Annotated in this window: 12 protein-coding genes (1 of these 12 running past the window's edge); 2 read left to right on the forward strand and 10 right to left on the reverse strand. The window is 73.2% G+C overall.

Annotated features, from left to right (window positions below; all coding sequences use genetic code 11):
- The 4 genes from ACFY2L_RS35380 to ACFY2L_RS35395 all read right to left on the reverse strand — a co-directional run.
- Positions 1-3,981: the 5' portion of an SDR family NAD(P)-dependent oxidoreductase gene (locus ACFY2L_RS35380; RefSeq protein WP_390824381.1), read on the reverse strand. 6,414 nt of this gene lie to the left of the window's left edge; 3,981 of the gene's 10,395 nt are visible here — the first part of the coding sequence; its start codon is at positions 3,979-3,981; its stop codon lies off the left edge, out of view.
- 57 nt (positions 3,982-4,038) lie between these two features.
- A complete protein-coding gene (locus ACFY2L_RS35385; RefSeq protein WP_390824382.1) occupies positions 4,039-20,541 on the reverse strand; it encodes a type I polyketide synthase in 16,503 nt (5,500 codons plus the stop codon).
- A 76-nt stretch (positions 20,542-20,617) separates the two neighbouring features.
- Entirely contained in the window at positions 20,618-43,015 is a 22,398-nt protein-coding gene (locus ACFY2L_RS35390; protein ID WP_390824383.1) for an SDR family NAD(P)-dependent oxidoreductase, read from the reverse strand.
- 352 nt (positions 43,016-43,367) lie between these two features.
- Entirely contained in the window at positions 43,368-44,813 is a 1,446-nt protein-coding gene (locus tag ACFY2L_RS35395; protein ID WP_390824384.1) for a cytochrome P450, read from the reverse strand.
- 311 nt (positions 44,814-45,124) lie between these two features.
- On the opposite strand from ACFY2L_RS35395, the gene ACFY2L_RS35400 reads away from it, so the two are divergent.
- Complete coding sequence (locus tag ACFY2L_RS35400; protein ID WP_390824385.1) at positions 45,125-45,898, forward strand: VC0807 family protein; 774 nt, start codon at positions 45,125-45,127, stop codon at positions 45,896-45,898.
- An 80-nt stretch (positions 45,899-45,978) separates the two neighbouring features.
- On the forward strand, positions 45,979-46,965 hold the full coding sequence (locus tag ACFY2L_RS35405) for an aldo/keto reductase (protein ID WP_390662635.1): 987 nt from the start codon (positions 45,979-45,981) through the stop codon (positions 46,963-46,965).
- A gap of 106 nt (positions 46,966-47,071) precedes the next feature.
- On the opposite strand, the gene ACFY2L_RS35410 is transcribed toward ACFY2L_RS35405, so the two are convergent.
- From ACFY2L_RS35410 to ACFY2L_RS35435, 6 genes are all read right to left on the reverse strand, one after another.
- On the reverse strand, positions 47,072-48,277 hold the full coding sequence (locus tag ACFY2L_RS35410; RefSeq protein WP_390824386.1) for an NAD(P)/FAD-dependent oxidoreductase: 1,206 nt from the start codon (positions 48,275-48,277) through the stop codon (positions 47,072-47,074).
- Entirely contained in the window at positions 48,274-49,287 is a 1,014-nt protein-coding gene (gene rfbB, locus ACFY2L_RS35415) for a dTDP-glucose 4,6-dehydratase (protein ID WP_390824387.1), read from the reverse strand. The genes ACFY2L_RS35410 and rfbB overlap by 4 nt, the downstream gene beginning before the upstream one ends.
- Positions 49,284-50,351 (reverse strand): glucose-1-phosphate thymidylyltransferase, encoded by a 1,068-nt coding sequence (locus ACFY2L_RS35420; protein ID WP_390662632.1) that lies wholly within the window; start codon positions 50,349-50,351, stop codon positions 49,284-49,286. Before ACFY2L_RS35420 ends, rfbB begins: the two co-directional genes overlap by 4 nt.
- A gap of 44 nt (positions 50,352-50,395) precedes the next feature.
- A complete protein-coding gene (locus tag ACFY2L_RS35425) occupies positions 50,396-50,590 on the reverse strand; it encodes a ferredoxin (protein ID WP_327313022.1) in 195 nt (64 codons plus the stop codon).
- Positions 50,591-50,657: 67 nt separating this feature from the next.
- The gene (locus ACFY2L_RS35430; RefSeq protein ID WP_390662631.1) at positions 50,658-51,908 is read right to left on the reverse strand and encodes an activator-dependent family glycosyltransferase; all 1,251 of its coding nucleotides are present in this window, start codon (positions 51,906-51,908) and stop codon (positions 50,658-50,660) included.
- A partial coding sequence (locus tag ACFY2L_RS35435; protein WP_390824388.1) for a type I polyketide synthase occupies positions 51,905-57,211 on the reverse strand: 5,307 nt, incomplete at its 5' end. The genes ACFY2L_RS35435 and ACFY2L_RS35430, both read right to left, overlap by 4 nt.

A 57,211-nucleotide genomic window follows, 5' to 3' on the forward strand; every position in this document is an offset into this window, starting at 1 on the left:
CTGGGCCGCGGCGGCGAGGCCCGGACCGTCGCCGGGGTGGTCGGCGGAGGCCACCGGCAGCAGCACGGTCGTGGGCGCCGGCGTGCCCTCGTCCAGGGCGGCCCGCAGCGCGGCGAGGTCGTGGTGGACTTGCACGGGGACGCCCTGCTCGGCGAGGCGGGCGGCGAGGGCAGCGCCCTGCGGGGCGAGCACCGCCCAGTCGCCGCCCTCGCCCGCCGCGGGTCCCGCGTCGGCGGCCTGACCGGCCACCGGCGCCCACTCCAGCACGTACAGTCCGTCGGCCCGCCGGTCGGCGGCCGGCGCGGAGACGGCGGAGAAGGTCAGGGAGACGGAGTCGACGGTGGCCAGCGGCAGCCCGTGGGTGTCCGCCAGGGTGAGCGAGACGCGGTCGGTGCCCGCGCCCGTGACCCGCAGCCGGGCGGCGCCCGCTCCGGTCGCGTGCACGGTCACGCCGTGCCAGTCCTGCGGCAGTGCGACACGGCCCTCGCCCGCCTCGGGCGCGGCCCACAGGACGGTCTGGAGCGCGGCGTCGAGCAGCACGGGATGCAGGCCGAAGGCGGCGGCGCTTCCCTCGCGCGGCTCCTCCGGGACGGCGAGCTCGGCGAAGAGCTCACCGCCGCGGCGCCACAGGGCGCGTACCGCGCGGAAGGCCGGGCCGCGGGAGTGGCCGCGCACGGCCAGCAGGTCGTACAGGTCGTCCACGTCGACGGGTTCGGCCTGCTCGGGGGGCCAGAGGCCGGTCTCCGGCGGGTCCGAGGGGGGCTGGCCGGTGGTGGTGGAGAGGATGCCCTCGGCGTGGCAGCGCCAGGGCTGGTCGCCGTCGTCGTCCGGGCGGGAGTGGACCGTCACCGTGCGCCGTCCCGTGTCGTCGGCGGCTCCGACCAGGATCTGCATCCGCACCCCGCCCCGTGGGGGCAGCGGGAGCGGCTCACGGAGGGTCAGCGTCTCCAGGGCGGTGCAGCCGGCCTCGTCGCCCGCCCGTACGGCCAGTTCGACGAGGACGGACTCGGGCAGCAGCGCGTTGCCCGCCACCTCGCGGTCGGCGAGCCAGGAGTGCGAGCGCACGGACAGCCGGCCGGTGAGCAGGACGCCACCGGCACCGGCGAGTTCGACGGTGGCGCCGAGCAGCGGGTGCCGCGCGGCCCCGAGGCCCGCGGCTCGGATCCCGGCGGCGCCGGACGCCGTGGCGGGCAGCCAGGCGCGACGCCGCTGGAAGGCGTAGGTGGGCAGGGCTTCCGGCGGTGGGGCGGGGGTGTCCGTGCCCGCGGGAGTACTCGTGCCCGTGCCCGTGCCCGTGAGGAGGCCGGTCCAGTCGACGGCGGCGCCGCGGGTGTGCAGGGCGGCGAGGGCGGTCTCGAAGGCACGGGGTCCTGGCTGGTCCTTGTGCAGGGCCGGAACGGCCAGCACCTCGTCCTGGGCCGGCAGGCTCTGCGCCGCGAGGGCGGACAGGGTGCCGTCGGGGCCGAGTTCCAGGCAGCGGGTGACGCCGAGGCCGGCCAGGGTACGGACGCCGTCGGAGAAGCGGACCGCGTGCCGGACGTGCCGCACCCAGTAGCCGGGGTCGGCCAGGTGGTCGGGGTCGGCCGGGCGGCCGGTGAGGTCGGACACGATGGTCAGGCGCGGCGGGTGGAACTCCAGCGACTCGGCGATCCGCCGGAAGTCGCGCAGCATCGGTTCCATCAGCGGCGAGTGGAAGGCGTGGCTCACCCGGAGGGCGGTGGCGCGGTGGCCGTTCGCCCTGGCCTGTTCCGCGATCTCCTCGACGTCGGCGGCGACGCCGGCGATCACCGTGGCGCGGGGCGCGTTGACGGCGGCGACACCGACCCGGTCGGTGCGTCCCTCCAGCAGGGGCAGCACCTCGGCCTCGGGGAGCTGGAGGGAGAGCATGGCACCGCCCTCGGGGAGCGCCTGCATCAGCCGGCCGCGGGCCACCACCAGCCGGCAGGCGTCGGCGAGGGACCAGACCCCCGCCACGTACGCGGCCGCCAACTCGCCGACGGAGTGCCCGAGAAGTACGTCGGGACGTACGCCGAAGGACTCGGCGAGCCGGAACAGGGCGACTTCCAGGGCGAACAGCGCGGGCTGCGCGTACCCCGTGCGGTTCAGCAGATCGGCGTCCGTGCCGAACACCACGTCCTGCAAGGGGCGTTCGAGGGTGGAGTCGACCTGGGCGCACACCTCGTCGAAGGCGTCCGCGAACACCTCGAAGGTCTCGTGCAGTTCCCGTCCCATGCCGAGGCGCTGGGAGCCCTGTCCGGCGAAGAGGAAGGCGGTCCGGCCGCTTCCCGAGGCCGAGCCGGTGACCAGGCCGGGCCGGGCGTGGCCGGCGGCCAGGGCGTCCAGGCCGCGCACCAGTTCGTCGCGGTCGGTGCCGAGCACCACGGCGCGTTCCTCGAACACGGACCGGGTGGTCAGCAGCGCGGCGGCGGTGCGCGCCGGGTCCGTCGCCGGGCGGGACCGTACGAAGTCGGCGAGCCGCCGGGCCTGGTCGCGCAGGGCGGCGGGGGTACGGCCGGTGACCCTCCAGGGCACCGCCCCGGACGGCAGACGCAGGGCCTGCGGCACGGGCCCGGGCGTGCCGGGATCCGCGCCGGGCTCGTCCGGGGCCTGTTCCAGCACGACGTGGGCATTGGTGCCGGAGACGCCGAAGGCGGACACCCCCGCCCGGCGCGGACGGTCCGCCTGCCGCGGCCAGTCGGTGTTCTCCTGCACCAGCCCGACGGCACCGGCCGTCCAGTCCACGCGGGTGGTGGGCTCGCCGGCGTGCAGGGTGCGCGGGAGCAGGCCGTGGTGTATGGCCAGCACCATCTTGATCACACCGGCGACGCCGGCGGCGGCCTGGGTGTGCCCGATGTTCGACTTCACCGACCCCAGCCACAACGGCCGCTCACGATCCTGGCCGTAGGTGGCCAGCAGTGCCTGCGCCTCGATCGGATCACCCAGCGCCGTACCCGTGCCGTGCGCCTCCACCGCGTCGACATCGCTCGGCACCAGACCACCGGCCGCCAGCGCGGCCCGGATCACCCGCTGCTGCGAAGGACCGTTCGGTGCCGTCAGACCGTTCGACGCACCGTCCTGGTTGACCGCGCTGCCCCGCACCACCGCCAGTACCCGGTGCCCGTTGCGCCGCGCATCCGACAGCCGCTCCACCACAACCACACCAACGCCCTCACCCCATCCCGTGCCGTCGGCACCCTCCGCGAACGCCTTGCACCGCCCGTCCACCGCAAGCCCCCGCTGCCGCGAGAACTCCACAAAGGCACCCGGCGTCGACATCACCGTCACCCCACCCGCCAACGCCAGATCACACTCACCCGCCCGCAACGCCTGCACCGCCAGATGCAGAGCAACCAGCGACGACGAGCAGGCGGTGTCCACCGTCACCGCGGGGCCTTCCAGGCCCAGCACGTACGACACCCGCCCCGACAGCACCGACGCGGTGATGCCGGTGGTCAGATGGCCGTCGGACTCCTCGGGCCGGTCGAGCATGAGCGCGAGGTAGTCCTGGCCGTTGGTGCCGGTGAACACGCCGGTACGGCTGCCGCGCAGCGCGCCCGGGTCGATGCCCGCACGTTCCAGTGCCTCCCAGGAGGTCTCCAGCAGCAGCCGCTGCTGGGGGTCCATGGTCGTGGCCTCGCGGGGCGATATGTCGAAGAACGTGGAGTCGAACAGCGGTGCGTCGTAGAGGAACGCTCCCTGGCGGGCGTACGTGGTGCCGACGCCGCCCGCCGCGTCGAGGACACCGTCGAGGTCCCAGCCGCGGTCGGCGGGGAAGTCGGCGACGGTGTCGCGGCCCTCGGTGAGCAGCCGCCAGAACTCCTCGGGCGTGTCCGCACCGCCGGGAAAGCGGCAGCCGAGACCGACGATCGCGACGGGCTCCTGGCGGCTCGTCTCGATGTCGTGAAGACGCTTGCGGGTCTGGCGGAGGTCCGCCGTCACCCTTTTCAGGTAGTCCCGCAGCTTCTCTTCATTGCTCGCCATCGTGCTCCACTTCCTCGCGAAAAAGCCGTGAACGGTCCCGTCGCCCGAGCCGGGTGGTCAGATCCCGAATTCCTTGTCGATCAGGTCGAACATCTCGTCGTCCGTAACCCCGTCCAGTTCGGCGATCGCGTCGTCCGTCTCGTCGGCGGCGTCGGCGCCGGTCCACATCGCCAGCAGTCCGCGCAGCTTCGCCGTGATCTCCGGGTGGGCCTCGCCGCCGGCCCCGGCCTCGGTCGCGAGGACCCCCGCCAGCCGGTCGATCTCGGCGACGACCCCGGACTTCGCGTCCAGGCCGTCGTCGGAGCCGGCCAGTTCGGCGCCCAGATGGCGCGCGATGTCCACCGGTGCCGGATAGTCGAACACCAGGGTCGCCGGCAGCCGGAGTCCGGTGGCCGCGCCGAGCCGGTTGCGCAGCTCCACGGCGGTCAGCGAGTCGAACCCGGCCTCGCGGAACGCACGGACCGGATCCACCGCGTCGGACCTGGCGTGGCCCAGGACCACGGCCGCCTGCTCCCGCACCAACTGGACCAGCGCAGCGGAACGTTCGTCGGCGCCCAGTCCAGCCAGCCGCTGCCGCAGCGCGTCGGCGTCCGCACCGGACGCCGCGTCCCGCAGCGCGGCCTCGGCCTGCGGGATCTCCCCCAGCAGGGCCGTGGTCCGCCCGGCGGCGAACGCCGGGGCGAACCGCGTCCAGTCGACCCGTGCCACGACGGCGGCCGGATCGCCGGCGCCCACCAGCCGCTCCATCGCCACCAGGGCCGGCTCGGCGTCGAGTCCGGTCAGTCCGCGGCGGCGCAGGTACTCCTCGACACCGCCGTCGGCCGCCATGCCGTCCTGCGCCCACGGCCCCCAGGCCACGGACGTGGCCGGAAGCCCGGCCGCCCTGCGCTGCTCGGCGAGGGTGTCCAAGTAGGCGTTGGCGGCGGCGTAGTTGCCCTGGCCCGGCGAGCCGACCGAGCCCGCGAAGGAGGAGAACAGCACGAACGCCGACAGCTCCCGGTCCCTCGTCAGCACGTCGAGGTTGCGCGCGGCGACGGCCTTGGCGCGCAGGACGGCCGCGAAGCGCTCCGGGGTGAGCGCCTCCACGAGCCCGTCGTCGAGGATGCCGGCCGTGTGCACCACCGCGTCCGCGGGATGTTCGGCCAGCAGCGCCGCGAGAGCGTCCCGGTCCGCCGCGTCACAGGCGGCCACGGTCACCCGTACGCCCGAGGCGGCGAGTTCGGCGCGCAGATCGGGCGCGCCGGGCGCGTCGAGGCCGCGCCTGCTGATCAGGACGAGGTGCTCGGCGCCCTGCGCGGCGGCCCAGCGGGCCACCCTGGCGCCCAGAGCGCCCGTCCCGCCCGTGATCAGCACGGTGCCCGAGGGACGCCATCCCGCGCCGAGGTCGCCGGGAACCGTGCGGGCGAGCCGCCGCCCGAAGACACCGGTCGCCCGGATCGCCACCTGGTCCTCTCCCGTACGGCCCGTGAGGACGCCGACGAGACGGCCCGCCGTTCGCCGGTCGACGGCCTGGGGCAGGTCGACCAGACCGCCCCAGCCCTCGGGGTGCTCCAGCGCCGCGACCCGGCCCAGTCCCCAGACCGCGCCCTGCGCCGGGTCGGGCGCCCGGTCGGACCGGTTCACCGAGACCGCTCCCCTGGTCAGTGCCCACAGCGGAGCCGCGAGGTGGGCATCGCCCGACGCCTGCAGGAGTACGGCGGTGGCGGCGGGGCCGGCCGGAAGACCGTCACCGGCGGCGGAGCGCCCGGCGTCCGCCCCGTCATCCGCGGTGTGCCCGCCGTGCGGCTCGGACAGCGCGAGGAAGGACAGGACACCGGCGACCGGCTCCTCCCCCGCCGCCGCGGCCAGCAGCGCGGCGAGCGCGGCCCGGTCGGCGCCGGGCTCGTACATCACCGGCACCACCTCGGCCCCGTAGGCGGCGAGGCCTTCCAGGACGGCGCCGCTCCAGGCGTCTTCCCGCGACCCGGCGGGCAGCACGGCCAGCCAGCGGCCCGGCAGCGCGGCGCCGGACATCGCGCCGAGCGGCTTCCAGGTGATGCCGTAGAGCCAGTCGTCGACCCTGGACTGCTCCCGCTGTCCGCGCCACCACGACGACAGCGCGGGCAGCAGCCCGTCCAGCGCGTCCTGGGCCACACCGAGCGAGTCGGCCAGCGCACGGCCGTCGCCCCGCTCGACCGCGGTCCAGAAACCGGCGTCCGCGCGGTCGGCGGAGCCCGCCGCGGACTGACCGCCCGGACGCGCGCCCTCGGGCCAGAACCGCTCACGCTCGAAGGCGTAGGTGGGCAGGTCCACCACGGTCGCCCCGGCCGGAGCGAAGACGGCGCGCCAGTCCACCTGGCCGCCGTGCAGCCGCAGGCCCGCGACCGCGGAGAGGATCGACCGGGCTTCGGAGCGGTCCTTGCGCAGCGTCGGGGTCAGCAGACGGCCCTCCGCGTCACCCTCGAGACTCCCCTGCGCCAGGGCGGTCAGCGTGCCGTCCGCACCCAGCTCCACGCACCGCGACACGCCCTGCCCGTCCAGACACCGCACCGCATCGGCGAACCGCACCGCCCGCCGCACATGCTCCACCCAGTACTCCGGCGAGGCCAGCTCCTCAGCCGCCGCTGCCTCACCGGTGACGGTCGAGACGACCGGTATCCGCGCCTGCCCGTACGACAGACTCGCGGCCACCGCCCGGAAGTCCTCCAGCATCGGATCCATCAGCGGGGAGTGGAAGGCATGGCTGACACGCAAAGCCGTGACCTTACGGCCCCGGGCACGGAAACCTTCCGCGATCTCCCCGACCGCCTCCCCCGCACCCGAAATCACCACCGACTGGGGTCCGTTGACCGCCGCGACACCCACCCGATCACCGAGCAGAGGCAGGACCTCGTCCTCGGTGGCCTGGAGCGCCACCATCGCACCACCGGCCGGAAGCGCCTGCATCAGCCGGCCCCGCGCCACCACCAGACGACACGCATCCGACAACGACCACACACCGGCCACATACGCGGCCGCGATCTCACCGATCGAATGCCCGACCAGCACGTCCGGGCGTACGCCCCACGACTCCAGCAGCCGGAACAGCGCCACTTCGAGGGCGAAGAGGGCCGGTTGCGCGAACTCCGTCCGGTTCAGACGCTCGGCGTCCTCCCCGAACACCACCTCCCGCAGATCGAAGGGGAGTTCCGCACCCACGGCGTCGAAAGCCTCGGCGAACACCGGAAACGTCTCGTACAACTCACGCCCCATGCGCAGGCGTTGCGAACCCTGCCCCGCGAACAGGAAGGCGAGCCGTCGGCCCGAGCGGCCGGGTGTGCCGGTGAGGACGGCGGTGTCCTGCTCGCCGATCGCCAGTGCGCGCAGTCCACGCAGCACTTCGGCGCGGTCGGCGCCCAGGACGACGGCGCGGTGCTCCAGCCAGGGCCGCAGGGACGACGAGAGGCCCAGGTCGCTCAGGCGCAGTCCGGGGTCGGCGTCGAGGTGAGCCCACAGCCGTTCGGCCTGGCCGCGCAGGGCGCCCTCGGAAGCGGCGGACAGGGCGATCGGGGTAAGGGGCAACTCCTCCGGGACCGCGGCCGGTTCGGGGGTGTCCAGGTCGGGGGACGTGGCGGCGGTGTCGGGTGACTGCTCGATGATGACGTGGGCGTTGGTGCCGCTGATGCCGAAGGACGACACGCCTGCGCGCCGGGGACGGTTCGGCGGTTCCGGCCACTGCCGGTTCTCCGTGAGCAGGGTGATGTCACCGGCCGACCAGTCGACGAAGGGCGACGGCTCCTCGGCGTGCAGGGTGCGGGGCAGAACGCCGTGGCGCATCGCCATCACCATCTTGATGACGCCGCCGACACCGGCCGCCGCCTGTGTGTGACCGATGTTGGACTTCAACGAGCCCATCCACAGGGTCTGTTCGCGGTCCTGGCCGTAGGTGGCCAGGAGGGCCTGGGCCTCGATCGGGTCGCCGAGCGGTGTGCCCGTGCCGTGCGCCTCGACCGCGTCCACGTCGGCGGGCCGCAGACCGGCTCCCGCCAGCGCCTGCCGGATCACGCGCTCCTGCGAGGGGCCGTTGGGTGCGGTCAGGCCGTTGGAGGCGCCGTCCTGGTTGACGGCCGAGCCGGCGACCACGGCCAGCACGCGATGCCCGTTGCGCCGCGCGTCCGACAGGCGCTCCAGCGCCAGCATGCCGATGCCCTCGGACCAGGCCGTACCGTCGGCTCCGGCCCCGAAGGACTTGCAGCGGCCGTCGGAGGCCAGCCCGCGCTGCTGGCTGAAGTCGACGAAGGTGTCCGGCGTGGACATCACCATGACACCGCCGGTGAGGGCGAGGTCGCATTCGCCGGCCCGCAGCGACTGTGCGGCGAGATGCAGGGTGACCAGGGAGGAGGAGCAGGCGGTGTCGACCGTCATCGCCGGGCCCTCCAGGCCGAAGGTGTAGGCGATACGGCCGGAGTGGACGCTGCTGGTGTTTCCGGTGAGCAGGTAGCCGTCGGAGTCGTGCTCCCCTTCGCGCAGGCAGGAGTTGTAGTCCTGGCCCATGACGCCGGCGAACACCCCGGTGCGGCTGCCGCGCAGCGCGGTCGGGTCGATGCCGGCCCGCTCCAGGACCTCCCAGGACACCTCCAGCAGCAACCGCTGCTGCGGGTCCATCGCCAGTGCCTCGCGCGGTGAGATCCCGAAGAGTCCGGCGTCGAAGGACGCTGCGTCGTAGAGGAAGCCGCCCCGGCGGACGTAGGTCCTGCCGAGCCGGCCGGGCTCGGGGTCGTACAGCTCCTCCAGGTCCCAGCCGCGGTCGGCCGGGAAGTCACCGATCGCGTCCACGCCCTCGCTGACCAGTCGCCAGAGATCCTCGGGCGACTCGACGCCGCCGGGGAACCGGCAGGCCATGCCCACGATGACCACGGGGTCGTCGTCCGTGCCCTTCCAGGCGGGCAGCGCCGCACCATGGGCCTCGGCGGTGTCGCCGGCGAGCGCGGTCAGCAGGTGCCGGGCGAGCGCGAGGGGCGACGGGTGGTCGAAGACCAGTGTGGCGGGCAGGCGCAGCCCGGTCGTCGCGTTGACGCGGTTGCGCAGCTCGACCGAGGTCAGTGAGTCGAAGCCGAGTGTCTTGAAGGCCTGGTCCGGTTCCACGTCGGCGGCGGAGGCGTGGCCGAGCACCTGGGCCACCAGGCCGGAGACCAGTTCCAGCAGGAACGGTTCGCGTTCGGCGGAGGGCAGGGCCAGCAGCCGGCCGCGCAGTTCGTCGCCGCCGGTGGCGTGACCGCCGGTGTGCGCGGTGCGCCGGGCCGGGCCACGCACCAGCCCACGCAACAGCGCGGGCGGGTCGGGGAGTTCGCGCAGCGCCCGGAGGTCGAGGTTGACGGGGAGGAGGAAGGCGGGCTCGCCGTCCCGGAGTACGGCGTCGAGCACCGCGAGGCCCTGCTCGACGGCGAGCGGCCGTACGCCGCCGCGCGCCATGCGCCTCAGGTCGGCTTCGGTCAGCCCCGCGGTCATGCCCGCGCCGGGTGCCCAGGGACCCCAGGCGAGCGAGACCGCGGGCAGGCCGAGGTTGCGGCGGCACCGGGCGATGGCGTCCAAGTACGCGTTGGCCGCCGCGTAGTTGGCCTGTCCGGCGCCGCCGAAGGTGGCCGACACAGAGGAGAACAGCACGAACGCGGCCAGGTCCAGGTCGCGGGTGAGCGCGTCGAGGTGTGCGGCCGCGTCCGCCTTGGGACGCAGCACCGTGAGCAGTCGTTCCTCGGTCAGCGACGCCAGTACGCCGTCGTCGACGACACCGGCGGTGTGGATCACTCCGGTCAGCGGGCGGTCGGCCGGGACGGACGCCAGCAGGCCTTCCAGGGCCTGCCGGTCGGCCACGTCGCAGGCCGCGACGGTGACGTGGGCGCCCAGGTCGGTGAGGGCGGTGGTGAGTTCGGCCGCGCCCGGCGCCCCGGGTCCGCGCCGGCCCGCCAGCAGCAGGTGGCGTACGCCGTGCTCGGTGACCAGGTGACGCGCGACCAGGGCGCCCAGCCCGCCGGTGCCGCCGGTGACGAGGACGGTGCCGTCCGCGAGGCGCACCGTGTCGCTCTCGCTGCCGGCGCCGGTGGTGGCGGAGGGGGCGGTGGTGGCGGAGGGGGCGGGCAAGGCTGCGAAGGCCAGCCGCGGAACGAGTACCTCGTCCCCTCGGACGACCAGTTCGGCCTCGGCGGCGGGGAGTTCCGGTCCGGTGAGAAGCGTGACCAGTGTGCTCCAGGATTCCGGCGTGCCGTCCAGGTCGGCCAGTGCGAAACGGCCGGGGTTCTCCGTGCGGGCCGAGCGCGTCAGACCCCACAGAGCGGCCAGCGCCGGATCCGACTCCTCGTTCGGCCGCACCGCCACCGCGCCCCGGGTGACGACGACGAGCCGGGCCTCCGTGAGCTCGTCGGCCGCCAGCCAGTCCTGTACGAAGGTGAGCGCGGCGGCGGTGACGGCGTGGGCCGCGGCGGAGGAGCCGCACAGCGAGGCGTCGGCGGGGCTGCTCCAGGGCAGCAGCACGGTCCGGGGGACGGGGTCGCCGTCGTGCACGGCCCGGGTCAGCTCCGACCAGGTGCGGGCGGGGACGGCAGGGTGTACGGCCGTGGGGTGGTCGTCCGGGGCCGCGTGGTCCGTCAGCAGGACCGTACGGCCGTCGGCGGGCGGTGCCGTCCCGGCGGAGGCCGGGGCCGAGGACGGGGACGCCGACGGCAACGGCGTCCAGTCGATCACGTACGTCCCGGCGGAGGCGCCCGTGCCCGCGGGGGAAGCGCCGGCCACCCCCTCGGCGGGCACCTCGCGCAGCACCAGCGACTCGACGGTGGCGACGGTGCCACCCGACGGGTCGGCCACGTGCAGGGACACCGCGTCGGGGCCCGCCGGAACCACCCGCACCCGCAGGGCGCGGGCCCCGGACGCGTGCAGGGACAGCCCGCGCCAGGAGAACGGCAGTCGTCCGGCGCCCGCGCCACCGAGGGGACCGAGGAGGACGGCGTGCAGGGCCGAGTCGAGCAGCGCGGGATGCACTCCGAAGCGGCCCGCGAGCGCCTCGTGCTCCTCCGGCAGGACGACCTCGGCGAACACCTCGTCGCCCCGCCGCCACACAGTGCGCAGCCCCTGGAACACCGGCCCGTACGCGAGCCCGGCAGCGGCGAACCGGTCGTACACGTCGGCCACGGGGCGGGGCTCGGCACCCTGCGGGGGCCATACGGCAAAGTCGCAGCCCGCGTCGGAGGGCGCCTCCGCCGCCGTGTCCGGAGCCAGCAGACCTCCGGCGTGCAGCACCCACGGTGTGTCGTCCGAGGCGTCCTCGGGGCGTGAGTGCACCTCCACCGTGCGGCGTCCCGAGTCGTCGGACTCGCCGACGGTGACCCGCAGGCGGACCATGCCCTGCTCCGGCACCAGCAGCGGCACCGCGATCGTCAGCTCCTCGACCCGGGTGCAGCCCACCTGGTCGCCGGCGCGCAACGCCAGTTCGGCCCAGCCCGTACCCGGGAAGACCACCGCGCCCAGGACGTCGTGGTCCCGCAGCCACGGCTGGGAGCTCAGCGCCAGGCGTCCGGTCAGCACCACTCCGCCGTCCGCGAGTTCGACGGCGGCGCCGAGCAGCGGGTGGCCCGCCGCGTCGAGCCCGGCGGCGGCCAGGTCTCCGGGACGGCTGTGCGACGCCTGCGGCCAGAACCGCTTCCGCTGGAAGACGTACGTCGGCAGCTCCACGGCGCCGGCACCGCCGACGGGCAGGACGGCGCTCCAGTCCACGTCGGCGCCCGCGGTGAACAGGGTGGCGAGGGCGGCGAGGAGCGAGGTGGCCTCGGGCCGGTCCTTGCGCAGCACCGGCACGAGCACCGTGGCCCCGGCGTCGTCGAGCGACGCCTGGGCGAGAGCGGTGAGGGTGCCGTCCGGGCCGAGCTCGACACAACGGCCCACGCCCTGCTCGGAGAGCGCGCGGACGGCGTCCGCGAAACGCACCGGCCGACGCACGTGCCGCACCCAGTAGTCCGGCGACATCAGTTCCTCGGCGGTGGCGGCCGTCCCGGTCACCGTGGAGACGAACGCCAGCCTCGGCCGCTCGTACGTCAGGCTCTCCGCGACCTTGCGGAAGTCGGCCAGCATCGGCTCCATCAGCGGCGAGTGGAAGGCGTGGCTGACCCGCAGCGCCGTGACCTTGCGGTCCCGGTGACGGAAGTGGGCAGCGATGTCCTCGACGGCCTCCGCCGCACCCGAGATCACCACCGCCTGCGGTCCGTTGACCGCCGCGATACCCACCTCGTCACCGAGGAACGGCAGGACCTCGTCCTCGGTGGCCTGGAGCGCCACCATCGCGCCACCGGCCGGAAGCGCCTGCATCAGCCGGCCCCGCGCCACCACCAGACGACACGCGTCAGCCAGCGACCACACACCGGCCACATGCGCGGCGGCGATCTCACCGATGGAGTGACCGGCGAGGACGTCCGGGCGTACGCCCCACGACTCCAGCAGCCGGAACAGTGCCACTTCGAGGGCGAAGAGGGCGGGCTGGGTGAACTCCGTCCGGTTCAGCAGGTCGGCGTCCTCGCCGAACACCACCTCCCCGAGACCGAAGGGGAGTTCCGCATCCACGGCGTCGAAAGCCTCGGCGAAGACGGGACAGGTGTCGTACAACTCCCGTCCCATTGCGAGGCGCTGCGATCCCTGCCCCGCGAAGAGCAGAGCCGTCTTGCCCGCCCGCGTCTGCGCACCACGGATCAGTCCTGGGGCATCGGCACCCTCCGCCAGTGCGTGCAGTCCCCTCAGCAAGTCGTCCCGGTCGGCGGCCAGGACGACCGCGCGGTGTTCCAGGGCGGTGCGTGTGGTGGCCAGTGCGAGGGCGGCTTGAGGGAGTGAGAGGTCGGGTTGCGCCTCGACGAAGGCCGCCAGCTTCTCGGCCTGGGCCGGCAGTGCACCGCCGGCCGCGGACATCACCCAGGGCAGGACGCCCGGGACCGACTGCGCCTCGTCCGTTGCGATGGCCTCCGCGGGAGGAGCCTCTTCGAGGATGACGTGGGCGTTGGTGCCGCTGATGCCGAAGGACGAGACGCCGGCACGGCGGGGCCGGTCGGAGGGCTGGGGCCACTCGGTGTTGTCGGTCAGCAGAGTGATCTCCCCTGCCGTCCAGTCGACGTGGGAGGAGGGTTCGTCCAGGTGCAGGGTGCGGGGCAGTACTCCGTGGCGCATCGCCATCACCATCTTGATGACGCCGCCGACACCGGCCGCCGCCTGCGTGTGACCGATGTTCGACTTCAACGAGCCCAGCAGGAGCGGCTGTTCGCGGTCCTGTCCGTAGGTGGCCAGGAGGGCCTGGGCCTCGATCGGGTCGCCGAGCGGGGTGCCCGTGCCGTGCGCCTCGACCGCGTCCACATCGGCGGGCCGCAGACCGGCTCCCGCCAGCGCCTGCCGGATCACCCGCTGCTGCGAAGGACCGTTCGGCGCCGTCAGACCGTTCGACGCACCATCCTGGTTGACGGCCGAGCCGGCCACGACCGCCAGCACCCGGTGCCCGTGGCGCCGCGCGTCCGACAACCGCTCCACCAGCAGCAGCCCCACACCCTCCGACCACGCCGTACCGTCCGCGCCGTCCGAGAACGCCTTGCACCGGCCGTCCACCGCAAGCCCCCGCTGCCGCGAGAACTCCACGAACATCTCCGGCCCCGCCATCACCGTCACACCACCCGCCAGCGCCAGGTCACACTCACCGGAGCGCAGGGCCTGAGCCGCCAGGTGCAGGGCCACCAGCGACGACGAACACGCCGTGTCGACCGTCACCGCAGGACCCTCGAAACCGAACGTGTACGCGATACGACCCGAGGCGACACTCCCCGTCGAACCGGTCAGCAGATAGCCGTCGGAGTCGTGCTCCCCGGCGCGCATGCAGGAGCCGTAGTCCTGGGTGATCGCGCCGGCGAAGACACCGGTCCGGCTGCCGCGCAGCGCCGCCGGGTCGATCCCCGCCCGCTCCAGCACCTCCCACGACGTCTCCAGCAGCAACCGCTGCTGCGGATCCATCGCCAACGCCTCACGCGGCGAGATCCCGAAGAGCGTGGAATCGAACAGGGCGGCGTCGTAGAGGAAACCGCCCTGGCGGACGTAGGTACGACCGACCAGGCCCGGCTCGGGGTCGTAGAGGCCGTCGAGGTCCCAGCCGCGATCCGTCGGGAAGCCTCCGATCGCGTCACGCCCCTCGCTGACCAGTCGCCACAGGTCCTCGGGCGAGCCGACACCGCCCGGGAACCGGCATGCCATGCCGACGATCACCACCGGATCGTCGGACACAGTCGTCGGCACGGGCAGGGCGGACGCCGTGTCGGCGGTCTCGTCTCCGTCCGACAACTCGGACAGGAGGTACCGGGCCAGGGCGACCGGGGTCGGATAGTCGAAGACCAGGGTGGCGGGGAGTCTCATGCCGGTGGCGGCGCTCACGCGGTTGCGGAGCTCCACCGAGGTCAGGGAGTCGAAACCGAGGGCCTTGAACGCCTGGTCAGCCTCCAGGTCGGCGGCGGACGCGTGGCCCAGGACGGAGGCGGCCTGTCCGCACACGAGGTCCAGCAGGAACTTTTCCCGCTCGGGCTCGGGAAGCCCTCTGACGCGTCGGCCGAGGTCGGCCGTCCCTCCGACCGCCGCCTGTGCCTCCGCGGCCCGGCGCCCGGGCGCGCGCACGAGGGAGCGCAGCAGATCGGGGAGCCGGCCACGTCTGCGGAGCGCCGCGAGGTCGAGGTTGATCGGCAGCACCGCCGCTCGTTCGAGTGCCGGGCCGATCTCCAGGGCGGCGTCGAACAGCCCGAGGCCCTGCTCGGGGACAAGGGGCTGCATGCCCTCGCGGGCCATGCGGCGCAGGTCCGCCTCGGCCAGTTCGGCGGTCATGCCCGCGCCCGGTGCCCACGGCCCCCATGCCAGGGACACGGCGGGCAGGCCGGCGGCGCGGCGGGTGGCGGCGAAGGCGTCCAGGAAGGCGTTGGCGGAAGCGTAGTTGGCCTGACCCGGGCTGCCGAACGTACCGGCCACCGAGGAGAAGACCACGAACGCGGAGAGGTCGGCTTCGCGGGTCAGCTCATGCAGATGCGCCACCGCGTCGACCTTCGGCCGCAGCACCCTCGCGAGCCGCTCCCCGGTGAGGGACGACACCACCCCGTCGTCCAGGACGCCCGCCGTGTGGATCACCGCGGTCAGCGGATGGGCGGCGGGGACGGCCGCGAGGGCGGCGGAGAGCTGGTCACGGTCGGCCACGTCCAGTGCCGTCACCTCGACCTCGGCACCCAACTCCGTCAGCTCATCGACGAGTTCGGATGCGCCAGGCGCTTCCAGGCCGCGCCGGCTGGCCAGCAGCAGATGCCGCACGCCGTGCCCGGTCACCAGACGACGGGCCACCAGCGCGCCCAGACCACCCGTACCACCGGTCACCAGGACCGTCCCGTCGGGATCCATCGGCGCCGGGACCGTGAGGACCACCTTGCCCACATGCCGCGCCTGCGACAGGTACCGGAACGCCTCCGGAGCCCTGCGCACGTCCCAGCAGGTGACCGGAAGGGGCCGCAGGACGTCTGCTTCGAAGAGTGCCACCAGCTCGGCCAGCATCCGGCCGATCCGCTCCGGATCCACATCCATCAGATCGAACGCCTGATAGACCACCCCCGCATGCTCACCAGCCACCGCCTCCGGGTCCCGGATGTCCGTCTTGCCCATCTCCAGGAACCGGCCACCACGCGGCAGCAGACGCAACGACGCATCCACGAACTCACCCGCCAGCGAGTCCAGTACGACGTCCACACCCCGGCCGCCGGTCGCAGCCAGGAACGCCGCCTCGAAGTCCGTGTCACGGGACGAGGCGATGTGCGTGGCGTCCAGGCCCAGCTCCCGCAGCGTGTCCCACTTGCCGGCACTCGCCGTGCCGAACACCTCGGCCCCCAGATACCGCGCCAACTGCACCGCCGCCATACCCACACCACCGGCAGCCGCATGCACCAGCACCGACTCCCCCGGCCGCACCACGCCCAGCTCGGTCAGCGCGTAATACGCCGTCAGGAACACGATCGGCGTGGACGCCGCCTGCGCGAACGTCCAGCCCCGCGGAATCCGGGCCACCGTCCGCGCGTCCGCCACCGCCACCGGCCCGAAAGCACCCGAGAACATGCCGAACACCCGGTCACCCACCGCCAGCCCCGACACACCCGGGCCGACCTCGGTCACCACACCCGCACCCTCCAGACCGAAGTCCCTCGCATCCCCCGGATACATGCCGAGCGCGTTCAACACATCACGGAAATTCACACCCGCCGCACGCACAGCGATCCGAACCTGCTGCTCCGCCAGCTCGACCGAAGGAACCGCACACAGCGCCAGCCCCTCCAGCGTCCCCCTCTCCACGACGTCCAGCCGCCATTCCGGCTGCCCCTCGGGCACCGTCAGAGCCGAAGCCGACGCCGCACGCACCAGACGCGGAACGAAGACACCCCCCGCGCGTACCGCGAACTCGGACTCACCGGAGGCCAGCGCACCACCCACCACGGCCCACGACTCGTCCGCACCGTCCACGTCGACCAGCACGAACCGCCCCGGATTCTCCGCCCGGGCCGACCGCACCAGACCCCACACCGCCGACAGCACCGGATCCGCAGCCCCGCCGTCCCACGCCACCGCCCCCTCGGTCACCACCACCAGACGGCCACCCCCGAACCGCTCCTCCGCCAGCCAGTCGGTGAGGAGGCCGAGCACCTGCCTGGTCGTCTCGTGGACGGACTCGGTGGTGTCGTCGGCCGGGCGCTCGACCCGGACGAGCACATCGGCGGGCACGGTCTCGTCGGGGCCCGGCAGAGCGGTACGGGCAGCCGCCGGAACGGGGGCCGGGCTCGTGGGGATCTTCACCCAGTCGGTCTGGAAGAGGTGGTCGACGTGACCGCCGTCCGCCGCCACCAGGCCGCCGGACGCCTCCCGCAACACCAGCGACTCCACCGAGGCCACCAGCCCGCCCGCCGGATCCGCCAGCTCCAACGCCACCGAGTCCGGCCCCAACACCACCAAACGCACACGCAACGCACACGCACCCGACGCCCACAACGACACCCCGGACCACGAGAAAGGCAACCGCGCCCGCCCCTCCCCCACCACCGACGTGAACATCACCGCATGCAACGCCGCATCCACCAACGCCGGATGCGCCCCGAACCGCTCCGCAACCGCCTCCTGCCCCTCCGGCAACGCGACCTCGGCGAAAACCTCCCCACCACGACGCCACACCCCACGCAGGCCTTGGAACACCGGCCCGTACGACAACCCCAGCCCGGCGAAACGCTCGTACACACCCTCCACCGACTCCGCCACCGCACCCCGCGGCGGCCACACACCGAAATCGAAACCACCGGCGGACGACGAGTCCGAAGCCTCGCACAGCGCCCCGGTCACATGGAGGGTCCACGGATCGGAGTCGAGGGCGTCGTCGGCACGGGAGTGGATCTCCAGCGTGCGTCGGCCGGCATCGTCCCCCGCACCCACCCGCACCTGAACCCGGACCCCACCCCGCTCCGGCACCACCAACGGCGCCGCGATCGTCAGATCCTCCACCCCGTCACAGCCCACCTCACCACCGGCCCGCAACGCCAACTCCAGGAAACCCGTCCCCGGAAACACCACCACACCCGCCACCACATGATCACGCAACCACTCCTGCGCAACCAACGACAACCGACCCGTCAACAACAGACCATCCCCACCGGCCAACTCCACCGCGGCACCCACCAACGGATGCCCCGCCGCACCCAACCCCACCGCACCCAGATCCCCGTGCGTCGAGCCCGCGTCCCGGGACCAGAAGCGGCGCCGCTGGAACGCGTAGGTCGGCAGGGGGACCTGCTCGTGAGCCGGGCCGGTCCGCTCGTCGTGGGGATACGCCGTCTCCCAACGGACCGGAAGACCGCTGACATGGAGCTGGGCGAGGGCGGCGAGGAAGCTCTCCGGCTCGGGCCGGTCCTTGCGCAGGGCGGTCGCGAAGACGGGGGAAGCGCCGTCCATGCAGCTCTGGGCCAGGGCGGTCAGCTGGCCGTCGGGGCCCAGTTCCAGCAGCCGGCCGACCTTGCGTTCCGCCAGGGCACGTACGCCGTCGGCGAAGCGGACCGGCCGGCGGACGTGCCGCACCCAGTAGTCCGGGGAGGTGAGTTCGTCGGGGTCGGCCGGGCGGCCGGTGACATTGGAGACCACGGCGATGCGCGGGGCGCTGTAGGTGAGGGTCTCGGCCACGGCCCGGAAGTCGTCGAGCATCGGATCCATCAGCGGGGAGTGGAAGGCATGGCTGACACGCAAGGCCGTGACCTTGCGGCCCCGGGCACGGAAACCTTCCGCGATCTCCCCGACCGCCTCCCCCTCACCCGAAATCACCACCGCCTGCGGACCGTTGACCGCCGCGATGCCCACCTCGTCACCGAGCAGCGGCAGGACCTCGTCCTCGGTGGCCTGGAGCGCCACCATCGCACCGCCCGACGGCAGGGCCTGCATCAGCCGGCCCCGCGCCACCACCAGACGACACGCGTCCGCCAGCGACCACACCCCCGCCACATGAGCGGCCGCGATCTCACCGATCGAATGCCCGACCAGCACGTCCGGACGCACACCCCACGACTCCAGCAGCCGGAACAGCGCCACTTCGAGGGCGAAGAGGGCCGGTTGCGCGAACTCCGTCCGGTTCAGACGCTCGGCGTCCTCACCGAACACCACCTCCCGCAAGCCGAAGGGGAGTTCCGCATCCACCGCGTCGAAGGCGTCCGCGAACACCGGATACGTCTCGTACAACTCCCGTCCCATGCCCAGGCGTTGCGAGCCCTGGCCGGTGAACAGGACGGCCAGTCGGCCGCCGGGCCGGGCGCTTCCCGTGACGGTGTGGGGGTGGGATTCGTCGGCGGCCACGGCGGTGAGGCCGGTGCGCAGGTCGGTGAGGGTGCGGCCGGTGATCACGGCCCGGTGTTCGAAGGTGGAGCGGGTCGTGACGAGGGCGCGGCCGATGGCGGCCGGGTGCGGGTGGGGCTCGTCTCCGAGGTGCGCGAGCAGGCGTGCGGCCTGTGCGTGGAGGGCAGCGCGGGTGCGCGCGGACAGTACCCAGGGCAGGGGGTGTGCGCCGGTCGGGCGGTCGGGGCGCCCGGCCGTGGGAGCGGGAGCGGTGGTCGCGGGTGTCTGGTCCGTCTCGCTCTGCGGGTCGCGCGGTTCCGGCGCGGGCGCCTCCTCGACGATCAGGTGGGCGTTGGTGCCGCTGATGCCGAAGGAGGAGACGGCCGCCCGGCGCGGCCGGTCGCCGAGGCGGGGCCAGGGCTGCTCATGGGTGAGCAGGCGGAGGTCGGCGGCGGTCCAGTCGATGTGCCGGGACGGCTCGTCGGCGTGCAGGGTGCGGGGCAGCAGGCCGTGGCGCATGGCCAGGACGAGTTTGATGACGCCTGCGACGCCGGCGGCCGCCTGGGTGTGACCGATGTTGGACTTCACGGAGCCGAGCCACAGGGGGCGGTCCTCGGGTCGTGCGGCGCCGTAGGTGGCCAGCAGCGCCTCCGCCTCGATGGGGTCGCCGAGCGGGGTGCCGGTGCCGTGGGCCTCGATGGCGTCGATGTCCTCGGCGGACAGGCCGGCGTCGGCCAGGGCCGAGCGGATGACCCGTTCCTGGGCGGGGCCGTTGGGGGCGGTCAGGCCGTTGGACGCGCCGTCCTGGTTGACCGCGCTGCCGCGGATCACGGCGAGGACGGGGTGGCCGTTGCGGCGGGCGTCGGAGAGGCGTTCCAGGAGCAGCATGCCGGCGCCCTCGGCGGGGCCGAAGCCGTTGGCGGCGGCGGAGAACGCCTTGCACCGGCCGTCGGCGGCGAGCGCGCGCTGCCGTCCGAAGTCGACGAACATCTCGGGACCGGACATGACGGTCACGCCGCCGCCGAGCGCCAGATCGCACTCGCCGGAGCGCAGGGACCGTACGGCGAGATGGAGAGCGACCAGCGAGGAGGAGCACGCCGTGTCGACCGTGACGGCGGGGCCCTCCAGACCGAAGGAGTAGGCGATGCGGCCGGAGGCGACGCTGATGGTGCTGCCGGTGAGCAGATGGCCGCCGAGGTCGGCCTGGGAGTCGTGGGAGCGCGGCAGGTAGTCCTGGGCGATGGCGCCGACGAACACGCCGGTGGACGAGCCGCGCAGGGAGGCGGGCAGGATGCCCGCGCGCTCGACGGTCTCCCAGGAGGTCTCCAGCAGCAGCCGTTGCTGCGGGTCCATGGCCTGGGCCTCGCGGGGCGAGATCTCGAAGAACTCGGCGTCGAACAGCGGCGCCTCGTGCAGGAAGCCGCCCTCGCGGACGTACGAGGTCCCGGGCCGGTCGGGGTCGGGGTCGTACAGCGCGTCCAGGTCCCAGCCGCGGTCGGCCGGGAAGGGGGTGACGGCGTCGGTTCCCGTGGACAGGAGCCGCCACAGTGCCTCGGGGGTGTCGGCCCCGTCGGGGAAGCGGCAGCCCATCGCGACGATCGCGACGGGTTCCTGCCGCTGTTCCTCGAGGTCCTGCAGACGTTTGCGTGTCTGACGAAGGTCGGCCGTGACCAGCTTGAGGTAGTCCCGCAGCTTCTCTTCGTTGCTCGCCATTCGATGCCACTTCCTAGGAGGAGCCCCGAGGGGGTCCGGAGACGTCGGGTCCTGAGCGGTCCGGGGTGGGTCGGGGTCAGGAAATGCCCAGCTCTTTGTTGATGAGGTCGAACATCTCGTCGTCCGTCGCGGATTCGAGTCCGGTGGCGGACGTCGTGGTGCCGTCAGCGCCGTTCGTGCCGTTCGTGCCGTTCGTGCCGTCCGTGCCGCTCTTGCCGCCCGTCCACCGGGCCAGCAGGTCCCGCAGTCGGGCGGTCACCTTGTCGTCGAGCGCGCCGTCACTCTCCGCGCCGTCGGCCGCGCGGTGCGCGTCGGCCATGACGGATTCGAGCTTGTCGAGTTCCGCGAGGAGGACGTCGGCCGGCCGTTCGTCCGGTGGTGCGCACTGGTCCAGCAGGTGACGGGCGAGGACCGCGGGCGTCGGATAGCTGAAGATCAGCGTGGCCCGCAGGGTGAGCCCGGTCGCCGTACCGAGCCGGTTGCGCATCTCGACCGCGGTGAGCGAGTCGAAGCCCAGCGACTTGAACGGCCGGTCGGCGTCGACCGCTTCGGGGTCGGAGTGCCCGAGGACCGCCGCGGTGTGGGTGCGGACCAGGTCCAGAGCGGCCCGCTGCCGTTCCTCGGCGGGGAGCGGGCGCAGCTGCTCGGTGAACGACAGCCCCGTACCGCTTCCGCCGTCCTGGGTGCCGCTCGCCGGGCCGGCGGTGTCCGCCGCGGCCCGCCGGACCGGGGTCCGGGCCAGCGCCTTGAGCAGGGCGGGAGGTTCGGCGCCGCGGCGTTCCAGCCCGGCCAGGTCGAGGCGGGTGGGCAGGAGCAGCGCCTGGTCGGCGGCGAGGGCCGCGTCGAACAGGGCGAGGCCCTCCTCCGCCGGGAGCGGGGCGAGGCCCATGCGGCCGATGCGCCGCAGGTCGGCGGCGCCGAGGGTGCCGGCCATGCCGTCGTCGGTCTCCCACAGGCCCCATGCCAGGGAGAGCGCGGGCAGTCCCTGGGCCCTGCGGTGCTGGGCCAGGGTGTCGAGGAAGGCGTTGGCGGCGGCGTAGTTGGCCTGTCCCTGGCTGCCGAAGGTGGCGGCCACGGAGGAGAAGAGGACGAACGCCGAAAGGGGCAGGTCGCGGGTCAGTTCGTGCAGGTTCCACGCGGCCTGTGACTTCGGGCGCAGGACGCGGTCGACGCGGTCGGGCGTCATGGCGTCGAGGATGCCGTCGTCGAGGATGCCGGCCGCGTGCACGACCGCGGTCAGCGGGCGCTCGGCGGGGATCGCCGCGAGCAGGCCGGCCAGGGCGTTCCGGTCGGCGATGTCGCAGGCCGTGACGGTGACGGTGGAACCCAGCCCGGTGAGTTCCGCGGTGAGCTCGGCGGCTCCCGGGGCGTCGGGGCCGCTGCGGCTGGTCAGCAGCAGATGGCGGACGCCGTGGCGGGTCACCAGGTGCCGGGCGAACAGAGCGCCGAGTGTGCCGGTGCCGCCGGTGATCAGGACGGTGCCGTGGGGGCGGGGGTGTGCCGCGGGGCGAGCGTGGTGGGCGGCTTCTCCGGTGTGTCCTGCGGTGGCCGGGTCTTGGGCGTGTCCGGGGCGTCCGGCGGGGGCCGGGCCTTCGGCGTTTTCGGTGCGTCCGGCGGTGAGCGGGTGTCCGGCCGTGGCCGGGTGTACCGCTGTGGCCGAGTGTCCGGCCGTGGCCGGGTGTACCGCTGTGGCCGGGTGTCCGGCCGTGGCCGAGTCTCCGGTGCGTCCGGCGTCGGCCGGGGTGCGGGCGAGGTCGACGGGCAGCTCGGGGACGGTGAGCACGATCTTTCCGGTGTGCCGAGCCTGGCTGAGGTGGCGGAAGGCCTCGGGGGCCCGCCGTACGTCCCAGGTGGTGACCGGGAGCGGACGCAGTGCCCGCTGTTCGAACAGCGCGAGCACGGCCGTCAGCATCTCGGCGGTGTGGTCGGGGTCGACGTCCCTGAGGTCGAACGCCTGGTAGACCACGCCCTCGTGCTCGGCGGCGACGGTCCGCGCGTCGCGCAGGTCGGTCTTGCCCATCTCGATGAAGCGTCCGCCGCGGGGCAGCAGCCGGAACGACGCGTCGATGAGTTCCCGGGCCAGGGAGTTGAGGACGACGTCCATGCCCCGGCCGGAGGTCACCCGCAGGAACTTCGCCTCGAAGTCGGTGTCACGGGAGGACGCGATGTGGTCGTCGTCCAGGCCCATCGCCCGCAGCGTCCCCCACTTGGCGGGGGCCGCGGTGGCGAAGACCTCTGCGCCCAGGTGCCGGGCGAGCTGGACGGCGGCCATGCCGACGCCACCGGTGCCCGCGTGGACGAGCACGGCCTCGCCGGGGCGCAGATCCGCCAGGTCCACCAGGCCGTGGTAGGCGCTGAGGAAGACGATGGGCGCCGCGGCGGCCTCGGTGAAGGACCAGTCGTCCGGCTGCCGTGTGAGCAGCCGGTGGTCGGTCACGGCGAGCGGGCCGTACGCCCCGGAGAAGAGTCCGAGCACCCGGTCGCCGGGGGTGAGGCCGGTGACGCCCGGGCCGGTCTCCAGGACCACGCCCGCCCCCTCGCGGCCGGGCACCTCGCGGTCGAGCATGCCCAGACAGACGAGTACGTCGCGGAAGTTGACGCCGGTGGCCCGCATCGCCACCCGGACCTCGCCGGGGGCGAGCGGTGCGGTGACGTCGGGGCAGCCGACGAGGGCCAGGCTGTCGAGGGTGCCGGGCGTGGTGACGTCCAGCCGCCACACCGGCTCACCGGGCGGCGGGAGCAGTGCGCCGCCGGTGCCGGCCGGGGCCAGCCGGGGTACGAGAGCGACGTCGCCGCGCAGGGCGAGCTGCGGTTCGCCCGAGGCGAGCGCGGGGGCCGGGTCGGTCCGGCCGCCGGCCCCGCTGGTGCCTGCGGCGCCGGCGATCGCCCCGGGGGCGTCGGGGGCGTCGGGGGCCAGGTCGAGCAGGACCAGGCGTCCTGGGTGCTCCGACTGCGCGGAGCGGACCAGCCCCCAGACGGAGGCGGCCACCGGGTCGGTGAGCGCCCGGTCGCCGTCGGCGGGCACCGCGCCCCGGGTCACCAGCACCAGCCGGGCGGCACCGAAACGGTCGTCCGCCAGCCAGTCCTGCACGAGGGAGAGGACGTGGTGCAGCACCGCCCTGGTGGCGTCCACGGCCTCCGGGGCGAGGGTGCCGTGCGCGCCCCGCAGCGGGGCCGGTCCCCCGGTGCCGGAAGGACCGCAGGCGACGAGCACCGCGCCCGGCAGTGGCGTTCCCGCGGCGACCGCCTCGGCCAGCGCCGTGACGTCCGGGTAGTGACCGGCCGGTGCTTCGCCGAGCCCGGCGATCCCGGGTCCGACGAGGGCCCACCGCGCGTCCCGGTCGGGGAGGGGACCGGACGGTGCGGGCAGCGCGCTCCAGTCCACCCGGAACAGCGCGTCACGCGGCGCCACCGGGCCGTCCGCGGCGGGGGCCAGCGCGTCCCCGCTCAGTTCGCGCAGCGTGAGGGCGTCGACGCGGGCCACGGCACGGCCCTCGGAGTCGGCGAGGGTGAGGGTGATCGTGTCCTCGTCCACGGGCGACAGCCGCACGCGTACGGCGGACGCGCCGACCGCGGTCAGCGAGGCGCCGCTCCAGGAGAACGGCAGCCGTACCCCGCCGCCGGCGGCGGGTGCGTCGCCGGAGCCGCCCGTCGTGGCCCGGTCCGCGGCAAGCCAGGCGTGCAGCGCGGCGTCCAGCAGGGCCGGGTGCAGGCCGTGGCGCCCCGCCTCCTCCTGCTGGCCGGCGGGCAGCCCGACCTCGGCGTAGACGTCCTCGCCCTGGCGCCAGACGGCGCGCAGGCCCTGGAACACCGGGCCGTAGGTGTACCCCTCGTCCGCGAGACGGTCGTAGAAGCCGTGCAGCGGGACGGAGTCGGCGTCCTTGGGCGGCCAGGTCGCGAAGTGACCCGCGCCGTCGAGACCGTCCGCCTCGCCGGTGAGGTCCGCGTCCAGGAATCCGCCCGCGTGACGCACCCATCCCCCGGCCCCGGCCCCGGCACGGTCCTCGCCGTCGGCGGAGTCGGCCCGCGAGTGGACGGACACGGTCCGCCGTCCCGACGCGTCCGGGCCGCCGACGGCGACCTGGATCCGTACGGCGTCGTGTTCGGTGAGGACCAGCGGCGTCTCGAGCGTCAGGTCCGCCAGCCGGGCGCGGCCGACACGGAGGCCGGCCTGGAGCGCCAGTTCCAGGAAGCCGGTGCCCGGGAAGAGGACCGTGCCCGCCACGGCGTGGTCCCGCAGCCAGGGGTGGGTCCTGAGGGAGAGCCTGCCGGTGAGCAGGGCTCCGCCGCCTTCCGCCAGGGTGACCTCGGCGCCGAGCAGCGGGTGTCCGGCGGGGGTGAGCCCGAGCCCGGCCGCGTCTCCGGCCGTGGCGCTCGGGACACCCGGCCAGAAGCGCTGCCGCTGGAACGCGTACGTCGGCAGATCGGTTCGGCGTGCGCCGCTGCCCGCGAACACGGCCGGCCAGCGCGGTTCGGTGCCCCGGACGTACAGCTCGGCCACGGCGGTCAGGAGCGTCCCGGGTTCGTCGCGGTCCTTGCGCAGCGCGGGCACGAAGAGCGCCGGCTCGGCGGGGTCGGTGTGCGCCTCGGCCCGCACCAGCGCCGTGAGCGTGCCGTCCGGCCCCAACTCCAGCCAGTTCGTGGCCCCTTCGGCACGCACCCGGCGAACGGCGTCGGCGAACCGCACGGCGTGGCGGACGTGCCGCACCCAGTGGTCGGCTGTCATGAGGTCGTCGGCGTCGGCGAGGTCGCCGGTGAGAGACGAGACGACGGTCAGCCGCGGACGACCGTACGCGAGGCTCTCCGCGACCGTACGGAACTCGGCGAGCATGGGTTCCATCAGCGGGGAGTGGAAGGCGTGGCCGACCCGCAGCCGGGTGACCTTCCGGTCTAGGCCGCGGAAGTGCGCGGCGATCTCCTCGACGGCCGCCTCGGTGCCCGCGACCACCGTCGCCTCCACACCGTTGACGGCGGCGATGCCGGCCTCGGTCTCCCGGCCCGCCAGCAACGGCAGCACCTCGTCCTCGGACGCCTGGAGCGACACCATCGCCCCACCCGCAGGAAGCGCCTGCATCAACCGGCCGCGCGCCGCCACCAGACGACACGCGTCGGCCAGCGACCACACCCCCGCCACATGGGCCGCGGCCAACTCCCCCACGGAGTGACCCAGCAGCACGTCCGGACGCACACCCCACGACTCCAGCAGCCGGAACAGAGCCACCTCCAGCGCGAACAGCGCGGGCTGGGCGTACTCCGTCCGGTTCAGCAGATCGGCGTCCTCACCGAACACCACCTCCCGCAGTCCGAAGGGCAGTTCAGCGTCCACGGCGTCGAACGCCTCGGCGAAGACGGGATACGCGTCGTACAGCTCCCGGCCCATGCCCAGCCGCTGTGAGCCCTGGCCCGCGAAGAGGAAGGCCGTACGGCCGCCACCGGCGACCGCCGTGCCGCTGATCACCTGTCCGACGGTCTGCTGCTCGGCCACGGCACGGAGGCCGGCCAGGGCCTGCTGCCGGTCCGCGGCCACCACCGCCGCCCGGTGCTCCAGCGCGGAACGTGTCGTCGCGAGGGACAGGGCGACGTCGTGGTGCGACAGCTCGGTGTCCGAGGCCAGGAGAGTCCCCAGGCGTTCGGCCTGGGCTCGCAGGGCCGCGGGTTCGGCGGCGGAGAGGGGGATGAGGACGGCACGGCTGTCGGTCTCGTCGGGGTGGCTGCTGTCCTCGTCGGTCGCGTCAGCCGGGGCCTGTTCGAGGATGACGTGGGCGTTGGTGCCGCTGATGCCGAAGGACGAGACGCCGGCACGGCGAGGCCGGTCGGAGGGCTGGGGCCACTCGGTGTTGTCGGTCAGCAGAGTGATCTCCCCTGCCGTCCAGTCGACGTGGGAGGAGGGTTCGTCCAGGTGCAGGGTGCGGGGCAGTACTCCGTGGCGCATCGCCATCACCATCTTGATGACGCCGCCGACACCGGCCGCCGCCTGCGTGTGACCGATGTTCGACTTCAACGAGCCCAGCAGGAGCGGTTGTTCACGGTCCTGTCCGTAGGTGGCCAGGAGGGCCTGGGCCTCGATCGGGTCGCCGAGCGGGGTGCCGGTGCCGTGGGCTTCGACCGCGTCCACGTCGGCGGGCCGCAGACCGGCTCCCGCCAGGGCCTGCCGGATCACCCGCTGCTGCGAGGGACCGTTCGGCGCCGTCAGACCGTTGGAGGCGCCGTCCTGGTTGACGGCCGAGCCGGCCACGACCGCCAGCACCCGGTGCCCGTTGCGCCGCGCGTCCGACAACCGCTCCACCAACAGCAGCCCCACACCCTCCGACCAGGCCGTGCCGTCCGCGCCGTCCGAGAACGCCTTGCACCGGCCGTCCACCGCAAGCCCCCGCTGCCGCGAGAACTCCACGAACGTGTCCGGCGTGGACATCACCGTCACACCACCGGCCAGCGCCAGGTCACACTCACCGGAGCGCAGGGCCTGAGCCGCCAGGTGCAGGGCCACCAGCGACGACGAACACGCCGTGTCGACCGTCACCGCAGGACCCTCGAAACCGAACGTGTACGCGATACGACCCGAGGTCACGCTGCCGGTGTTCCCGGTCATGAGGTAACCGCCGGAGTCGAGCTCGCCCGAGCGCAGGACGGAGCCGTAATCCTGGGCCATGGCGCCGGCGAAGACACCGGTCCGGCTGCCGCGCAGCGCCGCCGGGTCGATCCCCGCCCGCTCCAGCACCTCCCACGACGTCTCCAGCAACAACCGCTGCTGCGGATCCATCGCCAACGCCTCACGCGGCGAGATCCCGAACAACCCGGCATCGAACTCCGAGGCGCCGTAGAGGAAACCGCCCTCGCGGACGTACGTGCGCCCGGGCGTGCCCGGCTCGGGGTCGTAGAGGCCGTCGAGATCCCAGCCACGGTCGCCCGGGAACCCGCCGATCGCGTCGCCACCCTCGCTGACCAGCCGCCACAGATCCTCGGGCGAGCCGACCCCACCGGGGAACCGGCATGCCATACCGACGATCACCACCGGATCGTCGGTCACACTCGTCGCCGCAGGCAGTGCCGCGTCGACGGTGCCGGTGCCGCCGTCCTCCACCAGCTCCGCGAGCACGAAGCGGGCCACGTCGGCCGGCGTGGGGTAGTCGAAGACCAGGGTGGCGGGGAGCCTCATGCCGGTGGCGGCGTTCAGGCGGTTGCGCAGCTCGACGGAGGTCAGGGAGTCGAAACCGAGGTCCTTGAACGTGTGTTCCGCCTCGACCTCCCGCGTCGAACCGTGCCCGAGCACGGAGGCGGCCTGCGCCGAGACGAAGCCCCGCAGGAAGCGATCACGCTCATCCACCGGAAGGGCGAGCAGTTGCTGCCGCAGGCTCGTGGCCTCACCGCCTGCACCGATCCCGGCCTTGCGGCGGCCATGGCTACGCACCAGGGCACGCAGCAGCGGGGAAACGTCCTCCGGTGCCCGTCGGCGCAGCGCCGTGATGTCCATGTCGACCGGCAGCACGGCGGCACGTTCCAGACCCGCGCCCAACTCCAGCACGGCGTCCAGCAGTTCGAGGCCCTGCTCGGGGGCGAGCGGAAGCATCCCGCTCCGTGCCAGGCGCCGCAGGTCCGCCTCGGTCAGTTCGGCGGTCATGCCCGCGCCCGGTGCCCACGGGCCCCAGGCGAGGGCGGTCGCGGGCAGGCCGGCGCGGCGGCGGGTGGCGGCGAAGGCGTCCAGGAAGGCGTTGGCTGCCGCGTAGTTGGCCTGACCCGCACCGCCGAAGGTTCCGACGACGGAGGAGAAGACGAGGAACGCGGACAGGTCGGCGCCACGGGTCAGCTCGTCCAGGTGCGCGACGGCGTCGCTCTTGGGCCGCATGACCTGCGCCAGCCGGTCGGGCGTGAGGGAGGCGACTACCCCGTCGTCCAGGACGCCCGCCGTGTGGATCACCGCGGTCAGCGGATGCGCGACGGGGACGGCCGCGAGGGCGGCGGCGAGCTGGTCACGGTCGGCCACGTCCAGGGCCGTCACCTCGACCTCGGCACCCAACTCCGTCAGCTCATCGACGAGTTCGGATGCGCCCGGCGCTTCCAGGCCGCGCCGGCTGGCCAGCAGCAGATGCCGCACGCCGTGCCCGGTCACCAGACGACGGGCCACCAGCGCGCCCAGACCACCCGTACCACCCGTCACCAGCACCTTGCCGTCCCGGTCCAGGGGCGCCGGGACCGTGAGGACCACCTTGCCCACATGCCGCGCCTGCGACAGGTACCGGAACGCCTCCGGAGCCCTGCGCACGTCCCAGCAGGTGACCGGAAGGGGCCGCAGGACGTCTGCTTCGAAGAGTGCCACCAGCTCGGCCAGCATCCGGCCGATCCGCTCCGGATCCACATCCATCAGATCGAACGCCTGATAGACCACCCCCGCATGCTCACCAGCCACCGCCTCCGGGTCCCGCACATCGGTCTTGCCCATCTCCAGGAACCGGCCACCACGCGGCAGCAGACGCAGCGACGCGTCCACGAACTCACCGGCCAGCGAGTCCAGTACGACGTCCATGCCCCGGCCGCCGGTCGCGGCGAGGAACGCCGTCTCGAAGTCCGTGTCCCTGGAGGAGGCGATGTGCGCCTCGTCCAGGCCCAGCTCCCGCAGCGTGTCCCACTTGCCGGCACTCGCCGTGCCGAACACCTCGGCCCCCAGATACCGTGCCAACTGCACCGCCGCCATACCCACACCACCGGCCGCCGCATGCACCAGCACCGACTCCCCCGGCCGCACCACGCCCAGCTCGGTGAGCGCGTAGTACGCCGTCAGGAACACCACCGGCGCCGACGCCGCCTGCGCGAACGTCCAGCCCTCCGGAATCCGGGCCACCTTCCGCGCATCCGCCACCGCCACCGGCCCGAACGAGCCGGAGAACAGACCCATCACCCGGTCACCCACCGCCAGCCCCGACACACCCGGGCCGACCTCGGTCACCACACCCGCACCCTCCAGACCGAAGTCCCTCGCATCCCCTGGATACATGCCGAGCGCGTTCAACACATCACGGAAATTCACACCCGCCGCACGCACGGCGATCCGAACCTGCTGCTCCGCCAGCTCGACCGAAGGAACGGCACACAGCGCCAGCCCCTCCAGCGTCCCCTTCTCCACGGCGTCCAGCCGCCATTCCGGCTGCCCCTCGGGCACCGTCAGTGCCGGTACGGTCGTGGCGCGGACCAGACGGGGCGCGTAGGCGATACCGACGCGCAGCGCCAGCTCAGGCTCGCCCGCGGCGAGCACCGCCGGTACCAGAGCCCAGGACTCGTCCGTGCCGTCCACGTCGAGCAGTACGAACCGGTCCGATGCCTCGGCACGTGCCGCGCGGACCAGACCCCACACCGCCGCCAGGGCCGGATCGGGGGACGATTCGTCGAGCGCTACGGCCCCTTCGGTCACGAACACCAGACGCGCGCCGTCGAACCGCTCCTCCGCCAGCCAGGCCTGGACGTGGGCGAGTACGGCAGCCGTGACCTCGCGCGCGGCTTCGGCCGGACGACCGAACGGCCGCTGCACCCGCATCAGGACATCCGTCCCTGGCTCAACGCCCGTGTCGGGAAGTCCGGTGAGGAGGTCGGAGGCCGGCGCCGGGCCTTCCCCGGACGTCTCCAGCGGGACGGGAACCCAGTCGGTCTGGAAGAGGTGGTCGACGTGACCGCCGTCCGCCGCCACCAGGCCGCCGGACGCCTCCCGCAACACCAGCGACTCCACCGAGGCCACCAGCCCGCCCACCGGATCCGCCAGCTCCAACGCCACCGAGTCCGGCCCCAGCACCACCAAACGCACACGCAACGCACGCGCACCCGACGCCCACAACGACACCCCGGACCACGAGAAAGGCAACCGCGCCCGCCCCTCCCCCACCACCGACGTGAACATCACCGCATGCAACGCCGCATCCACCAACGCCGGATGCGCCCCGAACCGCTCCGCAACCGCCTCCTGCCCCTCCGGCAACGCGACCTCGGCGAAAACCTCCCCACCACGACGCCACACCCCACGCAGGCCTTGGAACACCGGCCCGTACGACAACCCCAGCCCGGCGAAACGCTCGTACACACCCTCCACCGGCTCCGCCACCGCACCCCGCGGCGGCCACACACCGAAATCGAAACCACCGGCGGACGAGGAGTCCGGAAGGACACTCAGTGTCCCCGTCGCATGCAAGGTCCACGGGAGGTCGTCGGGCAGGTCCTCCGGACGGGAGTGGATCTCCAGCGTGCGTCGGCCGGCATCGTCCCCCGCACCCACCCGCACCTGAACCCGGACCCCACCCCGCTCCGGCACCACCAACGGCGCCGCGATCGTCAGATCCTCCACCCCGTCACAGCCCACCTCACCACCGGCCCGCAACGCCAACTCCAGGAAACCCGTCCCCGGAAACACCACCACACCCGCCACCACATGATCACGCAACCACTCCTGCGCAACCAACGACAACCGACCCGTCAACAACAGACCATCCCCACCGGCCAACTCCACCGCGGCACCCACCAACGGATGCCCCGCCGCACCCAACCCCACCGCACCCAGATCCCTGGTGAAGAGCGCCGAGGCACCGGGCCAGAAGCGGCGCCGCTGGAACGCGTAGGTCGGCAGATCGACGAGCGTCCCGGCAGCAGTCGTACGGGCGAAGACAGCGGTCCAGTCGAGCGTGGCGCCTCGTGCGAACAGTTCCGCTGCCGCGGAGAGGATCGACCGGGCTTCGGAGCGGTCCTTGCGCAGCGTCGGGGTCAGCAGACGGCCCTCCGCGTCACCCTCGAGACTCCCCTGCGCCAGGGCGGTCAGCGTGCCGTCCGCACCCAGCTCCACGCACCGCGACACGCCCTGCCCGTCCAGACACCGCACCGCATCGGCGAACCGCACCGGCCGCCGCACATGCTCCACCCAGTACTCCGGCGACGCCAGCTCCTCAGCCGCCGCGACCTCCCCGGTGACGGTCGACACGACCGGTATCCGCGCCTGCCCGTACGACAGACTCGCGGCCACCGCCCGGAAGTCCTCCAGCATCGGATCCATCAGCGGGGAGTGGAAGGCATGGCTGACACGCAAAGCCGTGACCTTACGGCCCCGGACACGGAAACCTTCCGCGATCTCCCCGACCGCCTCCCCCGCACCCGAAATCACCACCGACTGGGGTCCGTTGACCGCCGCGACACCCACCCGATCACCGAGCAGAGGCAGGACCTCCTCCTCGGTGGCCTGGAGCGCCACCATCGCGCCACCGGCCGGAAGCGCCTGCATCAGCCGGCCCCGCGCCACCACCAGACGACACGCATCCGACAACGACCAGACTCCGGCCACATGCGCGGCCGCGATCTCACCGATCGAATGACCGACGAGCACATCCGGACGCACACCCCACGACTCCAACAGCCGGAACAAAGCCACTTCCAGCGCGAACAGGGCGGGCTGGGCGAACTCCGTCCGGTTCAAACGCTCGGCGTCCTCACCGAACACCACCTCCCGCAGCCCGAAGGGCAGTTCAGCGTCCACGGCGTCGAACGCCTCGGCGAACACCGGAAACGCCTCGTACAACTCCCGCCCCATGCCCAGGCGTTGCGAACCCTGCCCCGCGAACAGGACGGCTGTACGACCGCTGGTCTGCGTGGAGTTCCGGATGACGTGGGCATCGGTACGGCCCTCCGCCAGTGAACGCAGAGCGTTGAGCAGCTCGTCCCGGTCGGCGGCCAGGACGACCGCGCGGTGTTCCAGGGCGGTGCGTGTGGTGGCCAGCGCGAGGGCGGCTTGAGGGAGTGAGAGGTCGGGTTGCGCCTCGACGAAGGCCGCCAGCTTCTCGGCCTGGGCCGGCAGTGCACCGCCGGCCGCGGACATCACCCAGGGCAGGACGCCTGGGACCGACTGCGCCTCGTCCGTTGCGATGGCCTCCGTGGGAGGAGCCTCTTCGAGGATGACGTGGGCGTTGGTGCCGCTGATTCCGAAGGACGAGACACCCGCTCGCCGCGAGCGGCCCGTCTCGGGCCACGCACGCTCCTCGGCCAGCAGCTCGATCTCCCCCGCCGTCCAGTCGACATGGGAAGAGGGCTCGTCCACGTGCAGGGTGCGCGGCAGCACTCCGTGCCGCATCGCCATCACCATCTTGATGACGCCGCCGACACCGGCCGCCGCCTGCGTGTGACCGATGTTCGACTTCAACGAGCCCAGCAGCAGCGGCTGTTCACGCTCCTGTCCGTAGGTCGCCAGCAGTGCCTGCGCCTCGATCGGGTCGCCGAGCGGGGTGCCCGTGCCGTGGGCTTCGACCGCGTCCACATCGGCGGGCCGCAGACCGGCTCCCGCCAGGGCCTGCCGGATCACCCGCTGCTGCGAGGGACCGTTCGGCGCCGTCAGACCGTTGGAGGCGCCGTCCTGGTTGACGGCCGAGCCGGCCACGACCGCCAGCACCCGGTGCCCGTTGCGCCGCGCGTCCGACAACCGCTCCACCAACAGCAGGCCCACACCCTCCGACCAGGCCGTGCCGTCCGCGCCGTCCGAGAACGCCTTGCACCGGCCGTCCACCGCAAGCCCCCGCTGCCGCGAGAACTCCACGAACGTGTCCGGCGTGGACATCACCGTCACACCACCGGCCAGCGCCAGATCGCACTCACCCGAGCGCAGGGCCTGAGCCGCCAGGTGCAGGGCCACCAGCGACGACGAACACGCCGTGTCGACCGTCACCGCAGGACCCTCGAAACCGAACGTGTACGCGATACGACCCGAGGCAACACTGCCGGTGTTCCCGGTCAGCAGGTAGCCGTCGGCTCCCTCGGAGGTGCCGCGCAGCGACGAGCCGTAGTCCTGGGCCATGGCGCCGGCGAAGACACCGGTCCGGCTACCACGCAGCGCCGCCGGGTCGATCCCCGCCCGCTCCAGCACCTCCCACGACGTCTCCAGCAACAACCGCTGCTGCGGATCCATCGCCAACGCCTCACGCGGCGAAATTCCGAACAACCCGGCATCGAACTCAGGCGCGCCGTAGAGGAAACCGCCCTCGCGGACGTAGGTACGACCGACGGTGCCGGGCTCGGGGTCGTAGAGCCCGTCGAGATCCCACCCGCGATCCGTGGGGAACCCGCCGATCGCGTCACCGCCCTCGCTCACCAGCCGCCACAGATCCTCCGGCGAACCCACCCCGCCCGGGAACCGGCACGCCATGCCGACGATCACCACCGGATCGTCGGACACACTCGTGGGCGCAGGCAGTACGTCGACGACCGCCTGCTCCTCTTCTCCCAGAAGCTCTGACCCGATGTGCCGGATCAGGGCGGTGGGTGTGGGGTAGTCGAAGATCAGGGTGGCGGGCAGCCTCATGCCGGTGGCGGCGTTCACACGGTTGCGGAGCTCGACCGAGGTCAGCGAGTCGAAGCCCAGTTCCTTGAAGGTGTGGTCCACCTCGATGTCGGCGGCGGAGGCGTGGCCGAGCACGGCGGCCGCAGCGCCCTGGACCAGATGAGACACGAGTCGCCGGCGGTCTGCCGGCGAAGCCGCCGTGAGCTGTGCCTTGAGATCCCCCTGCGGCGATCCGTTGCCGACACCGGCCTCGGCCCTGCGACGGGCACGGATCCGCACCAGAGCACGCAGCACGGCGGGAACCTCCTCCGCCGCCCGGCGACGCAGCCCCGCGAGATCCAGGTCGATGGGCAGAACCGCGGCCCGCTCCAGTCCAGCGCCCTGCTGGAGGACCGCGTCCAGGAGGCCGAGGCCCCGGTCGGGGGCCAGCGGGACCATGCCACCGCGTGCCATGCGGCGCAGATCCGCCTCAGTCAGGTCAGCGGTCATACCGGCTCCGGGAGCCCACGGACCCCAGCCGAGGGACATCGCGGGCAGACCCGCAGTCCGACGGAACGACGCGAAAGCGTCCAGGAAGGCGTTGGCAGCCGAGTAGTTGGCCTGCCCCGCACCACCGAAGGTGCCCATGACCGAGGAGAAGACGACGAACGCGGAGAGGTCGGCTTCGCGGGTCAGCTCGTCCAAGTGCGCCACCGCGTCGACCTTCGGCCGCAGCACCCTCGCGAGCCGCTCCCCGGTCAGGGACGACACCACCCCGTCGTCGACGATGCCCGCCGTGTGCACCACGGCAGTCAGTGGATGACCGTCGGGAACCGTGGCCAGCACGGCCGCCAACTGGTCACGCTCGGCGACATCAACCGCTGCCACCTCGACCTCGGCACCCAACTCCGTCAGCTCATCGACGAGTTCGGATGCGCCCGGCGCTTCCAGGCCGCGCCGGCTGGCCAGCAGCAGACGCCGCACGCCGTGCCCGGTCACCAGACGACGGGCCACCAGCGCGCCCAGACCACCCGTACCACCCGTCACCAGCACCGTCCCGTCCCGATCCATCGGCGCCGGAACGGTCAGAACCACCTTGCCCACATGCCGCGCCTGCGACAGGTACCGGAACGCCTCCGGAGCCCTGCGCACGTCCCAGCAGGTGACCGGCAGCGGCCTGAGCACCCCCGCCTCGAACAACGCGACGAGTTCGGCCAGCATCCGGCCGATCCGCTCCGGCTCCACATCCATCAGATCGAACGCCTGATAGACCACCCCCGCGTGCTCACCAGCCACCGCCTCCGGGTCCCGGATGTCCGTCTTGCCCATCTCCAGGAACCGGCCACCACGCGGCAGCAGACGCAACGACGCATCCACGAACTCACCCGCCAGCGAGTCCAGTACGACGTCCACACCCCGGCCACCGGTCGCGGCCAGGAACGCCGCCTCGAAGTCCGTGTCACGGGACGAGGCGATGTGCGTGGCGTCCAGCCCCAGCTCCCGCAGCGTGTCCCACTTGCCGGCACTCGCCGTGCCGAACACCTCGGCCCCCAGATACCGCGCCAACTGCACCGCCGCCATACCCACACCACCGGCAGCCGCATGCACCAGCACCGACTCCCCCGGCCGCACCACGCCCAGCTCGGTCAGCGCGTAATACGCCGTCAGGAACACCACCGGCGCCGACGCCGCCTGCGCGAACGTCCAGCCCTCCGGAATCCGCGCCACCGTCCGCGCATCCGCCACCGCCACCGGCCCGAAAGCACCCGAGAACATGCCGAACACCCGGTCACCCACCGCCAGCCCCGACACACCCGGGCCGACCTCGGTCACCACACCCGCACCCTCCAGACCGAAGTCCCTCGCATCCCCTGGATACATGCCGAGCGCGTTCAACACATCACGGAAATTCACACCCGCCGCACGCACAGCGATCCGAACCTGCTGCTCCGCCAGCTCGACCGAAGGAACCGCACACAGCGCCAGCCCCTCCAGCGTCCCCTTCTCCACGACGTCCAGCCGCCACGAGGAATCACCCGCCGGCACAGCCAGCCCCGCATCCGACACCGCACGCACCAGACGCGGAACGAAGACCGTTCCTCCACGCACCACCGCTTCCGGCTCACCGGAGGCCAGCGCACCACCCACCACGGCCCACGACTCGTCCGCACCGTCCACGTCGACCAGCACCAACCGCCCCGGATTCTCCGCCCGGGCCGACCGCACCAGACCCCACACCGCCGACAGCACCGGATCCGCAGCCCCGCCGTCCCACGCCACCGCCCCCTCGGTCACCACCACCAGACGGCCACCCCCGAACCGCTCCTCCGCCAGCCAGGCCCGCACCAGGTCGAGCGCGGTACGGGTGACGGCGTGGGCGGCTGACGGCTGACTGCCGTCGGGGCGCTCGATCCGCACCAGTAGGTCACCGGCCGCGGCCCCGGTCGGTTCGGGGAGCCCGGTGTGGACCTCAGGGACCGGTCCGGGGGCCGCCGGGATCCGCACCCAGTCGAGCTGGAACAGTCCGTCCCGGCCGCCGTCGGCCGGTGCGACCCCGCTGGGCGCCTCGCGCAGCACGAGAGAGTCCACGGAGGCCACCGCCGCGCCGGCCGTGTCCGCGAGTTCGAGCGTCACGGCGTCCGGTCCCGCCGGAGCCACGCGTACCCGCAGCGCACGCGCGCCCGAGGCCCACAGCGACACACCGCTCCAGGAGAACGGCAGCCTGAGCGCGTTCTCGGCGCCGAACGTGCCCCGCAGGACCGCGTGCAGGACGGAGTCCAGCAGCGCGGGGTGCATCCCGAACCGGTCCGCGAGTTCCTCATGCGCTTCGGGGAGCGCGACCTCGGCGAAGACCTCGTCGCCGCGCCGCCACATCGCGCGCAGGCCTCGGAACACCGGGCCGTAGGACAGCCCCAGCCCGGCGAGACCCTCGTACGCGCCCTCGACCGGCTCCGCCACCGCGCCCCGCGGCGGCCACACACCGAGATCGCGCTCGAACGCGCGATCCGGGCCGGCAGCCGCGGTCCCGCCGCTCACCACACCGGTGGCGTTGAGGGTCCACGCCTCGTCCTCCGTCGCCCCGCCCGGCCGGGAGAAGACACTGACGCCACGGCGACCCGACTCGTCCGGGCCGTTGACCAGCAGCTGAACCCGCACACCACCGTGCTCGGGGAGCGCCAGCGGTACGGCGATGGTCAGTTCCTCCACCCGGTCGCACCCCACCTGGTCGGCCCCGCGAAGGACCATTTCCAGGAAGCCGGTGCCGGGGAACAGAACTGCGCCCGAGACCACATGGTCGCGCAGCCATGGGTGGCTCCGCAGCGACAGAAGCCCGGTGAAGACCACGCCTTCGGAGTCGGCCGGTGCCAGCGCCGCTCCGAGGAGGGGGTGGTCGGCGGCCGAGAGGCCGAGTCCTGAGAGGTCACCGTCGAACCTTTCCCCGGCCTTGGTGGGCCAGTAGCTCTTGCGCTGGAAGGCGTACGTCGGCAGGTCGACCGGGCGGGCGCCCGTCCCGGCGAAGACCTCGGACCACTCCACATCACCGCCACGGGTGAACAGACCGGCGACCGCGGCCAGCACCGCCTCGGCCTCCGGCCGGTCCTTGCGCAGGGAGGGAACGAGCAGTGGTCCGTCGGCCTCCATGTCCAGGCAGGCCTGTGCGAGCGCGGTCAGTGTGCCGTCCGGACCGAGTTCCACGAACCGCGAGACACCTTGGCCGGCGAGGGTGCGCACGGCGTCGCCGTAGCGGACCGTCTGGCGGACGTGGCGCACCCAGTAGTCGGGGGTCATGAGCTGCGCGGGCTCCGCGGCGGTCCCGGTGAGCGTGGAGACGAGGGCCAGGTGGGGTTCGCGGTAGGTCAATGTCTCGGCCACGGCGCGGAAGTCGTCGAGCATCGGGTCCATCAGCGGCGAGTGGAACGCGTGGCTGACCCGCAGGGCCGTCGCCCTGCGTTCCTGTGCCCGGAAATGGGCGGCGACCTTCTCCACGGCATGCGCGGCACCGGCGATCACCACCGCACGAGGTCCGTTGACCGCCGCGACGCCCACCTCGTCGTCGAGGAGGGGCAGGATCTCGTCCTCGGTGGCCTGGAGCGCCACCATCGCACCGCCCGACGGCAGGGCCTGCATCAGCCGGCCCCGCGCCACCACCAGACGACACGCGTCCGCCAGCGACCACACCCCCGCCACATGAGCGGCCGCGATCTCACCGATCGAATGCCCGACCAGCACGTCCGGACGCACACCCCACGACTCCAGCAGCCGGAACAGCGCCACCTCAAGGGCGAAGAGGGCCGGTTGCGCGAACTCCGTCCGGTTCAGACGCTCGGCGTCCTCCCCGAACACCACCTCCCGCAAGCCGAAGGGGAGTTCCGCATCCACCGCGTCAAAGGCGTCCGCGAACACCGGATACGTCTCGTACAACTCCCGTCCCATTGCGAGACGCTGGGAACCCTGGCCCGCGAACAGCAGAGCCGTCTTCCCCGCCCGCGTCTGCGTACCCCGGATCAGTCCTGGGGCATCAGCGCCCTCCGCCAGTGCGTGGAGCCCCCTCAGCAAGTCGTCCCGGCCGGCGGCCAGGACGACCGCGCGGTGTTCCAGGGCGGTGCGTGTGGTGGCCAGCGCCAGCGCGGCGTGAGGGAGTGAGAGGTCGGGTTGCGCCTCGACGAAGGCCGCCAGCTTCTCGGCCTGGGCCGGCAGTCCACCGCCGGCCGCGGACACCACCCACGGCACGACACCTGGGACCACCTGCGCCTCGTCCGCTGCGATGACCTCCGTGGGCGGAGCCTCTTCGAGGATCACGTGGGCATTGGTGCCACTGATTCCGAAGGAGGAGACACCCGCTCGCCGCGAACGACCCGTCTCGGGCCACGCGCACTCCTCCGTCAGCAGTTCCACCGAACCCGCTGTCCAGTCGACGTGGGAGGACGGCTCGTCCACGTGCAGGGTGCGGGGCAGCACCCCGTGGCGCATCGCCATCACCATCTTGATGACGCCGCCGACACCGGCCGCCGCCTGCGTGTGACCGATGTTCGACTTCAACGAGCCCAGCAGCAGCGGCTGTTCACGCTCCTGGCCGTAGGTCGCCAGCAGTGCCTGCGCCTCGATCGGGTCGCCCAGCGGGGTGCCCGTGCCGTGCGCTTCGACCGCGTCCACATCGGCGGGCCGCAGACCGGCTCCCGCCAGCGCCTGCCGGATCACCCGCTGCTGCGAAGGACCGTTCGGCGCCGTCAGACCGTTCGACGCACCATCCTGGTTGACGGCCGAGCCGGCCACGACCGCCAGCACCCGGTGCCCGTTGCGCCGCGCGTCCGACAACCGCTCCACCAACAGCAGCCCCACACCCTCCGACCACGCCGTACCGTCCGCGCCGTCCGAGAACGCCTTGCACCGGCCGTCCACCGCAAGCCCCCGCTGCCGCGAGAACTCCACGAACATCTCCGGCCCCGCCATCACCGTCACACCACCGGCCAGCGCCAGATCGCACTCACCCGAACGCAGCGCCTGGACGGCGAGGTGCAACGCCACCAGCGACGACGAACACGCCGTGTCGACCGTCACCGCAGGACCCTCGAAACCGAACGTGTACGCGATACGACCCGAAGCCACGCTCAGGGTCGTGCCGGTGAGGACATAGCCGTCCGACTCCTCGGCGGCATCGCGCAGGCATGCTCCATAGCCCTGTTCCACAAGGCCGGCGAAGACACCGGTACGGCTGCCGCGCAGCGCCGCCGGGTCGATCCCCGCCCGCTCCAGCACCTCCCACGACGTCTCCAGCAGCAACCGCTGCTGCGGATCCATCGCCAACGCCTCACGCGGCGAGATACCGAACAGCCCCGCGTCGAACTCGGCGGCATCATGGAGAAAGCCGCCCTCACGCACGTACACGCGGCCCGGGGTGCCGGGCTCCGCGTCGTAGAGGCCGTCGAGGTCCCAGCCACGGTCGGACGGGAAGTCTCCGATCGCGTCCCCGCCCTCGCTCACCAGTCGCCAGAGGTCGTCCGGCGAGCCCACCCCGCCCGGGAACCGGCACGCCATGCCGACGATCACCACGGGATCGTCGGTCACGCGCGTGAGCGCGAGCGGGGCGGCTTCGGGGGCAACGGCGCCGGACAACTGCCCGTCCAGGTAGCCGGCCACGGCTTCGGGGGTCGGGAAGTCGAACAGGAGGGAGGCGGGCAGGGGGAGGTCGGTCGCGGTCTTGAGGCGGTTGCGGAGGTCGACGGAGGTGAGGGAGTCGAAGCCCAGATCCTTGAAGGTGCGGCGGGGTTCGACCTGGTCCGCCGAGTCGTGGTCGAGGATGCTCGCGGCGTGCGCCTGGACCAGTTCCAGCAGGGCGCGCTGCCGGTCGCGCGGGGACAGGCCGGCCAGGCGGTCGTGCAGCGGCGAGGTCGCTTCGACGTCGTCCTCGGCTTCGGCGGCGGTCCGGTCGTCGGAGCCGGGAGCCGCCACGGACGCCAGCGGGCCGTCCGAGGTCACCGGCTCGGCGGCGGCGTCCGGCAGCCAGTAGCGGCGACGCTGGAAGGCATAGGTCGGCAGCGGGGTACGCCGGGCGTGGTGTGCGGTGAAGAGGGGGGTCCAGTCGACGGGGAGGCCCCGGGTGTGCAGGGCCGCGAGGGCCGCGAGGAAGGCCGTCGCCTCGGAGCGGTCCTTGCGGACGGCGGGGACCGCGAGCGTCTCTTCGTCGTCCAGGCTCTGCTCGGCCAGGGCCGTCAGGGTGCCGTCCGGGCCGAGTTCCAGGAAGCGTCGGGCGCCCTGTGCCTCCAGTGTCCGGATGCCGTCGGCGAACCGGACGGGCCGCCGGACGTGCTGCGTCCAGTGGTCGGGGGAGGCCAGCTCGTCGGCCGTCGCGAGGCGGCCGGTGACATCGGAGACGACCGGAAGGGTGGGCTGTCCGTAGTCGACGTCGGCGAGTACGGCGCGGAACTCGTCGAGCATCGGCTCCATGAGCGGCGAGTGGAAGGCGTGACTGACGCGCAGGGCCGTCACCTTGCGGTCTCGGGCCCGGAAGCGGGCGCTGACCTCCTCCACTGCTTCGGCCGTGCCCGACACCACCACCGCGCGGGGGCCGTTGACGGCGGCGATGCCGACCTGGTCGTTCAGCAGCGGCAGCACCTCGTCCTCGGCCGCCTCCACGGCGGCCATCGCGCCGCCCGCGGGGAGGGCCTGCATCAGCCGTCCGCGGGCGACGACCACCCGGCACGCGTCGGCCAGCGACCAGACGCCGGCCACATGGGCCGCGGCGATCTCGCCGACGGAGTGGCCGAGGACGACGTCGGGGCGTACGCCGAAGGACTCGGCGAGACGGAAGAGGGCGACTTCGAGGGCGAAGAGGGCGGGCTGGGTGTATTCGGTCCGGTTCAGCCGCGCCGCGGACACGGTGTCGTCCTGTCCGCGACCGAACACCACGTCCCGCAGGCTGAACGGCAGTTCCCGGTCCACGGCGTCGAAGGCCTCGGCGAAGACGGGATACGTCTCGTACAACTCCCGGCCCATTCCCAGGCGTTGAGAGCCCTGTCCCGCGAAGAGGAAGGCGGTGCGAGGGCGTTCAGCCACCTGGCCGGTGTCGGCCGCCCGAACCCTGTCGGCCGCCCTGCCGGTGACGACGTCGTTCGACGGGGTGCCGGTCGCGAGGGCGGTCAGACCGCGCAGCAGTTCCTCGCGGTGCCTTCCGAGGACGACGGCGCGGTGTTCGAAGCGGGTCCTGGTCTCGGCCAGGGAGTAGGCCACGTCGGCCGGGTCCGCGGCGGGGTCGGTCTCCAGACGGGTGAGCAGCCGGCGGGCCTGGCCGCGCAGCGCCTTGCGGGTCCGGGCGGAGATGATCCACGGCAGCGGCAGACCAGCGGCATCGGGGGTGGCCGTTTCCGGCTCCGGGTGGGCCGTCGGTGTCCCGGCGTCAGGCGTCCCGGTGGACGCGGGGGTGGGCCATTCCTCCAGCACGACGTGGCAGTTGGTGCCGCCCATCCCGAAGGAGCTGACGCCCGCGCGCCGCGGGCCGTCCTGGTCGGGCCAGGGCTGGGGCTCGGTGGTGACCCGCAGGTTGAGGGCGTCGAGCGGGATGGCGGGGTTGGGCTTCTCGAAGTTGAGGCTGGCGGGGATCCGGCCGTGGCTGAGGGAGAGGACGGTCTTGACGAGCCCGGCGACACCGGCCGCGCCCTCCAGGTGCCCGATGTTGGTCTTGACGGAGCCGACGAGCAGGGCGGTCCCGTCGGTCCGGGCGCCGCCGACGACCTCGCCGAGCGCGGCGGCCTCGATGGGGTCGCCGAGCCGGGTGCCGGTGCCGTGCAGCTCGACGTACTGGACGTCGGCGGGGTGCACGGCGGCCTGGCGGTAGGCGAGGCGCAGCACCTCCTCCTGGGCCTCGCGCAGGGGTGCGGTCAGGCCGTCGCCGCCGCCGTCGTTGTTGGTGGCGCTGCCGCGGATGACGCAGTGGATGCGATCACCGTCGGCGAGGGCCCGGGCGAGGGGTTTGAGGAGGACCAGGGCGCCGCCCTCACCGCGTACGTAGCCGTTGGCGCGTGCGTCGAAGGTGTAGCAGTGGCCGTCCGGGGAGAGGGCGCCGAAGCCGGCGGAGGCGAGGGCGCTGTCGGGGGCGAGGGTGAGGTTGACGCCGCCGGCCAGGGCGAGTTCGGACTCGCCGCGCCGCAGGCTCTCGCAGGCCAGGTGGACGGCGACGAGGGAGGAGGACTGGCCGGCGTCCACCGTCAGGCTGGGGCCGCGCAGGCCGAGGACGTAGGAGAGACGGTTGGCGATGATGCCTCGGTTGAGGCCGCTGAGGGTGTACCGGCCGACGGTCTCGGGGCCGAGGCGGCGGGCGAGGGAGGCGTAGTCGTCCCAGATGGCGCCGACGAAGACTCCGGTGCGGCTGCCGCGCAGCCGCGCGGGGACGACGGCGGCTTCTTCCAGGGCCTCCCAGCCGAGTTCGAGGACCAGGCGCTGCTGGGGGTCCATGGCCGTGGCCTCGCGCGGCGAGATGGCGAAGAAGCCGGGGTCGAAGCGGTCGACGTGGTCGAGGTAGGCGCCGCGCCGGACGGTCCCGGGGGCGGCCGGGTCGGGTGCGGCGAGCGCGTCCCGGCGGTGCTCGGGGGTTTCGGTGACGGCGCTCTCGCCCTCGGTCAGGAGGCGCCAGAAGGCGGCGGGGTCGGGTGCCTGGGGAAAGCGGCAGGACATTCCCACGACGGCTACGGCGTTCTCGAGTGCCTTCACGTTCTCGGCTTCCGACGAGATCGGGACCGTTTCCCCCGGCAGGCGTTCCGGCCCCCGCATCGCGTCCCCTTCCCGAGTGTTCTCGGGTCCCTGAAGAAACTCCGACGCGTTGTCCTGTGCGTGTGCGTCTTCTGGCAACACGGCCACTGCCTCCGCCCTACGGATCCGGCTCTGCTTCCGGCCGCGGATTCCGGCCGGATCCGACTCCCGCGCGACCTGCGAGACGATCGATGATTGCGATGCGATCGATGGTTCCGGTGTTCGTCATACTGGCGGCTGCCCGGGGGATCAGTCCCGTGGGCAGCTCGCGATCTAGGGAGACTTCTACTTCTTCGGCCCTGGTCAGCGGCCTTCAGCGCCTGCGGTGGGCGATCATCTCGAGGCCGCCGCGGGGCTGCAGGGTGATGTCGCTCGCGACCCGGACGGGGCCCTTGTCGACCGGTTCGAACTCCCAGTGGCGGCTGAGGGTCGCCAGTGCCATGACGCCTTCCATCTGAGCGAAGACGTTGCCGATGCACTGCCGGGGTCCGGCGCCGAAGGGGAGGTACGCCAGCCGGGGGCGGCCCGCGGCCTTGGCGTGGCCCGCCAGCGGGTCGGACGGGTCGGCGTCGGCCAGGAACCGCTGGGGGGCGAACCGCTCCGGCTCGGGCCACCAGGCGGGATCGCGGTGCAGGACGTAGGGGCTGCAGATGACCACGCTGTTGCGGGGGATGTGGAACCCGTTGGCCGTGTAGTCCTCCAGGGAACGCCGGACGAGGTTCCAGGCCGGCGGGTACAGGCGCAGCGCCTCGGAGTACACGGCGTCCGCGTACTTCAGGTCGGGCAGGTCCTCGACGGTGGGCAGGCGGTCGCCGAGGACCTCGTCGACTTCGGAGTGCAGTCGCTCGCGGGTCTCGGGGTTGGTGCCGAGCAGGTGGTACGCCCAGGTCAGGGCTCCCGAGGAGGTCTCGTGGCCGGCCATCAGCAGGGTGACGGCCTCGTCGCGCACCTCCAGGTCGGTGAGGTGCTCGCCGGTGTCGGCGTCGGTGACGGTCAGGAGTACGGACAGCAGGTCCGCGCCGTCCCCGGACCCCTGGCGCCGCTCCTCGATCATGGCGTAGACGATGTCGTCGATGTTCTTCAGGCCGCGCTTCAGCTGGCGGTTCGCGGGCAGCGGGAGCCGCAGCAGGATCTTGCCGAAGGGGCTCAGCTCCCAGCGCAGTGGGCCGCCTTCGCGGGGGAAGGCGGTGCGGATGCTCTCGGCGGCCTCGCTTTCGAGGGAGACGTCGAAGAGGGTGCGGGTGACCATGCCGAGCGCGAGTTCGTACATGGACTCGTGGAAGTTGAACTTCTCGCCGTCGGTGAACCCGGCGGAGGCCTCGTCCGCGATGGCGGCGAAGGCGGAGCCGTATCCGGCGATGCGCTTGCGGTGGAAGACGGGCTGGATGAGCCGTCGCTGCCTGCGGTGGTAGGTGCCGACGCTGGTCACCAGGCCCTTGCCCAGGACATTGCGGCCCAGGATGGTCTCCAGGTTGGCACCCCAGTCGTCGGGACCGGGGCCGGTCTTCTTGGTGTCCTTGTCGAAGCGGCGGCTGGAGGCGACGATGACGTCCTGGACGACGTCGAAGTCGCTGAGGAGGAAGACCTCGTCCTTTCCCATCGGAATGCGGACGACCGGGCCGTGCTTGTCGCGCAGTCGGGACATGTAGCCCGGGATGTTGCGGATGACCTCGCGCATCTCCTTCAGTCCCAGGGAGTCCGGGGTGGGTATGGACTCGGTCGGCGCAGCCGACTCGGGAGTCGTTCGAACGTCGGTCACGGATGTCTCCTGGTCTGCGGAGGCTGACAGGGCTCGGGGCGCCGGGGCGACGGTGCGCGGATCGGATTCCTGCGGCCGCGGCGAAAAGGGACATATGCCCGGGTGGACCTGGCGCCCGACGCTAGCACCGAGGAGGCGGGGGGCCGCGAAGTGCCGCCGAGTTCTAGGGAATTCCAAAGTGTTGACGCGATGCGGTCGCCGGCGGCGGGCCCCTGACCGGGGCCGCCCGTACGCTGTGCGTGTGCCGGACGGCCTCGGCATGAGGGCGGCCCGGTACGCGTTCCGTACCGCCCCCATCGGACGGAGAACTTATGACCAGCGGCGGAAGCACCCTTCCGGAACACTCCCCGAACAGCGCCGCCTCCGGGCCGGCCGGCGGCGCGGACGCCGCCCACGGCTCGTCCCGCACCGGTTCCGGTCCTCCCCTGCTGCTGACGGTCCTGGTCGACCTCGGTGTCCCGATCGGCCTGTACTACGGGCTGACGGCGGCGGGGGTGAGCGATGTGCTCGCGCTGACCGCCGGTGCCGTGGTGCCCGGGGCGGCGACGCTGGTGCGCTTCGCCAGGACGCGACGCGTGGATGTGCTCGGCGTGTTCGTGACGACGATGCTGGTGCTCAGCATCGTCGTGTCGCTGGCCGGGGGGAGCGCGCGGCTGCTGCTGGTGCGTGACGGCTGGCTGACGGCCGTGGCCGGGCTCGGCTTCCTGGTGTCGCTGCGCGGCAGGCGCCCGCTCGCGTTCGGTTTCTCCCGCAGACTGCTGGAGCGGCGCGCCTCGGGGGGCCGGGACTGGGACGAACTGTGGGACGAGGAGCCCGACTTCCGGCGGATCTGGCGGGTCACCACGGTGATCTGGGGCGTCGGACTGCTGGTGGACTCCGGGATCCGGACGCTGATGGCGTACACGCTGCCGGTGCATGTGGTGCCCGCGCTCAACGGCGCCCAGTACGGCGTCTTCACACTGCTGATGCTGGTGATCGTCAACGTCTACCACGCACGCGCCGGCCTGTGGCCCATTCTGTCGCCGCAGCCCGGCACCCCCAGGGCCGGCGGCCAGGACACCGGTTCCGGCCGCAAGGACCGCTGACCCGACTCCCCTGCCGGCGGCCCACGGCGGCGTGATGCCGTGTGGTGCCGCCTTCCACCCACTGTCACGAGGATGTCCACGTGTTGCACACTCAGCTGGGCCGGACCGGTCTGCGCGTCAGCAGACTGGCCCTCGGCACCGTGAACTTCGGTGGCCGGGTGGAGGAGCCCGAGGCGCACCGTCTGATGGATCACGCCCTTGCCGAGGGCATCAACTTCGTCGACACGGCCAACACCTACGGCTGGCGCGTGTACAAGGGCCACACGGAGGAGGTCATCGGCAGATGGCTGGCCAAGAGCCCCTCCCGGCGTGACGAGGTGGTCGTCGCCACCAAGGTCGGCGACCCGATGGGTGACGGCCTCAACGCCCACGGACTGTCCGCGCGCAACATCGTCGCCGCCTGCGAGGCGTCGCTGAGGCGGCTCGGCACGGACTGGATCGACCTCTACCAGATGCACCACATCGACCGGTCCGTGGGCTGGGACGAGGTGTGGCAGGCGATGGACCTCCTGGTCGCCCAGGGCAAGGTGCGCTATGTCGGCTCGTCCAACTTCGCGGGCTGGGACATCGCGTCCGCCCAGGAGGCGGCCGGGCGGCGGAACACCCTCGGCCTGGTGTCCGAGCAGTGCGTCTACAACCTCGTGACCCGGCACGCCGAGCTGGAGGTCATCCCCGCGGCGCGGGCGTACGGCCTGGGCGTGCTGGTGTGGTCCCCGCTGCACGGCGGTCTGCTCAGCGGTGTCCTGCGCAAGCTGCGGGCGAACGACGCCGTGAAGTCGGCGCAGGGCCGGGCCGCGGACGCCCTCGACCGGTACCGCGACACCATCGAGGCCTACGAGAAGCTCTGCGCCGAGCACGGTCTCGATCCCGCGGAGGCGGGACTCGCCTGGACGCTGGCGCGCCCCGGGGTGACGGCCGCGGTCATCGGTCCGCGGACGGAGCAACACGTCACGAGTGCCCTCGCCGCGCTGCGTTCCCCGCTGCCGGAGCCCTTCGTGGCGCGGCTCGAGGAGCTCTTCCCGCCCATCGGTCACGGCGGCCCGGCCCCCGACGCGTGGCTCTCCTGACCGGCCCGGCCTGCTCGCGACGCACCACGGCCCGGCCCCTCGACAGCATCGAGGGGCCGGGCCGTGGTGCGTCGCGGGGCCCGAGGGCGGGTCACCGCCCGGGCCGTCAGCCCGCCGGGGCCGTTGCGGGCAGGCCCGTCCAGCGGGCCTGGCTCTCCACCAGGGGCCGCAGTTGCTGGACGGAGCGCGGCAGGTTGACGGCGACCGCGCCGCGGACGTGGTCCCCGACGCAGTAGACGGCGGTGAACTTCCGTTCGGCGGGGCTGCCTTCGACGATGTGGCACCGGTCGGTCCCGGCCGTCTCCCCGAACACCTGGATCTTCAGGTCGTGCTGATCGGTCCAGAAGTACGGCAGCGGTGACCCGGGCCGGGCGCCGCTGCCGGCGAGCAGGTTGCGGGCGACGGCGACCGCCTGTTCGGTGGCCTGTGTACGGTGCTCCCACCGCCTGCGCCGTCCTGTGCGGGCGTCGGGCCGGTTGGCGATGTCGCCCGCGGCCCACACGCCGGGTCCGGCCGCGCCCAGGCCGTCGCAGAGGACGCCGTCCCCGGTGGGGACCCCGCTGCCCGCCAGCCACGCGGTGTCGGTGAGCGAGCCCGCCGCGACCAGCACCACGTCCGCCGGCAGGCGGGTGCCGTCGGCCAGCAGGACGCCGGTGGCCGTGCCGGCCGTGCCCAGCACCTCGGTCACCCGCCCCCGCCGGAATCTCAGCCCGAGATCGCGGTGGACGGCCGCGACCAGTCCGGCCGCCTGCGGCCCGAGCAGGTCGAGCAGGGGTACGGGTTCGGTGCCGACCAGCGTGACGTCGGCGCCCAGGCCGCGGGCGGCGACGGCCGCCTCCGTGCCGAGCAGACCGGCCCCGGCCACCACCAGCCGGCGTCCTTCGCCGAGGGCCTCCCGCAGGGCGAGGGCGTCGTCGAGGGTGCGCAGGACGTGGACGCCGGTGAGGGCGTCGGCGCCGGGCAGGGTCCTGGGCCGTACGCCGGTCGCGAGGACGACGGCGTCGGCGTGCAGGCGGCTGCCGTCGGCGAGTTCGACCGCGCGGCCGGCCCGGTCCAGCCGGGTGGCGGCGGTGCCCAGGCGCAGGTCGATGCCGGCGCGGTCGTAGGCCTCGGGTCCGCGCAGGCGGATGCGGTCCGGCTCCCACCGGCCGGAGAGGATCTGCTTGGACAGGGGCGGCCGGTCGTACGGCGGATGGGGTTCGGCGCCGACGACGGTGAGGCGGCCCTCGTAGCCCTGGCGTCTGAGGGTCTCGGCGGTGGTGGCGCCGGCGGCGCCCGCGCCGACGACGACGATCGCGTCCAGGCCGGTCAACGGGTGCCCCCCGCACTCTGCTTCAGCGGCTCCCACCAGGCCCGGTTCTCCCGGTACCAGGCGACGGTCTCGGCCAGGCCGGCGGCGAAGTCCTTGCGCGGCCGGTAGCCGAGTTCGTCGCGGATCTTGGACCAGTCGACGCAGTAGCGGCGGTCGTGGCCCTTGCGGTCCGTGACGTACTCGACGCGGTCGGGTCCGGCGCCGCACGCGTCGAGGAGGAGGTCGGTCAGGCGCCGGTTGGTCAGCTCGGTCCCGCCGCCGATGTTGTAGACCTCGCCGGGGCGGCCGCCGGTGCGGACCAGTTCGATGCCCTGCACATGGTCGTCGATGTGCAGCCAGTCGCGTACGTTGCCGCCGTCTCCGTACAGCGGCACCTTGTGGCCGTCGAGGAGGTGGGTGACGAACAGCGGGATCACCTTCTCCGGGTACTGGTGGTGGCCGTAGTTGTTGGAGCACCGGGTCACCCGCACGTCCAGGCCGTGGGTGCGGTGATGGGCCAGGGCCAGCAGGTCGGAGGATGCCTTGGAGGCGGAGTAGGGGGAGTTGGGCAGCAGCGGGCTCCGCTCCGTCCAGGCTCCGGTGTCGATGGAGCCGTACACCTCGTCGGTGGAGACGTGCACGAAGGGGGAGATGCCGTGGCGCAGGGCCGCGTCGAGCAGGGTCTGGGTGCCCAGGACGTTGGTGCGGACGAACTCGGCGGGGCTGAGGATCGAGCGGTCCACGTGGGACTCGGCGGCGAAGTGCACCACCTGGTCGTGGCGGGCCATGAGGTCGTCGACGAGTTCCGGGTCGCAGATGTCGCCCTTGACGAAGGAGAACGCGGGGTGGTCGTGCACCGGGTCCAGGTTGGCCGGGTTGCCGGCGTAGGTGAGCTTGTCCAGGACGGTGACGGTGACGCCGGCCGGACCGCCGGGTCCGAGCAGGGTGCGGACGTGGTGGGAGCCGATGAAGCCGGCGCCGCCGGTCACCAGGATGCGGGTGGCGGGCGGGGTGGGGTGCGCAGGGGTCATGAGGAGATCTGCACCCGCCCGTGGTCGCCTATCACCAGACGGTGGGTGGCGGGCACGCGCGGGCCCAGGGAGACCCGTACGTTGCGCCCGACCAGGGAGCCCTCCACCCGGCGGATGCTGTCGAACCGGGACTCCCGCAGGATGATCGAGAACTCGATCTCGCTGTCGCGGATGACGCAGTCCTCGGCGATGGATGTCGACGGGCCGATGTAGGAGTTCTCCACGACGGTGCCGGGGCCGATGATCGCGGGTCCCACGATGCGGGAGCCGCGGACGACGGCACCGGCGTCGATGCGCACCCGGCCGACGATCTCGCTGGTCTCGTCGACGTCCCCGTCGACGCGGTACTCCAGCAGGTCCAGCAGTCTGCGGTTGACGTCGAGGATGTCGGCGGCGTTTCCGGTGTCCTTCCAGTAGCCGGTGATCACGGTGGTGCGCACGTCGTGGTCCCGTTCCAGCAGCCACTGGATGGCGTCGGTGATCTCCAGCTCGCCGCGCGGGGAGGGCGGGATGGCGCGCACCGCCTCGTGGATGGCGGGGCCGAAGAGGTACACGCCGACCAGCGCGAGGTCGCTGCGGGGCTGCTCCGGTTTCTCCTCCAGGCGCACCAGGCGCCCGGCGTCGTCGAGTTCGGCGACGCCGAAGGCGGACGGGTCGGGCACCCGGGTGAGCAGGAGCTGGGCGTCCGGGCGCTCCTTGCGGAACTCGTCCACGGAGTCGGTGATGCCGCCGAAGACGAAGTTGTCGCCGAGGAACATCACGAAGTCGTCGTCGCCGAGGAAGTCCCGGGCGATGAGCACGGCGTGGGACAGGCCCAGCGGGGCTTCCTGCCGCAGGTAGGTGACGTCGAGTCCGAAGCCGGAGCCGTCGCCGACGGCCTGCCGGATCTCGTTCTCGGTGTCGCCGACGACGATGGCGACCTCGGTGATCCCGGCGTCCGCGATCGCCTCCAGGCCGTAGAAGAGGATGGGCTTGTTGGCGACCGGCACCAACTGCTTGGCGGAGGTGTGGGTGATCGGCCGCAGCCGGGTGCCCGCACCGCCCGAGAGCACGAGAGCCTTCACGGTTCCATCCCGTCTGACTGGTGTCGTGGGTGAGGGGGTGGCCGTCAGGACTGCAGCTCGATCGCGCCCGAGGGGCAGATCAGCTCCGCCTCGGTCACGGCGGCGTGCAGGTCCTGCGACGGTTCGGGCTGGAGCAGTTCCACCAGGCCGTCCTCACGGTTCTGCTCGAAGACGGCGGCGGCGGCCAGCACGCATTGACCGGCTCCGACACAGCGCTCGCGGTCCACGTTGATCTTCACGGTGTTGTTCCTGTTCCTGTGGTCGGGATGGTTTTCAGTGCGGCGGCAGGGGCCGCCGGCGAGGTGTTCAGCGCACTTCCGCCAGGCGCTCCAGATCGGCCACCAGGTCGTGCGGGCGCGGCATCGCCTCGGACTCGGCGCGCAGCCGCCGGGCCGCCTCCCGGGCCTCGGGCTCGCCGACGAGCCGCCGCACCCCGTCGCGGACCTTCTCCACGGTGGCGTCGCCGTGGCGCAGGTGGATGCCCGCTCCCACGCGCTCGAGCGCCCCGCCGCGCTGCTCGTGGTCGGCGATCAGGGTGGAGAGCATCATCTGGGGCACTCCGGCGACCATGGCGGTGGCGAAGGTGCCGTAGCCGCCGTGGTGGATGAGGGCCGAGCAGCTCGGCAGGAGCGTGCTCAGGGCGACCGAGTGGACGGCCCGCGCGTTGTCGGGAAGGGTGCCGAGCTCCTCCAGCTGGGCGGGCAGCAGGGCGGCCACCACCTCGACGTCCTCGTCGGCGAGGGCCTCGAGGATCCGCGGTATGGAGACGTAGTCGCCGCCGTAGTCCTCGGTGTTGGAGGTGCCGAGGCTGAGGCAGACCCGAGGCCGCTTGGGCGCCTCCCGCAGCCAGTCCCACACCACCGCGGGGCCGTTGTACGGGACGTACCGCATGGGCAGGTCGGGGGACGCGGACGGGATCGACAGGGACGGGGGCAGGGTGGTGATGGTGGCCTGGCCGTGCAGCAGTTCCTCGTCGCAGGAGAACCCGAAGGGCTCCGACCTCGCGGCCATCCAGTCGGCGAGCGGGTCGGCCCGTTCCGCCTCGGGCTGCTCCCGCATCAGCTCCAGGTACGTCTGCCGGGTACGGCCCCACACGTCGGAGCACCACATCAGGCGGGCGTGGGCGGCTCCGCTGATCCGGGCGGCGAGGGCTCCGGCGTACGCCAGCGGGTCGCGGATCACCAGGTCGGGCCGCCAGCCCTGGGCGAACGCGGCCAGGTCGTCGATCATGGGGTCGTTGTAGGGTGCGAACGCGTACGGGACGCTCAGCGCGAAGCGCTCCTTCAGTTCCGCCCAGTCGACCTGGTCGCGTTCGCAGCGGCTCCAGTTCGCGGTCGCGTAGTCCTGCGACTCCCGGTAGGCGGACATGTCCCGGTGGACGCCGTGGTCGGTGCCGACGGGCACGGCGGTGAGCCCGGCGCGGGTGATGGTCTCGACCGCCAGGGGATAGCTGGCCACCCGGACGTCGTGGCCGGCCGCGCTGAGCGCCCACGCCAGCGGCACCATCAGATAGACATGGGATTTCTCGGACAGGCTGACGAACAGGACCCGCATCATGCTCCCTCGGTCGGTCGGGCCGGTGCGCGGCCCGCGGTGTGCGATGGCAGTGCCGTGGCGATCCAGTCGGCGAGGGCGCCCGCCGTGGTGGCGGCGTGGGACTCCATCATCGTGAAGTGGTTGCCGGGGACCTCCACGACGCTGTCCGCGCCGTCCCAGGAGCTCTGCCACTCCCCCGGCGCGAGCGGCGCCTGTCCGGCGGCGGTGACGGGCGGCTCGCCGGGCCGCACCAGCAGTACGGGCGCGGACAGGTCGCCCGGGTCCCACTCGCCGATCATCCGGATGTACCAGCTCATGGCCGACAGCCGGTCGGTGTCCATGTGGGCGAACATCGACTCCCGGTCGAACATCCCGCCCAGCATCTCGGCCGAGAACCGGGTGAACGGCGAGTCGGCGCGCGGCATGTAGGTGTCGAGCAGGGCCACGCCCAGCGGCGGGTGCCCCGACCGTTCCAGACGGCGGGCGGCGGCGAGGGCCAGGATGCCGCCGGACGACGACCCGGTCAGCACGAACGGCCGGCCGTCCGCGCACCGCAGCACCCACTCGGCCTGTGTCTCGGCCACCGCGTCGAGTGTGGCGGGCAGCGGCTCGCCGCGCCCGAAGCCGGGTGTGGGGAGCGCCCACACGTCCTGCCGGCCGCGGAACGCGGAGGCGAACCGCGCGTACTGGTGGACGCCGGCCAGCGCCACGTACGAGCTGAAGCAGATGAGCGCGGGGCCGTCGTCGCCGGCGGCCAGCCGCAGCCCTGCGGCCGGTCCGGTCAGGTCGGAGGGTGACGCGAACACCGGCCGCAGTTCGGCGACCGCCTGCAGCAACGCGAAGCCGTCGTCGATACGGCCCTGTTCGCATGCGGTGCGGAACAGCGCGCCCACGGTGTCCTCCGGGCGGGCGGTGTGCCGGCCCGTCTCGTCGCCGGGCGGGGCCGCGGCCGGGTCGTCCGGCCCGGCGAAGGCCGCGCCCGCGAACCGTCCGGCCAGTTCGGCGGCGAGCGCGTGCGGGGTGTCGAGATCGAAGACGAGGGTCGCGGGCAGCCGGAAGCCGGTCAGGGACCCGAGCCGGTTGCGCAGTTCGACGGCGGTCAGCGAGTCGAAGCCGAGTTCCGCGAAGTGCCGGTCGGGCAGCACCTCCTCCGTCGAGTCGTGCCCGAGGACGGCGGCGACCTGGTCGCGGACCGTGTCCAGCAGCACGGCGAGCCGCTCCGGGCCGGAGAGGCCCGCGAGCCGTGCGGACAACGACCGTCCGCCGTCGGCCGGCGCTCCCGAGGCCGCCGTGCGGCGCACGGCGCCACGGGACGCGGTGGCCGGGGACTGCCCGGCGACGGCGACCACGGCCGCGTCGGGAGCGGTGACGGCGGCGTCGAAGAGGGCGAGGCCGGCTTCGGCGGTCAGCGGCAGCATGCCGGTCCTGGCCATCCGTTCCCGGTCGGCGGCGCCGAGCCCCGCGGTCATGCCGCTCTCGGCCGCCCACAGTCCCCAGGCGATCGAGGTGGCGGGCAGTCCGTGCGCCCGCCGGTGCAGGGCGAGTCCGTCGAGGAAGGCGTTGGCCGCGGCGTAGGCGCCCTGTCCCGCGGCGCCGAAGGTGCCCGCCGCCGAGGAGAACACCACGAACGCGGACAGGTCCCGGCCCTGCGTCAACCGGTGCAGATGCCAGGCCGCGTCGGCCTTGGGCCGCAGGACCGCGTCGGTCTGAGCGTCGGTCAGCGAGGTCAGGGTCGCGTCCTCGACGACACCGGCGACGTGCACGACGGCGGTCAGCGGGTGCTCGTCGGGTACACGGTCCAGCAACTCCTCGAGCCGGTCGGGGTCGGCGGCGTCGCAGGCGACGAGGGTGGCCTCGGCGCCGTGCGCGGCCAGTTCGGCGAGCAGGGCGTCGGCGCCCGGGGCGTCCGCGCCGCGCCGGGACGCCAGCAGCAGCCGGCGCGCTCCGTGCGCGGTGACCAGGTGCCGTGCCACCAGGGTGCCGAGGGCTCCGGTGGCACCGGTGACGAGGACCGTGCCCGCGGACGCGAAGGGGGCCACGGGCGCGGTGTCGTCGTCGGGAGCCGGAGCCGGTGCGGTGAGGTGGGGCACCAGCAGTGCGCCGTCCCGTACGGCCGACTCCGGGAGGGCGGCGGCGATCGCGGCCGCGACGGTGCCGGGTGAGCCGTCGCCGTCCGCCGCGGTGGGCGTCACGAGGTCGAGCAGCCGCACCCGGTCGGGGTGCTCCAGCTGGGCGGACCGGACGAGCCCCCACAGCGCGGCGGCGGCGAGGTCGCCGACGTCCTCCGCCTCGGTGGTGGCGAGGGCTCCGCGGGTGACCAGGACCAGACGGGAGTCGGCGAACCGGTCGTCGCCGACCCACTGCCGGACGAGGCCGACGGCCTTGGCCAGCAGTGCGCGCGTGGCCTCGGGGGCGGGCCCGGCGGCGGTGCAGGCGGTGAGGACGACCTTGGGCGCGGCGGTGCCGGTGTCGACGGCGGCCGCGAGCGAGGCGAGGTCGGCGTAGCACTCCAGGTGCACGCCGGCCGCGTCCAGTGTCTCGGCGAGACCGCCGTCGCCCTGCCCGAGCAGCGCCCAGCGCACGGTCTCGGGGGCCGGGGCGGCGGGCTGCGGGTCGGCGTACCGCCAGCGCCGCACCTGGAGCGGTCCGGGGGGAGGCGGCGCGCCCTCGGCGGCGTCCTGGAGCTGACCGGCGGCGATCCTGCGCAGCAGCAGTCCGTCCGCCGTGGCCACCGGCCGGCCGTCGGGGTCGGCGACGGTGACCGTGTACTCGTCCGGGCGGCCGGTGGGCGCCAGCCGGACGCGCAGCGCGCTCGCGCCGGTCGCGTGGAGGGAGAAGCCGCTCCAGGTGAACGGCAGGGTCGCCCCGGCCTCTTCGTCGCCGGGGGCGTCCAGCGCCCTGACGAGCAGGGTCTGCACGGCTGCGTCGAGCAGGGCCGGGTGCAGCCCGTAGCGAGCCGCTTCGGCCCGGTGGGACTCCGGCAGCGCCACCTCGGCGAACAGCTCCTGGCCTCGCCGCCACACGCGGCCGAGCCCCTGGAACGCCGGCCCGTAGTCGAAGCCTGCGGCGGCGAACGGCTCGTACCAGTCGGTCTCCCCCGCCGGGTCCGGTAGGACCGGGACGGCGTCCGGCGGCGGCCAGGAACCGGCGTCCTGCGGCACCGGCCCGGGGTCCCCGGCGAGCAGGCCCTGAGCGTGACGGGTCCACGGCTGGTCGCCGGTCGCGTCGGCGGCCCTGGAGTGCACGCTGAACGGGCGTCGGCCGTCCGAGTCCTCCCCGCCGAGGGCGAGTTGGAGCTGTACGGCGCCGCGTTCGGGCAGCACCAGCGGGGTCTCCAGGGTCAGCTCGGCGACCTGGCCGAGACCGACCTGGTCACCGGCGTGCACGGCCAGTTCGAGGTAGGCGGTGGCGGGCAGGATGGTACGGCCCAGCACACCGTGGTCGGCGAGCCATGTGGGGGTGCGGGCCGACAGCCGCCCGCTGAGGACGAGCCCGCCGGTGTCGGCGACCCTGACGGCGGCCGACAGCAGCGGGTGCCCGGCGCGCTCCAGCCCGGCGGCGGTGACATCACCGGTGTGGCCGGCGGCGTCCAGCCAGTAGCGGCGCCGCTGAAAGGCGTAGGTCGGAAGCACCACCGGTGCTGTGAGCGGAAGTTGACTCGACCAGTCGACGTGAGCTCCGTCGGTGGACACGGTGGCGAGGGCGGCGAGGAGCGAGGGGGCCTCGGGCCGGTCCTTGCGCAGCACCGGCACGAGCACCGTGGCCCCGGCGTCGTCGAGAGAAGCCTGGGCGAGAGCGGTGAGGGTGCCGTCCGGGCCGAGCTCGACACAACGGCCCACGCCCTGCTCGGAGAACGCGCGGACGGCGTCCGCGAAACGCACCGGCCGACGCACATGACTGACCCAGTGGTCCGCCGACATCAGCTCATCGGCCGTGGCCGCCTTGCCCGTCACCGTCGAGACCAGGGGCAGTTTCGGCCGCTCGTAGGTCAGGCTCTCCGCGACCTTGCGGAAGTCGGCCAGCATCGGCTCCATCAGCGGCGAGTGGAAGGCGTGGCTCACCCGGAGCGCCGTGACCTTGCGGTCCTGGGCGCGGAAACGGCCCGCGATCTCCTCGACGGCCTCCGCCGCACCCGAGATCACCACCGCCTGGGGTCCGTTGACCGCCGCGACGCCCGCCTCGTCACCGAGGAACGGCAGGACCTCGTCCTCGGTGGCCTGGAGCGCCACCATCGCACCGCCCGCGGGCAGGGCCTGCATCAGCCTGCCCCGCGCCACCACCAGACGGCACGCGTCCGCCAGCGACCAGACTCCGGCCACATGCGCGGCGGCGATCTCACCGATGGAGTGACCGGCGAGGACGTCCGGGCGCAGGCCCCAGGACTCCAGCAGGCGGAACAGTGCCACTTCGAGGGCGAAGAGGGCGGGCTGGGTGAACTCCGTCCGGTTCAGCAGGTCGGCGTCCTCGCCGAACACCACCTCCCTGAGACCGAAGGGGAGTTCCGCATCCACGGCGTCGAAGGCCTCGGCGAAGACGGGACAGGTGTCGTACAACTCCCTGCCCATGCCCAGGCGCTGGGAGCCCTGCCCGGCGAACAGGAACGCCGTGCGCGCGTCTCGTCGTGCCGTGCCCGTCGTCGCGTTCAGCGCTTCCTCGCCGGACGCGACCGCCTCCAGTCCCCGCAGCAACTCGGCGCGCCCGGAGCCCCAGACGACAGCGCGGTGCTCGAACAGCGACCGCGACCGCGCCAGAGCACCGGCGACCTCGGCGGCACCCAGCTCCTCGTCACCCGCCACGAACTCCGCCAGCCGCCCGGCCTGGGCCCGCAACGCCGGGCCCGTACGGCCCGACACCACCCACGGCACCACACCGCCACCGAGCGGCGCACTCACCGGCTCGGGCTCCGCCGTGACGGGCGGCTCCTCCAGCACCACGTGCGCGTTCGTGCCGCTCAGCCCGAACGACGACACACCGGCGCGGCGCGGCCTTCCCTCCACACCCGGCCACTCGGCACGCTCCGTGAGCAGGTGCACCGCACCCGCCGACCAGTCCACGTGCGACGACGGCTCGTCCACATGCAACGTCCGCGGCAGCACACCGTGCCGAAGAGCCAGCACCATCTTGATCACACCCGCCACACCCGCGGCGGCCTGCGTATGACCGATGTTCGACTTCACCGACCCCAGCCACAACGGCCGTTCACGATCCTGACCATACGTGGCCAGCAGTGCCTGCGCCTCGATCGGATCACCCAGCGCCGTACCCGTACCGTGCGCCTCCACCACGTCCACATCCGACGGCCGCAGACCGGCACCCGCCAGCGC

This window comes from Streptomyces sp. NPDC001381, assembly GCF_042895685.1.
GTDB lineage: Bacteria > Actinomycetota > Actinomycetes > Streptomycetales > Streptomycetaceae > Streptomyces.

What these genes read in the sequence shown, in the direction of transcription:
- ACFY2L_RS35385 (WP_390824382.1), bottom strand. Translation starts at nt 20,541, where the DNA reads ATGGCGAGCAACGAAGAGAAGCTGCGGGACTACCTCAAGCTGGTCACG.
- ACFY2L_RS35400 (WP_390824385.1), top strand. Translation starts at nt 45,125, where the DNA reads ATGACCAGCGGCGGAAGCACCCTTCCGGAACACTCCCCGAACAGCGCC.
- rfbB (WP_390824387.1), bottom strand. Translation starts at nt 49,287, where the DNA reads ATGACCCCTGCGCACCCCACCCCGCCCGCCACCCGCATCCTGGTGACC.
- ACFY2L_RS35430 (WP_390662631.1), bottom strand. Translation starts at nt 51,908, where the DNA reads ATGATGCGGGTCCTGTTCGTCAGCCTGTCCGAGAAATCCCATGTCTAT.